The organism is uncultured Lentibacter sp. (assembly GCF_937123735.1).
Classification (GTDB): Bacteria; Pseudomonadota; Alphaproteobacteria; order Rhodobacterales; family Rhodobacteraceae; genus Lentibacter.
On record NZ_CAKZKL010000010.1, the window covers coordinates 1 to 55,680 of the forward strand.

Genomic DNA, 55,680 nt, shown 5'->3' on the forward strand with positions numbered 1-55,680 from the left:
CTGGTGCCGTTCACGTCGAGTCGCTCCGTGCAGACCCGCGTGGACGCTGACCAGCTTCAACTGAAGTACGGTGCGCAGGACATCTCGCAGCACGCCTCCGGCGCCTACACCGGCGAGGTGTCGGGCACGCAGCTGAAGAAGCTCGGCGTGTCCTACGTCGCGGTCGGTCACTCGGAGCGCCGCGAGTACCACGGCGAGTCGGACGAGGTCGTGGCGGCCAAGACCAAGGCGGCCTTCGACAGCGGCATCGTCCCGATCGTGTGCGTGGGCGAGGGCCTGGACGTGCGCAAGGAGGGCAACCAGGTCGAGTACACGCTGGCCCAGGTCGACGGCGCGCTCGACGGCGACATTGGCGATCATGCCGGCACCGAGAACGAGCGCCGCCCAGATCAGGCCGAAGGCGCGCGTCACCGCTGCCCAGCCCGGCAGTTGCGCCAGGCGTTCCGCCAATGCGACCGCGAGAACGGTGAGCGCCAGTGCGTTCACGATGTAAATCGTCGTGTTCCAGGCGATCAACACGCCCGGTCGCGCGTCGATGAATGCGCCGACGGCGTCTGGGTCGATCTCGCCAGTTCCAAATCCCAAAGGGGCCAGTAGTGTGACCAGCAACGCAAAGCCGATCAGGTAGGTGGCCGCACAAGTCAGAGCGGCAAGGCCGCCGATACGGGTGAGGGTCATGCTTGATCTGCCATGGTTTTGGACGGCGATGATGCCGACGGTTGCGCGCCCAGCCGCTTGAAGTGATCTGTCAGCTTGCGAGTGCCGAAGGGCGTCCCGACCATATCCAGTCCAGCCGCCGTCAAAAAGAACAGCGCAGGGCCATGGATGCGGCGCGGGGTCAGGCGCGGCGGCTGCACCAGCCCTCCCTTGACCTGCCTTGCCCGGCGCGAGGCCACGGGGACATCCAGCGTGAGGACAAGCGCGGCAAAGCCGGCAGATTTTACCCGCGCCAGAAGATCTTTGAGAAGGGCCTCTTCCTTGGGGGGGTATAGCTGGAACCAGGCTTTGTCTCCCAGCACGGGCGCGAGATGTTCCGGCGTTTGGCTGGCGACGGTGGACAGACAATAGGGCAGGCCCGCGCGCACGGCCTCTTTGGCCAACAGGCGCTCGGCATCGGGCCAGATGAGGCCGGACATGCCGACCGGGGCGATGCCGAAGGGGAGCTTGTAGCGCAGGCCGAGACAGTCTTTGGCAAGATTGGGGGTTTGCGGCCCGTGCAGGACGGACGGCAAAAAGCGCAGTGCCTGAAGCGCTGTGGCGTTTTGTTGGGTTGTCTGCTCGCGGCCTGTGCCGCTGTCGAGATATTCAAAGACGAAATGCGGGAGGCGCTTTTGGGCGCGGCGGCGCAGATCATCCAGACCGGGGTATCGAGCGTGTAAATCCATGGGCGCTATTGAGCTTGGGCGCGCGGGGATTGTCCAGAGGGATTGCGCTCTGGCTTCGCCAGATCGCTCCGCTGGGGGCGCTGCCCCCAGACCCCCTCAAGCAGTTTGCGCAGCCAACGCGATGACCGATAGAGCGCACTTGCTGCGCGGTTGAGGTGGGATATTTGGGGCAATAAAAAAGGGCGAATGGCTGTAGGGAGTGGAACACAAGGCGAACATTGCTTTGACTTGGGCGTGAAAATCTTTAGGTATTGGGGGCAAATGAGCAGATATGAAGTGAAAAAACGTGGTTTCTCTTTCTGAAAAGGCGATGGCGGCGCGCGGGGCGCCCTATCTGGACGATTTGAATCCGGCGCAGCGCGCGGCGGTGGAGACGCTCGACGGCCCTGTGCTGATGCTTGCAGGCGCAGGCACGGGCAAGACCAAGGCGCTGACCACGCGGATTGTGCATTTGCTCAACACCGGGCGGGCACGGCCCAACGAGGTGTTGGCGGTGACCTTCACCAACAAGGCGGCGCGGGAGATGCGCGAGCGGGTTGGCCGGCTTATGGGCACCTCGGGGGAGGGTTTGCCCTGGCTTGGCACCTTTCATGCGATTTGCGTGAAGCTTTTGCGCCGCCACGCCGAGCTGGTGGGGCTGAAGAGCAGTTTCACCATTCTGGACAGTGACGACCAACTGCGCCTGCTCAAGCAGCTGGTGCAGGCGGCGGGGATTGACGACAAGCGCTGGCCGGCGCGGATGTTGGCGGGCATCATTGATGGCTGGAAGAACCGCGCCTGGCTGCCTGAGACCCTGCCGGCGGCCGAGGCGGGGGCTTACAACGACATGGGGCCGGTGCTCTATGCGCAATACCAGACGCGCCTGAAAGAGCTGAACGCCGTGGATTTTGGCGATTTGCTTTTGCATATGGTGCATATTTTCCAGCAACATGAGGATGTGCTTGCACAGTATCAGCGCTGGTTCAAATATGTGTTGGTGGACGAGTATCAGGACACCAATGTGGCGCAGTATCTCTGGCTGCGGCTCTTGGCAGGCGGGCATAAGAACATTTGCTGCGTGGGCGATGACGACCAATCCATCTATGGGTGGCGCGGCGCGGAAGTGGGCAATATTTTGCGCTTTGAGAAGGATTTTCCGGACGCCAAGATTGTGCGTTTGGAACAGAATTATCGCAGCACGCCGCATATTCTGGCGGCGGCGGCGGGGGTGATTGCGGGCAACGAGAACCGACTTGGCAAGGAGCTTTGGACCGCGGAGGAGGGCGGTGAGAAGTTGCGCCTCATCGGCCATTGGGACGGCGAAGAAGAGGCGCGCTGGATTGGGGAAGAGGCCGAGGCCATGCAGCGTGGCACGCGGGGGATGGCGCCTTTGTCTCTGAATGGCATGGCTATTTTGGTGCGCGCGTCCCATCAGATGCGCGCCTTTGAGGACCGGTTTTTGTCGATCGGGATGCCGTATCGGGTGATTGGCGGACCACGGTTTTATGAGCGCCTGGAGATCCGGGATGCCATGGCCTATTTCCGGCTTGTTGTCAGCCCGCAGGATGATCTGGCGTTTGAGCGCGTGGTCAATACCCCCAAGCGCGGACTTGGCGATAAGGCGCGCCAGAAGATCCAGCGCGAGGCGCGCGCCCAGTTTCTGCCGCTTGTAGAGGGGGCGCAGATGGTGTTGGAGGCCAAGGGGCTGGGCGGCAAGGGGGCTGTGGAGTTGCAGCGCTTTCTTGACAACCTGCGCCGCTGGCAGCGGTTGGAGGCCAGCGCCGAGGTGGGCCATGTGGAGCTTGCCGAGATGATTCTGGATGAAAGCGGCTACACCGAGATGTGGCAAAACGACAAAAGCCCGGAAGCGGCGGGACGGCTGGAGAACCTCAAAGAGCTTGTGAAGGCGCTGGAGCAATTTGAGAACCTGCAAGGCTTTTTGGAGCATGTCGGGCTGATCATGGACAATGACAAAGGCGAGTCAGAGGAAAAAATCAGCATCATGACACTGCACGCCGCAAAGGGGCTCGAATTTCCGGCGGTGTTTTTGCCCGGCTGGGAAGACGGGCTGTTCCCCTCGCAGCGCTCAATGGACGAAAGCGGCACCAAAGGGCTCGAGGAAGAGCGCCGGCTTGCTTATGTGGGCATCACGCGGGCGGAGCAGATTTGCACCGTTTCCTTTGCGGGCAACCGCCGCGTTTATGGCCAGTGGCAGAGCCAGCTGCCGAGCCGCTTCATTGACGAGTTGCCCGAGGCTCATGTGGAGGTGCTAACGCCACCGGGGCTTTATGGCGGCAATTTTGGCGCGGCTGCCCAGGGGCATGGCCGCTCAGGCCTTGAGCAGGCGGTTTCGGAGGCGGATGTTTATAACTCCCCCGGCTGGCGGCGGATGCAGGCGCGCGCCAGTCAACGCCCGGCGGGGCAGCCGGCGTCCAGCCGCGGCAATATGGTGATCGAGGGCACGGTTGTGTCGGCTTTTGCGGTGGGGGAGCGGGTGTTTCATAGCAAATTCGGCTATGGCGAGATCACCGCTGTTGAGGCGGACAAGCTGGCGATTGTTTTTGACAAGGCAGGCGAGAAGAAGGTTGTTGCGCGCTTTGTTGTGCGGGCCTCTGAGGCTGACAACATCCCGTTTTGAGGGGTTGGCCCAGTGTAGTTGACCCAGTGTAGTTGGGCCAGTGTTGTTGGCCTGATGTTGGCCTGATGTTGACAGGTCTTGGCGCGGTTTTGGCTTGCGCGCGCCTTGCGGGCTGGCTTGAAAGATACCCTGAAAATGAAGGCGGCGAGCTCTTAAGGGAGGAGGGAGCTCGCCGCGCATTCTTGTGCCGGAAAAGGGAGGAGAACCGGCACAATCCGGTTGTGCAATTAGCCGTAAACAGCCTCGTAGGCGGCGGCATAAATGCTGGAACTGTTGAGGCCGAGATCGGCCAGCTCACGGCCTGACAGGCCGGAGAGTTCGTTGATTGTTTGACGATACTGGCGGTGCAGGGCGATGGCCTCGGCCAGGTTTGCAAAGAAGCCAATGGCTTTGCCAGTGGTTTCGGCAATGGCGCTGCTCAGGGCGCCAGAAGAAGTTGTGATAACGTAGTTCATGGGTCACTCGTTTCTGTATGTCTGCATCTGTTGAGGAGGATATAGGCGGATGCTGCGCGTGCGAAAAGGCTCAGTTTGGCAATGCCGCTATGCAGCATTTGCATATGTTCCCCAAGGGAAACCTTGGCCATATCCGGCCCAAGCTGGGCCGCTGCCCATCGGCTGTGGTGTGCGGAGGCAGAGGGCTTTGGGGTTGTAATCTGAAACAGAAAGCGCACCTATGGCGCAAGCAACGCGGGAGCAGACATATGGCCACAGAAGAGCAAATCATTCAGACGTTGGAGCGCCTTCAGCTGCCCGACGGCAAAAGCCTTGCGGGCTCAGGGATGCTGCGTGCCCTCACGATAGAGCGCGCGCAGGTGCGGTTTGTGATCGAGGCCCCCAGCCCCGAGGTGGCGGCGCAGATGGAGTCGATCCGGGCGGCGGCGGTGCAGCTTGTGCAAGAGCTGCCCGGGGTTGAGAGTGTTTCGGCTGTCTTGACGGCCCATGGTGCGGCGGCGCCTGCCAAAGCCCCTCCCAAGCTCAGCATTGGTGGCCACCCTGATCCGAAACGCCGCGACATCCGCCCCAAGGGTGTGGCGCGTGTGATTGCTGTGGGCTCCGGCAAGGGCGGTGTGGGCAAATCTACCGTGAGTGTGAACCTAGCGGTGGCCCTGGCCAAGGCGGGGCAGCGTGTGGGCCTCTTGGATGCCGACTTCTACGGGCCGAGCCAGCCGCGGATGCTGGGCGTGAGCGCGCGGCCGGGACAATCGCCCGAGGGCAAGATCGTGCCGCCACAGGCGCATGGCATAAAGATGATGTCGCTGGGGCTTATGGTGGATGAAGCGCAGGCGGTTGTCTGGCGCGGGCCGATGCTCATGGGCGCGGTGCAGCAGATGCTGGGCGATGTGGCGTGGGGCGATCTGGATGTGCTGATCATTGATTTGCCACCGGGCACGGGGGATGTGCAGCTCACGCTTGGCCAGCAGAAGGTGCTGGATGGCGCGGTGATTGTTTCGACCCCGCAGGATGTGGCGCTGATTGATGCGCGCAAGGCGATTGATATGTTCCAGAAGATGAAAGTGCCTGTTTTGGGCATGGTGGAGAATATGTCACTGTATATATGCCCTGAGTGCGGGCATGAGGCGCATCTTTTTGGGCACGGCGGTGTCGGGCGTGAGGCGCAAAAGCTTGGCGCGCCGCTTTTGGCGCAATTGCCGATTGATCTGGACACGCGGCTGGGCGGCGATGCGGGCACGCCTGTGGCCACGGGCGAGAGCGCGGCGGCGGGCATATATGCTGATCTGGCGCAAAAGCTGATCTGACACAAAAGCCACCAAGACGGCACGAGGACAGGCGGGGCGCTCCATGGGAAACCATGGGACGCCCTTTTGCGTAGAAGAGTGTTGCGCTGCGAATCACTTGGGCGTTGCGCCGAAACGGGGCGAAATGCGGCAGATTTTGCGAGGGTTTGCGGGGTTGCAGGCTTGGGAACGGGCCAGTTTGCGGGAAACTTCAAAAAAACTTGGGAATATGTGGGAATTTTTTCCAGTGGCAAAGCTATACAATATCTTGTGTTAAGAAAAACACATTCCGCTAGAAATGGTGCCAATTTGAGCCGTTTGCAACGCAATATCTAGTATTTCAGCGCCTTTCACACCAGATAATGTGGTGTCTAGGCCAAAAAAACTATTGATTACCATCAATTCCCATGGCATCCCTAATGCACGAGATGAGGTTGGGAAATAAAGGGGCGACAAAAGACCCCGAACAAAAACTCCCTAAGTCAGGTTTCATACAGGCACCCCGCTTCATCAGACTGAGAGATCCGGCGCGCGAGCGAGCAGACATCCCCCCAGGTGGCGCGCGCAGCTGGACACCCCGCACAGCGGGACGAGGGCGGCGGTTGATCAGTGGCAGCAGATCAACCGCCGTTTCCTCATCTAAGGCAGACTTCAGGGGGATCAGGAGAGGCGGCCCAAGTGGTTCGTAGATTTCGCGGCGAAAGCCACCACAAGGTGGATACAAAGGGGCGGGTGTCGATTCCGGCCTCTTTTCGGCGTGTTCTGGAGGCTTCTGACCCCAATTGGCGTGAGGGCGATACGCCGGAGCTGGTGATTGTCTACGGGGACCACCGGCGCAGCTATCTTGAGTGCTACACCATTGCGGCCATCGAGGAGGTGGATGACAAGATCGCCTCTCTGCCGCGCGGCTCCACGGAGCGCAAGATCTTGCAGCGGCTGTTTCAGGGGCAATCTTTGCCGACAACCGTAGATGAGACGGGCCGGCTTGTGCTGCCGCAGAAATTGCGCGAAAAGATTGGGCTTGAGGCGGAAGCCTTCTTCATAGCGGCGGGCGATACCTTCCAGATCTGGAAGCCCGAAACCTATGAGGCGGAAGAGCTCGCCCGGACAGAAGAGTGGCTGGACGAGCTTCCAGAAGATTTTGACCCGTTGATTTACCTCGATAAGGCCACAGGCGGAGAATAGCGCAGCATGGAACATGCCAAATCAGACCAGAGGCATATTCCGGTTTTGCTCAGGCCTATTCTGGACGCTATCGCCCCTGTGGGCGGTGTTTGGGTGGATGGCACCATGGGCGCGGGGGGCTATGCGCGCGGTTTGCTGGAGGCCGGTGCGGCGCAGGTGATTGGCATTGACCGCGACCCGCTGGCCCATGAGCTGGCGCAGGTCTGGGGGGCCGGCTACCAAACCCGCCTGAGCTTGCATCAGACCGAGTTTTCCAAGATGGACCAGGTTGCCACGCAGGTGGACGGGGTTGTGCTTGATCTTGGGGTGAGCTCGATGCAGCTTGATCAGGCCGAGCGCGGATTTTCCTTTCAGGGCGATGGGCCGCTGGACATGCGTATGAGCCAGCAGGGCCGCTCGGCGCGCGAGCTTGTAAACGAGCTCGAAGAATCGCAAATAGCTGATATAATTTATCTTTTCGGGGAAGACAGGGCCAGCCGGAGAATTGCCAAGGCAATCGTTAAGGCGCGGACGGCTGCGCCGATTGAAACGACAGGCCAGCTTGCAGAGATCATCCAATCCGTGATGCCCCGCCCAAAGCCGGGCCAAAGCCACCCGGCGACTCGCAGCTTTCAGGCGATCAGGATTGCCGTGAATGACGAGTTTGGCGAGCTTGTCGCCGGGCTTGAGGCGGCCGAGCGTGCGCTCAAACCGGGCGGTGTGTTGGCGGTGGTGTCCTTTCATTCGCTGGAGGACCGTGTGGTCAAGCGGTTCATGCGTTTGCGCGCCGCAGAGGCGGGCGGCGGCAGCCGTTATGCGCCCGAGCAGGCGGTGGAGCCAGCCACCTTCAAGCTGATCAACAAGAAAGCCATCGGGCCGGATGCGCAGGAGCTGGCGCACAATCCGCGCAGCCGCAGCGCGCTGTTGCGCCTGGCGCGGCGCACCGAGGCGCCTGCGCGCGCTGTGAGCGCCAAGACGGTCGGGGCACCTCAGCTTAAGGAGGGGTGGGGATGAAAACTTTGGTGGTTTTGCTGACAGCGCTCTGTGTGATTGGCAGTGCCTTTTGGGCCTATCATGAGAACTACCAGACCCAGGAGGCTTACAGCCGCTCACAGGCGTTGCAGCGCGAGATCGGCGAAACCCGCGCCCGGCTGGCCATTCTTAGGGCGGAATGGGCCTATCAGAACCGCCCCGACCGCCTGCACGAACTGGCGGAGCTTAATTTCTCCAAAATCAAGCTTTTGCCCCTCGCGCCCGAGCATTTTGGCGGGATTGACGAAGTGAATTACCCTGTTGCGGCCCCGGACGGGCTTCAGCTGGAGTTGGACCTTGACGGTTCGGTGGAAGTTTCAAGCGACGGAGCGGACCGATGACACGCATCCCCCTCAGGCCTTTGGCGGCGATTTTGCAGGCGCGCAAGCGCGGCCAAGACCCCAACCTGATCGAGCAGCGCAACACCTCGCAGCGCCATGAGGCGATTCAGAACGAGTTGCGCAGTGTTGGCGAGGGGCGGCTGGTTGTGCTGGGGCTCATGTTTTTTTGCGCCTTCACGGTGATCGGGGCGCGAATGGGGCTGATGGCGGGCACAGAGCCTACCGAGATCAGGGCCGTGAGCCATGCGCCGGATATTTTGGCGCAGCGCGCCGATATTGTGGACCGCCGGGGCCGTGTGCTGGCCACCAATATTGAAACCCACTCGCTCTATGCGCAGCCCCAGGAGATGGTGGATCCTGCGCAGGCTGCAAAGGCATTGGCCGAGATTTTCCCTGATCTCACGGCCGAGCGCCTGCTCAAGGATTTTACGGGTAAGCGCAAGTTCTTGTGGGTCAAGAAAAAGATCAGCCCCGAGCAGCTTCAGCGGGTGCATGATATTGGCGAGCCCGGGCTGATGTTTGGCCCGCGTGAGGCGCGCCTTTACCCCAATGGAAAGCTGGCGGCCCATGTGATGGGCGGCACAAGCTTTGGCCGCGAGGGCGTTCATGCGGCCGAAGTGATTGGCACGGCGGGGGTGGAGAAGCAATTTGACGCCTATTTGCGCGACCCGGCCAATGGCGCGCGCCCTTTGCAGCTCTCGCTGGATCTGACGGTGCAGTCGGCGGCGGAGCGGGTGATGTTTGGCGGTATGCGCCTGATGGGGGCCAAGGGGGCGTCGAGCATTCTGATGGATGTGCACACCGGCGAGGTGATTTCGGTGGTGAGCCTGCCCGATTTTGACCCCAACGACCGCCCCATGCCGCCGGTGTCGGGCGCCCCTGACGACAGCCCGCTGTTCAACCGCGCTTTGCAGGGTGTTTACGAGCTGGGTTCGACCTTCAAGGTTTTCACGATCGCGCAGGCGCTTGAGCTTGATCTGGTTGCGCCGGAGACCATGATCGATACCCGCGGCCCGCTGCGGTGGGGCAAGCACCGGATCCGCGATTTTCATGATTATGGCAAAGAGCTGGACGTGACCACGGTGCTGACCAAGAGCTCAAATATTGGCACTGCACGGATTGCGCAGATGATCGGACCGGAGCGGCAGAAAGCGTTTCTTGACGGTCTGGGACTGCTCGCGCCGACCGAAATTGAAATGCCAGAAGCGCGCGGCGGCACGCCGCTGTTGCCCAAACATTGGTCTGAGATTTCGGCCATGACCATTTCTTACGGCCACGGGCTGGCGGCAACGCCTCTGCATCTGGCGGCGTCTTTTGCCACCATTGCCAATGGCGGGCGCAAGATCACGCCGACGCTTCTGAAGCAGGACGGGCCGCGCTATGGTGCGCGGGTGGTTTCTCCCGAGGTGGCGGCCCAGATGAACGGCATGATGCGCAAAGTCGTGACCGAGGGCACCGCCAGTTTTGGCGATGTGGCCGGATATGCCGTCGGGGGCAAGACCGGCACCGCCGACAAGGCCAAGCCGGACGGCGGCTATTACAAGGACCGGGTGATCACCAGTTTTGCCAGCGTGTTCCCTGCCAACGACCCGCGCTATGTCTTGGTGGTTTCACTGGATGAACCCGAGATTTACAGTTACGGTGAAAATCGCCGCAGCGCGGGCTGGACAGCGGTGCCTGTGGCGGCAGAATACATCAACCGGATTGCGCCCCTGCTGGGGCTCAGACCAGACGTTGAACCAGGGGAATTGGCTGGTATAACACTCACATCCAATTGACAAAAAGAGGCGGCGGTGGGGCATAAGAAACTGAGCGAGTTGGGGCTGGCCGCCACGAACGGACGCGATGTCACGATCTGCGGCCTGGCGGTGGACAGCCGCGCGGTCAAGGAGGGGTTTCTCTTTGCGGCACTGCCCGGGACACAGGTGCACGGGGGGGCGTTTGTCCAATATGCCTTGCGGATGGGCGCGGTGGCCATTCTTACGGATGCCCAAGGCGCGCGCATTGCCGGGCCGTATCTTGCCGAAGCCGAGGTGGCCCTGCTGATCTGTGAGAACCCGCGCCAGGTTCTGGCTTATACGGCGGCGCTCTGGTTTGGGGCCCAGCCTGAAACCATGATTGCGGTCACCGGCACCAATGGCAAAACCAGCGTCAGCAGTTTCACGCGGATGATCTGGCAAGAGCTGGGGTTGCGCGCCATCAATCTTGGGACAACCGGTGTGGAGGGCGACTGGAGTGCGCCTCTGGCCCATACCACCCCTGAGCCGATCACGCTGCACCGCACCTTGGCGGCGGCAGCAGAGGCCGGGGTGAGCCATGCGGCGATGGAAGCTTCCTCGCATGGATTGGCGCAGTTTCGTCTGGACGGGGTGCGCCTGGCTGCTGCGGGTTTTAGCAACTTCACCCAGGATCATCTTGATTATCATGCGACATTTGAGGCCTATTTTGAGGCCAAGGCCGCGCTTTTTGGCCGTGTGTTGAGCGATGAGGGTGTCGCGGTGATCAACATTGACGATGCGCGCGGTGCGGATATGGCCGCGATTGCCCAGGCCCGAGAGATTGAGGTTATGGCCGTCGGGCGCATGGAGGGGGCGGATATCTGCCTCACGGCGCAGCGCTTTCATAGCACTGGGCAGGAGGTGTTCTTTCGCCACAATGACAAGGGCTACCGCGCCGATCTGAAGTTGATAGGCGGGTTTCAGGCCGAGAATGTCCTGTTGGCAGCTGGGCTTGTGATTGCGGCTGGAGAGGCGCCGCAGGCGGTGTTTGAGACGCTGCCACATATGCATACCGTACGGGGGCGTATGCAATTGGCCGCCACCCGAGAGAGCGGCGCAGCGGTGTTTGTGGACTACGCCCACACGCCGGATGCCATTGCCACGGCGCTCAAGGCGCTGCGCCCGCATGTGGCGGGGCGGATCATCGCCATCATCGGCGCAGGCGGCGACCGCGACCGCAGCAAGCGCCCCCTGATGGGCAAGGCGGCGGCTGAAAACGCCGATATCGTGATTGTCACCGATGACAACCCGCGCAGCGAAGCGCCTGAAGACATTCGCGCCGCTGTGATGGCGGGTTGCCCGGCGGCTTATGAGGTGGGCGACCGCGCTGAGGCGATCTTGCGCGGAGTTGATTTGCTTCAGCCCGGCGATGCGCTGCTGATTGCCGGAAAAGGCCATGAGACCGGGCAGGTTGTGGGCGATGATGTCTTGCCGTTTGATGATGTGGAACAGGCCAGCGTGGCTGTTGCGGCTCTGGAGGGACGCATATGAAACCGATCTGGACTGCGGCCGAAGCCGCCGCCGCCACAGGGGGGCAAGTCACCAGCGATTGGGCGGCCACGGGAGTGTCGATTGACACGCGCACGCTGAGGCCGGGAGATTTGTTCGTGGCGCTCAAGGCCGCGCGGGACGGACATGAATTTGTCGCGCAGGCCCTGGAAAAGGGCGCGGTGGCGGCGCTTGTGAGCCATGTGCCAGAGGGGCTGGACGGCTCAGACAGGCTTTTGCTTGTGAGTGATGTGCTCAAGGCGCTTCAAGACCTTGGCCGCGCGGCGCGGGCGCGCAGCCACGCCAAGATCATCGGGGTGACGGGCAGTGCGGGCAAGACCTCGACCAAGGAAATGCTGCGCGTGATCCTTGCGGCACAGGGCTTTTGCCACGCCGCTGAGGCCAGTTACAACAACCATTGGGGTGTGCCGCTGACGCTGGCACGGATGCCGCATGAGGCAGAGTTTGCCGTGATCGAGATCGGCATGAGCAACCCCGGAGAGATTGCGCCTCTGGCCAGGCTGGCCGCCCCCCATGTGGTGATGATCACCACCGTTGCGGCGGCGCATCTGGCTGCATTTGAGAGCCTTGAGGGGATTGCCGCCGAGAAGGCCTCGATCATGGAGGGGCTTACTGCGGGCGGGGTGGCGGTGTGGAACGCCGATATAGCGACGGCCCCGATTTTGGCCCAAACGGCTGCGCAGCTTGGCGCGCAGGGGGTAACTTTTGGGGCGCAGTCAGAGGATTTCAAGCTTTGTGGCACCCGTTTGGCGGAGAGCGTGACGGTGGCGGAGGCTGAAGTCCACGGGATGCCGCTTGTGTTCAAGGTGCGGGCTGCGGGCCAGCATTTTGCCATGAACGGGCTGGGGGCGCTGGCGGTTTGTGAGGCTGTGGGCCTTGCACCGGCTCTGGCGGCGGCGGATCTGGCGGGCTGGGAACCGCCCGCAGGGCGCGGCAAGCGCGAAATTCTGGCGCTCGACGAGGTGGAGGACGACCACATAGAGCTGATTGACGATGCCTTTAATGCCAATCCCGCGTCTTTGGCGGCCTCGCTTCAGGTCTTGGCGGATATTGTGCCCCCCGCGCAGGGCGCTTATCGCAAGATTGCGATTTTGGGCGATATGCTGGAGCTGGGCAAGACCGAGCGGGCCCAACACCGCGACGTTGCCGGCTTGGATGCGGTGGCAGAGCTGGATGTGGTGCATTGTGTTGGACCGCTGATGCGCCACACCTGGGAGGCGCTGCCTGACGCGCAGCAGGGCCAGTGGTTTGAAACTGCCGCCGAATTGGCGCATAAGGTGCGCAGCTATTTGCGCGCGGGTGACATTGTGCTGGTCAAGGGCTCCAAGGGGAGCGCGGTGAGCCAGGTTGTGACGGCGATCCGCGAGACAATGCGCCCCAAAACAGAACGACGAGGAAACGATTGAATGCTTTATTGGCTCACGGCGCTCTCTGACGGGGGTGATTTTTTCAACCTGTTCAGATATATCACATTTCGCGCGGGCGGGGCGTTTCTGACGGCGTTGCTGTTTGGCTTTGTCTTTGGACCACCTCTGATCAATGTGCTGCGCCGCCGTCAGGGCAAGGGACAACCCATCCGTGATGATGGGCCTGAGGGGCATCTGGCCAAGGCGGGCACCCCCACCATGGGCGGGCTCTTGATTGTCGGGGCCTTGCTGAGCTCTACCTTGCTCTGGGCGCGGCTGGACAACCCCTATATCTGGATCGTTTTGTTTGTGACCATGAGCTTTGCCGCCATCGGGTTTGCCGATGACTATGCCAAGGTCTCAAAGCAGACGACGGCGGGTGTGTCGGGCCGTGTGCGCATGGCTTTGGGGCTGTTGATCAGCGCGATTGCCGGCTACTGGGCTGCGCTTTACCACCCTCAAGCGCTGCAATATCAACTCGCGCTGCCGGTGTTCAAAGACACGCTCATCAACCTCGGTTTTCTTTTTGTGCCCTTTGCGATGATTGTCATCGTGGGGGCGGCCAATGCTGTGAACCTCACAGACGGGCTGGACGGGCTGGCTATTATGCCGGTGATGATTGCGGCTGGCACGCTGGGGGTGATTGCCTATGCGGTGGGGCGGGTCGATTTTACCGACTATCTCGATGTGCACTATGTGCCCGGAACAGGCGAAATCCTGATCTTTACCGCCGGTATTTTTGGCGGGGGCCTCGGCTTTTTGTGGTATAATGCCCCGCCTGCGGCGGTGTTTATGGGCGACACCGGCTCGCTTGCGCTTGGCGGGGCTTTGGGCGCGATTGCGGTGAGCACAAAACACGAGATCGTGCTGGCGATTGTGGGTGGTTTGTTCGTGGTCGAGGCGCTTTCGGTGATCATTCAGGTGCTCTATTTCAAGCGCACCGGCAAGCGGGTTTTTCTGATGGCGCCGATCCATCATCACTATGAAAAAAAGGGCTGGGCGGAGCCGCAGATTGTCATACGTTTCTGGATTATTTCGTTGATCCTCGCGTTGATCGGTCTGGCCACGCTTAAGCTGCGTTAAGGGGCGGGCGATGATTCCGGTCAGCGGATATGCGGGTCAGCGCGTTGGGGTTCTGGGACTTGGGCGCAGCGGGCTTTCAGCGGCGCGCAGCCTGCGCGCGGGCGGGGCCGAGGCGCTGTGCTGGGATGACAACGCAGAGGCGCGTGCACGCGCCGAAGCCGAGGGTTTTGACTGTATCGAGCTTGCCAAAGAGGCGGTGATGAGCCGTTTGGCGGCGCTCATTGTCAGCCCGGGCATTGCCCATCTTTACCCCGAACCCAACCCTGTGGTGGCCGCTGCGCTGAAAGCCGGTGTGCCTGTGGACAACGACATTGGCCTGTTCTTTGCCTCGCTTGGCAGCGGCGCCTGGGACGGGCTTGATGTGCCGCCGCGGGTGGTGGCTGTGACGGGCTCAAACGGCAAATCGACAACCTCGGCCTTGATCGCGCATCTGATTGAAAGTGCTGGCAAAACCGCACAGCTGGCGGGCAACATCGGTCGTGGGGTGCTGGACCTGGATGCGCCGCATTCGGGCGATGTGATTGTGCTGGAGCTGAGCTCTTATCAGACCGAGCTGGCGCGCGCGTTGACGCCTGATATTGCGGTGTTCACCAACCTTTCGCCCGACCACCTTGACCGCCACAACGGCATGGGCGGCTATTTTGCGGCCAAGCGGCGGCTGCTTGTGGAAGGCGGGCCGGACCGTGCCGTGATTGGTGTGGATGAGCTTGAGGGGCTGTTTTTGAGCAACCAGCTTGCGATGGGGCAGGGGGATGACCGTGTGATCCGGGTGTCTGTGGCGCAAAAGCTTACCGGGCATGGCTGGAATGTCTTTGCCAAGAAGGGTTTTCTGGCCGAATGGCGCAAGGGGCGGCAAGTGGCCTCTCTTGATCTGCGCGCAGTGACGGGGCTGCCCGGCGCGCACAACCACCAGAACGCTTGCGCAGCCTATGCGGTGTGCCGCGCGCTCGGGATGGCGCCGCGCGATATTGAGAAGGGATTTCAGAGCTTTAAGGGCCTGGCCCACCGCTCGCAGTTGATTGCGGAGGCGGGGGGGATTGCCTATGTGAACGACAGCAAGGCGACCAATGTGGACGCAGCGGAGAAGGCCTTGGCCGCGTTCAAGAACATCCGCTGGATCTGTGGCGGGCTGGAAAAAGAGGGTGGTCTGAGCGGGCTTCAGAACGCGCTTGGCCATGTGAAGACGGCCTATGTGATCGGTCGCGAGGCGGCGCAGTTTGCGATGCAGCTCAAGGGAATTGACGCCAAGGTTTGCACGACGATGGCGGCAGCCGTGGCCGCGGCTATGGCGGACGCAGAGGCGGGCGATGTTGTGCTTCTGGCGCCGGCGGCGGCGAGCTTTGATCAGTATGACAGCTTTGAGATGCGCGGTGAGGATTTTACCGCAGAGGTTTTGAAGCGGCTCTGAGAGGTTTCGAATTTGGCTGCGCCAAATCCGACCCGTTGGGGGCTTTGCCCCCAAATCCCCGTATTGATGGGGGCTTTGCCCCCATACCCCCAAGGTATTTTTAACCAGAAGAAGCAAGAGGTTATCGGCAGATGTGATGCGGATTTGCGCCCGCCCATGGCAGGCTGACATTTTGAGGTATGTGGAGGGTTTTGAGAGGGAAGGCTTCGGAGAGCATGTCTTTCAGGCGCTTGGTGCGCGGGGCGGCAGGGTCGAGCGCGGTGCAGCAGACGTATTCTTCCACAAGGCTGGCCTGCTGCTCGTAAGGGTAGTTGAGGAAGCGGTTTTCCGTTTTTATTTCAAAGAGGTATGGATCATTTACGGCGCCGTGCTCCGCAGCCGCTTTCAGCGGATGATAGCCCGTTTGGGCACGGTTTTGCCACTGCCAGATATGGGTGGCTTCATGGGCGAAGAGCATGGCGGCATGAAGGCTCATGCTGTCGGGGTAGCCGTGAAGATAGTCCTTTGAAAAGAGGGGCTTGGCAAAGAAAACATGATTGAACAGCGCGACGGCGGCGGGGCTTGTTGTGACGATCTCGTCGCGCGCGGGCGGGAAGATACGCTCGCGGCAGGTGAGGCGGGGGCGGGCCTTGCGCTGAAAGGTGACCGAGCCGACAAGCGCGCCGTTGTGCAGGCGGGCGCGCTCTGTGGCGAATGTGGTGCCATAGAGCTGATTTAGAAAGGATTTTTCGCCCTTGGAGAGCGGACGGCCGCAGGCGGCGAGGGTGAGGAGCAAGGCGAGGGCGAAGAGGCGCATGGGGCGATGGTAGCGGGAACCCGCCGAGCGTGCGAGAGGGTTAATGCGCGGATTTGGCGGGAAATGGAGGGGGGTGAAAAGCGTGCACAAAGCGTGCACCGGGGGACTGGGGTTTTACGGTGGGGAAGCAGGGTTAACGGGGCGTGCGGTGGAGATAGGGAGGTGTGGTGCGCAGTGAATGCGCACCCTGCGGGAGTAAAAATTTTTGCTCGGTTTGGCTGAGCTGCGCCCACCCCTCGTGCCGGGCGCAACTATTCGTGTAAAAGTTGCCAAAAAATAACCACTATTTTGCAGAGTTAGATATTTGTTCAAGTTCTTCGGGATTGCTCAGGATCAGTTTTGTGAAAAATTCTTCTTCGAGACCTGAATTCGAAAGACCTAAGTCCTTTCTCATTTCTCGTTGAAGTCGATCTACAACACTTAGCATTGCTCTAGGGTTGTTTTCACTTACTTTTGAAAATTCGCTCAGGGCCTGCAGCACGCCAGTTGATCCCCAAAGAACCGCTTTGGTGCGAACCTCGATAAGCTTTACGACTAATTCGCTTTGTTTAACCTTAGGGAAATTAAGTTCTTTTTTCTCAGCAAGAAACACTTCTTTGAGAGTATTCAAGAAGTCTAAATAGATTTCGATTTTGCGTTCTCTAAAAGCAGACTCTATTTCTTGCCTTCTAGTGCGAGCTTGTGAGTATAGCGTTGCCCCTAAACCCAAAGATGCTGTCGTTAACGTTACTACGAGTGGAACATAGACAGTTGGCTCTAAGGTTTTGGCCCCGTTGACAACAGCGGTTGCAATAAGCCAGCCTTGGAAGGCTAAAAAGCCCGTCATTGTAATGCCAAATAGGATAATTAATATGCCCAAGAAAATCTTAGTAACTTTGACAATCAAATCCATTCTCTAAACATCCAACTCCTCAACAAACCGCGCGTTTTCTTGGATATATTGGAAGCGCAGCTCGGGTTTTTTGCCCATCAGCCGTTCGACCAGATCCCCCGTTTGGCCCGGTTCGTCTTCGTCGATCGTCACGCGGATGAGCTTGCGTGATTTCGGGTCCATCGTGGTTTCTTTCAAATCCTTCGCGTCCATTTCGCCGAGGCCCTTAAAGCGCTGCACGTCGATTTTACCTTTGCCGCCGAGGCCCTTTTCCAACATTTGCTCTTTTTGAGCATCATCAGAGACATAGAGGCGGCGCGCGCCTTGTGTGAGGCGGTAGAGCGGCGGGCAGGCCAGATAGAGGTGGCCGTGGTCGATCATCGGGCGCATCTGGGTGAAGAAGAAGGTCATCAGGAGCGCTGCGATATGGGCGCCGTCGACATCGGCATCTGTCATGATGATGACTTTGTCATAGCGCAGGTCATCGACGTTGAACTTGGTGCCAAGCCCCACGCCAAGCGCTTGGGTGAGGTCGGAAATTTCCTGATTGGTCCCGATCTTGGAGGAGGCGGAGCCCAGCACGTTGAGAATTTTGCCCCGCAGCGGCAGCAGCGCCTGATAATTGCGGTTGCGCGCCATCTTGGCAGAGCCGCCTGCAGAATCCCCCTCCACGATGAACAGCTCGGTGCCTTCGCGGCTCTTTGAGGAGCAGTCGGTGAGCTTGCCGGGGAGGCGCAGCTTTTGGGTGGCGGTTTTGCGCGAGGTCTCTTTTTCCTGCCGGCGGCGCAGGCGCTCTTCGGCGCGCAGCACGAGGAAATCGAGGATCGCGCCGGCGGATTTCGTGTCGGCTGCCAGCCAGTTGTCAAAGTGGTCGCGCACAGAGTTTTCGACCATGCGCTGCGCTTCGGTTGTGGCGAGGCGGTCTTTGGTCTGGCCGACAAATTCGGGCTCGCGGATGAAGCAGCTCACCAGCGCGCCGGCCCCTGTTGTGAGGTCTTCGCGGGTGATGGTGGCAGCCTTTTTGTTGCCAACAAGCTCGCCGTAGGCCTTGATGCCCTTGAGGATCGCGGCCCAGAAGCCGGCCTCATGGGTGCCGCCTTCGGGGGTGGGCACGGTGTTGCAATAGCTCTGGATGAAGCCGTCGCGGGCAGGCGTCCAGTTGATCGCCCATTCGACCTTGCCGGGGCGGTCGAACTTCTCGAAAGAGACGGTGCCTGCGAAGGGCTGTTCGGCATAGGTGGTGGCACCGTTCATAACCTCTTTGAGGTAGTCCGAGAGGCCGCCAGGGAAGTGGAAGGTGGCCTCTTGCGGGGTATCGCCTTCGCTCTGTGCGCTCTTCCAGCGAATCTCGACGCCAGAGAAGAGATAGGCCTTTGAGCGGGCCATGGCAAAGAGGCGCGCAGGCTTGAGCTTGAGAGAACCGAAGATCTCGGGGTCCGGATGAAAGGTGACCGATGTGCCGCGGCGGTTGGGCGCAGCGCCAACTTTGGCGAGCTTGCCTTGCGGCACGCCACGGGAGAACTCCATGGCGAAGAGCTCTTTGCCCCGCGCCACTTCCACGCGCAAATGGTCCGAGAGCGCGTTGACCACCGAAGAGCCAACCCCGTGCAGCCCGCCGGAGGTCTCATAGCTGTCGCCAGAGAATTTGCCACCCGCGTTGAGCGTGCAAAAAATAATCTCGAGCGCAGATTTCTCAGGGTTGGAGGGGTGTGGCCCTGTTGGGATGCCGCGGCCGTTGTCGCGCACGCTGACATGGCCGTTTTCGTGCAGCTCGATCTCGATCCAGGTGGCATGGCCAGCCACAGCTTCATCCATGGAGTTGTCAACAATCTCGGCCACCATATGGTGCAGCGCGCGGTCATCTTTCCCGCCGATATACATGCCTGGGCGCAGGCGGACGTGCTCCATATCCTCAAGCACCTGAATGGAGGCGGCGTCATAGCTGTCCGGTTTGGGGCTGCGGCTTGCAAGGAGATCGTCTGACATGGCTGCTGCTCGTCTTGTTATGATTTTGCCCCTTATGACAGAGGAGCGCTGCGCAGGGAAGTGGGCAAGGCCCCCAGCAAACGGGGCTTTTGCCTTCTTCTGGTCAAAAATACCTCGGGAGAGCGCGAGAGGGCAGCGCCCTCTCGCATGGATCGTATTTTTGCGCAGCAAAAATGCGAAGTCGGGCGCTTGGCGCCCTAAAAAGCTTGTCAGACTTGTCAAGTTGCGCATAAAGGGGCGCATGAGCGAGACAGATATGGTTTCCACAGGCACTGCTGCCAACTTGCTGCCCTCCACGGAGCGCTCCTTGCCAATCGCGATGTTGCGCGGGCGCGAGGCGGTTATGGCGCCCTATCGCAACATGCTCGCCAAAATCGGTGTGACTGAGCAGCAATGGCGGGTGATGCGCGTGTTGGATGAGCGCGGCACCATGGATCCCAAAGAGATTGCCAAGGCCGCCTGCCTGCTCAATCCGAGCCTGACGCGGATCATGCAGCTGTTGGAGAAAAAGGGCGTGATCAGTCGCAAGGTTCACCCGGAGGATCGCCGGCGCGTGCAGGTGCGCATCACCGCGCAGGGCCGGGCGATGCTGGTGGCGGCGCAGCCCGAGAGCCTCAAGATCGCCGAGCGGTTGCGCACACGCGTGGGCCAGGAAAAGCTCGACTTGCTGCTTGATCTGCTGAGCGAGCTGGCCGAAACCTCCTTTGACTGAACCTGCGGGCCGCGTGAAATTTTACGAAAATTTTAGCCTATTTTTAAAGATATGGCCGGCTTTGTCGCGCGGTGCTTGACAGGGCGGTGTCGCCCATCAAAGCTGGCATCACACAGGCTGTGGGAGGCATTGATCTGATGAGCGAGCAGGGGTTGCGGGAGATTGTCGATCTGCCCGATGTCGGCATTGTGATGGCCGACGGGGTGCGGCTTTCGGCGCGGGTCTGGATGCCGGTGGATGCAGGTGAGGATCCTGTGCCAGCGGTGCTGGAGCATTTGCCCTATCGCAAGCGCGACGGAACCTGCGGGCGCGACGAGGTTTCCCATCCGTGGATGGCGGCGCGGGGCTATGCCATGGTGCGCGTTGACATGCGCGGCAATGGCGACAGCTATGGCCATATGGAAGATGAATACACCGCGCAGGAGCTGGCCGACGCCGTTGAGGTGATCAACTGGCTCGCAGCGCAGGACTGGTGCAACGGCCATGTGGGGATGCAGGGCATCAGCTGGGGCGGGTTCAACTGCTTGCAGACCGCCTATTTGCAGCCCGAACCGCTCAAGGCGGTGATCAGCATCTGTTCCACAGTGGACCGTTTTGCCGATGATATCCACTACAAGGGCGGCTGTTTGCTCAACGAAAACCTGGCCTGGTCCTCGACCATGTGGGCCTATTCCTCCCGCCCGCCAGACCCGGCCTTGCGCGCAGACTGGCGCGAGATCTGGATGGAGCGGCTCAAAAACGAGCCTTTCCTGATTGCGGGCTGGCTCAAGCATCAAAGGCGCGATGCGTTCTGGCAGCATGGCTCTGTCTGTGAGGATTATAGCCGCATCAAGGCCAAGGTTCTGGCGATTGGTGGCTGGGCGGATGGCTACAAGAACGCGGTGCCTGCGCTTATAGAGAACATCGAGGGCGCGAAGGGCATCACCGGCCCCTGGGTGCATCTTTATCCGCATATTGCCGTGCCCGAGCCGCGGATCGGCTTTTTGCAGGAGGCCAAGCGCTGGTGGGACAAGTGGCTCAAGGGGATCGAGACGGGGGTGGAGTCTGATCCGGCCTTTCGCGGCTATGTGATGGAGGGTTACCGCCCCAGCCGTTTTAACGCGCCGCGCAAGGGTGTCTGGATTGCCGATGCGGCCACGGGGGGCAAAATGCGCGTTTTGCCTCTGGGGCCGGACGGGCAGCTGGGCGTTGCGGGCGAGACGCGCGCGCTTGTGGCCTCGCCGGCGCATTGCGGGCTGGCGGGGGGCGAGTATTACGCCATTGGCCGTGGCCCCGAGCTTTCGGGCGACCAGCGCGAGGATGACATTTATTCTGCCGTTTGGACCGGGGCGGCGCTGGCGCGCTCGGTTGATATTGTCGGGCGGCCGCGTGTGCGGCTGCGGCTGAGTGCTGATGCGCCGCAGGGCCAGATATGTGTGCGGCTCAACCATGTGCACCCGGACGGGGCCAGCACGCGGGTGAGCTTTGCTGTGCTGAACCTCACCCATCGCAACGGCGCGGCCAACCCTGGGCCGATGCCTGTGGGAGAGGTGCAGGCGCTTGAGCTTGAGCTTGATCATATCGCCTATCGCGTGCCGGAGGGGCACAGGCTGGCTGTGGCGGTGTCTTCCGCCTATTGGCCGCTCATTTGGCCTGCGCCCGAGGCGGCACGGCTGGTGGTGCATGGCGGTGCGCTGGAGCTGCCCGAGCGTGCGCTGGCGCAGGCCGACGAGTGGCGCTTTGAGCCGGCCGAGGGGGCGGCGGGCTGGCAGACCGAAGAGCTGCGCGCACCGCGCAACGAAAAGCATGTGAGCACGGACCATGAGACAGGGCTTGTCACGCTCACGATCAACGACGACTTCGGCAAACGGCGCGACAGGGCGCATGGGCTGGTGAGCGGCGGTGTGAGCCGCGAAACCTGGGTGATTCACCCCGAGGACCCGTTGAGCGCGCGCGGCATCACCCACTGGACGGAAGAGACCGAGCGCGAAGGGCTTGCCCTGCGCACCGAGACTTTTGCCGAGATGCGCTGTGACAGGGACATGTTTTACCTCACCGGGCGGCTTGAGGCTTATGAGAACGATGTTTTGGTCTCTGCGCGCGATGTGAGCGAACATGTGCCGCGCGATATGATGTGAGCCGCTTTACAAAAAAGTCATCAGAAAAACCTTGCTGATTGAAACGCAATCGGCTTTCATTGACTGAACAATCAACAAAAGCCGCCACAAGGCGGCAGGTATCAACCGGGAGAAGACCATGACTGAACAACTGACCTATTTGAAAAAGCAAGCCAGTGAGGGCCGCCTGTCGCGCCGTGACTTCTTGGGCAAGACCAGCGCGCTGGGCGTTTCGGCGGCCGCTGCGGGCACCATGTTTGCAAGCGCCGTTCAGGCCGCCGGCCCCAAGAAGGGCGGCGTTTTCAAGCTTGGGTCTGTGGGGGGCGAAAGCACCAACTCGCTTGACCCGGCGACATATGCGAGCCAAGTGCCGTTTCACAACGGGCGCCAGTTTGGCGAAACGCTTGTCGAAGTGGGCGCGGACGGCGGTTTGGCCCCCAAGCTGGCGGAGAGCTATGAAAGCTCGCCCGATGCCAAAACATGGATGTTCAAGATCCGTCAGGATGTCGAGTTCCACAATGGCAAGACCATGACAGCGGAAGATGTGCTCAAAACCATGGAGCGCCACTCAAACGAAGAGTCAAAATCAGGTGCGCTCGGCATCATGAAGGGCATTTCAAAGCTCAGCGTTGATGGCGGATCGCTCAAGGTTGAGCTCAATGAAGCCAACGCGGATTTGCCCTATCTGATTGCGGATTATCATCTTGTGATCCAGCCCGACGGTGGCATGGACAACCCCGCCGCAGGCATTGGCACCGGCCCGTTCAAGCTTGAAGCCGACGAGCCGGGCGTGCGCCATGTCTATTCGCGCAATGAAAACTACTGGGGCGATGCGGCGCATTATGATGGTGTAGAAATCATCGTCATCAACGACGCGACAGCGCGCACAGCGGCGCTTCAGAGCGGGCAGGTTCATGCGATCAACCGTGTGGAACCCAAGATTGCCGGGCTTCTGGGCCGCGCGCCAAACCTGACGGTGAACTCGACGCCGGGCCGGGGGCATTATGTGTTCATCATGCACGCGGACACGGCGCCGTTTGACAACAACGAGCTGCGTATGGCGCTGAAATATGCGATCAACCGCACCGAGATCGTTGAGAAAATCCTGCAAGGCTATGGCTCAGTGGGCAATGATATGCCGATCAACGCCGCCTATCCGCTGTTTGATGCAAGCATTCCGCAGCGCGAATTTGATATTGCCAAGGCGGCAGAGCATTACAAGAAGTCGGGCCATGACGGCAGCCCGATTGTCTTGCGGGTTGCTGATGGGGCCTTCCCTGGCGCGGTCGATGCTGCGGCGCTCTTCCAGCAGACGGCGGCGCAGGCGGGCATTCCGCTTGAGATCAAGCGTGAGCCCAATGACGGCTACTGGTCGGAAGTGTGGAACAAGCAGCCGTTCTGCGCGAGCTATTGGGGCGGCCGCCCTGTGCAGGACCAGATGTATACCACGGCCTATCTCTCGACCGCGGATTGGAATGACACCAACTTCAAGAATGCGGAATTTGACGATTTGCTTGTGAAGGCGCGGGCCGAGCTGGACACCGCCAAGCGCAAGGAAATGTATTCGAGAATGGGGTATATCGTGCGCGACACCGGCGGGCTGATCTGCCCGATGTTCAACGACTTTGTCGATGCGGTGAGCAACGATGTTATGGGTTGGGAAACCGACCCGAACGCCGAGCTGATGAACGGATATATCACGCATAAAACATGGCTCGCGTAAGCGAGAGAGTTTGATGCATCCGATCATAAAACTGATTGCCCAGCGGTTTACGCTGGGCATACTCCTCCTTGTTGCGGCGTCGGTATTGATTTTTGGGTTGACCGAAGCTTTGCCGGGCGATGCGGCGCAAGCGGTGCTGGGCCAGGCGGCCACGCCGGAAAGCCTTGCCAACCTGCGCGAAGAGATGGGCCTCAACCGCCCGGCCAGCACGCGGTATTTTGAGTGGTTCGGCGGCATCTTGCAGGGGGATATGGGGGTTTCGATTATCAACCGGCTGGATATTGCCGAAAGTGTGGGCAAGCGGCTGGGCAACACGCTGTTCTTGGCCTTCTGGGCAGCGGTTGTGTCGGTTCCGTTGGCGATTTTCCTCGGGCTTTTGGCGGTGCGCTACCGCAACCGCTGGCCTGACAAGCTGATTTCGGGTGTCACACTCACCACGATTTCCATTCCTGAATTCCTGATCGGCTATGTTCTGGTCTATTTCCTTGCTGTGAAGCTGGGCTTTGGCTCGGCGCTGGCGATGGTGAATGAGAGCATGACCTTGTGGGAAAAGCTCCAGGCGATTGTGCTGCCTGTGATGGTGCTCACGCTCGTGGTGCTCGCGCATATGATGCGGATGACGCGCGCCGCGATCCTCAATGTGATGCAATCGGCCTATATCGAGACGGCTGAACTGAAGGGGCTGAGCACCTTCAATGTGATTGCCAAGCACGCCTTTCCCAATGCGATCAGCCCGATTGTCAATGTGGTGATGCTCAACCTGGCTTACCTTGTTGTGGGGGTTGTCGTGGTGGAAGTGGTGTTTGTGTATCCGGGCATGGGGCAATTTCTCGTGGATGCGGTGACCAAGCGGGATGTGCCGGTGGTGCTGGCCTGCGGCGTGATCTTTGCGGCGATCTACATTGGCCTCAACATGCTGGCGGATATCATCTCTATCCTGTCCAACCCGCGTTTGAGGCACCCGAAATGATGAAAAACATTCCTCTCTCGGCCCTCGTCGGGCTGATGATTACGGGCGTCTACTTCTTTGTGGCGATTTTCGCCGACTGGATTGCGCCCTTTGGCATGGCCGAAGTTGTTGGCGATGTCTGGGAGCCTGCCAGTGCAGAGCACCTCTTGGGCACAGACAATATTGGCCGCGATCTGCTCACACGGATGATTTATGGCGGGCAAACCACCATTTTCATCGCCACCATGGGCACGATTTTGAGCTTTGTCACCGGCTCGACACTGGGCTTTCTGGCCGCTGTTTTGGGCGGCTGGGCCGATCAGGCACTGAGCCGTTTGGTGGATTTGCTGATGGCGATCCCTTCGCTGATCATGGCGCTGGTCATTTTGGCGATGGTCCCTGTGACCGTGCCTGTGCTGATCCTGGTGATGGGCTTGCTTGACGCTACCCGCGTTTTCCGCCTGGCGCGGTCTGTGGCGGTGGACATCAATGTGATGGAATATGTTGAGGCTGCGAGCTTGCGCGGAGAGGGGCGGCTCTGGGTTATTTTCCGTGAGATCCTGCCCAATGCGCTGAGCCCGCTGGTGGCCGAGCTGGGCTTGCGCTTCATTTTCATGGTGCTCTTTATTTCTACGCTCAGCTTTTTGGGCCTTGGCGTGCAGCCGCCTTTGGCGGACTGGGGCGGGATTGTGAAGGAGAACAAGGACGGGATTGTCTACGGCATCGGCGCAGCACTTTGGCCGGCGGTGGCCATTGCCACGCTGGCGATCAGCGTGAACCTTGTGGCGGACTGGATTCTCAACCGCACCACAAGCCTGAAAGGGGGTCGCGGATGAGCGAGACATTTATGCGGGTGCGTGACCTCAAGATCGGCGCGACGGTCTATCCACCCGGCGAGAAGCCGCATGACATTGAGATTGTGCATGGGGTTTCGTTTGATCTGCAAAAGGGCAAGGTGCTTGGCCTGATCGGTGAGTCCGGCGCGGGCAAATCGACCATCGGCCTTGCCGGCATGGCCTATGGGCGCGGCGGTGTGAAGATCACCGGCGGGGAAGTCTGGATCAACGGGCGCAACATTCTGGAGACCACGCTTGGTGACTTGCGCAGCCTGCGTGGCGGGGAAGTGACCTATGTGAGCCAGTCGGCTGCGGCGAGCTTTAACCCGGCCAAGCAGATTTTGGAGCAGGTGACGGAAGCCGCCATTCGCCACGGCAAGTTTACCAAATCCGAGGCCGAGGCGCGGGCTGTGGAGCTGTTTCGCAAGCTGGGCCTGCCGGAGCCTGAAACCATCGGCAACCGTTATCCGCACCAAGTTTCGGGTGGGCAGTTGCAACGCTGCATGACGGCGCTGGCGCTGTGCCCAGAGCCGGACCTTGTTGTCTTTGACGAGCCGACCACGGCGCTGGATGTGACCACGCAGATTGATGTGCTGATGGCCATCAAGGAAGCCATCCGCGACACGGGGGTTGCAGCACTTTACATCACCCATGATCTGGCCGTTGTGGCGCAGGTGTCTGATGACATCATGGTGCTGAAGATGGGCGATATGGTGGAATATGGCTCTGTCGACGAGATCATCAACAGCCCAAAGGAAGAATACACGCAGGCGCTGGTTTCGGTGCGCTCGATTGAGCACGACGAAAAACAGCCCACCAGCGCGCCTGTGCTTATCTGCGAGAACATCACAGCGCGCTACAAGGGCACGAAGTTTGATGTGCTCAAGGATGTGAATGTGGAAGTGCACCCTGGCCAGACCTTGGCTGTGGTGGGGGAGAGCGGCTCTGGCAAATCGACGCTGGCGCGGGTTATCACCGGGCTGTTGCCGCAGCGCGAGGGGCGGGTGCATTTTGCGGGGCGCGATATTGACCCTGTCATGAAGAAGCGCCCGCGCGAAGACCTGCGGGAATTGCAGATGATTTACCAGATGGCGGACACCGCCATGAACCCGCGCCAGACCGTGGGCACGATCATCGGACGGCCCTTGGAGTTTTACTTTGGCTTGCGTGGCGCAGAAAAGCAGGCGCGCATTCAGGAGCTTTTGGACGAGATCGAGCTGGGGCAGGGCTTTCAGGACCGCTACCCCGCCGAGCTGAGCGGCGGGCAGAAACAGCGCGTGTGCATTGCGCGCGCACTGGCGGCCAAGCCGAAGCTGATTATCTGTGACGAGGTGACAAGCGCGCTCGACCCGCTGGTGGCGGATGGCATTCTGAAACTTTTGCTGGATTTGCAGAAGGTTGAGGATGTGGCCTATCTCTTTATCACCCATGACCTGGCGACTGTGCGTGCCATCGCGGACAGCATTGCCGTGATGTATCAGGGCGAGGTGGTGCGCTATGGCACCAAGACCGAGGTGCTGAGCCCGCCGTTTGACGATTACACGGATCTGCTGTTGAGCTCGGTGCCCGAGATGAAGCTGGGTTGGTTGGAAGAGGTGATTGCGCACCGCAAGATGGAGAGCGCGGGGAACTGAGGTGGTTTCGCCTGCTGGCGCAGGCGACCCGCTGGGGGCTTTGCCCCCAGCCCCCCCCCAATGGGGGCTTTGCCCCCAAACCTCCGCTATCAATTGGGGGCTTTGCCCCCAAACCCCCAAGGTATTTCACACCAGAAGAAGGCCAAGGCGGTTTTGGGCTTTTGTGCCCGGAGAAATCTTGGCAGGGTATCAGTGACTTGGCGCGGGAGGCGGCTATGAAACGCAAGCTTTTGTTGATTATTCTGGATGGGGTGCCTTTGCGCAATTTTCGGCGGCTGTTTGGCAACCTGGAAGGCTGGGTGCAGAGCGGGGAGGCGCAGAGCTGGACGATCCGCTCTGTTGTGCCGTCGATTTCGGCGAGCTGTTATGCGAGCATCCACACCGGGGTGAGCCCGCAGGTGCATGGCTGCACCGGCAATGGCAATGTCTTTCGGCTCAAGGAAGAGGATGTGTTTTCGGCTGTGCGCGCGGCTGGCGGGGTGACCGGGGCCGTGGCGCACAGTTTCTGGAGCGAATTTTTCAACCGGCATCCTTTCGACTTTGTGCGCGACATTGAATATGACGAGCCGGAGAGCGACACGATCAACCATGGGCGTTTTCACACCATGACCGGCTATGGGCAGGCCAACCAGATGACGCCTTCTGATGTGGATCTTTTCGGCACGCTTACCAACCTATGTGGGCGCTTCGGGCTGGATTATGGCATGTTGCACAGCTGCACGCTCGACAGCATGGGGCATCGGTTTTTCCATGATTGTCAGGAGATGGACCATGCCTGTTTTGTGATGGACGAGATGCTGGCCCCTTTTATCTGGCGCTGGCGCGAGATGGGCTATGAGATTATCGTGACGGCTGACCACGGGCAGGACGCGCGCGGACATCATGGCGGGAAAGATGATTTGCAGCAACTTTCGGCACTTTATTACTTTGGGGCGGGGCAGGGCCCACATGCGGGTGCCGAGATTGACCAGCTTCAGCTTGCGCCCACCATTCTGAGCCGCCTTGGCGCGCCTGTGCCGGCGCGCATGACGGCGCGCAGTTTTCTGAAATAACCTTGCAAATTTTGGCTTTCGGGCGCTCTTGGGGCGTGTTCTGACCCGTTCTGGCGCGGCGTTATGCCGGCGGATGCCCGAATTTGGCCATCTTTGGGCCCGTTGCAGCGGTGGGTTTTGGTGCGGGTTTGTTGCAAGGCTGCAACGAAAGAGCCCCTAAATATCAGCTTTGACGCAGGATTTGGGGGGGAGCTTGAAAATAGCCCCTATCCAAAGATCAATTTTGCATCTATTGATTGAGGCATAAATGCGGCGCAACAAATGACGCCGCGTATGTCTGAGGCAAATGGTGGTGTCATGAAACCTATTAGTTTCGTTGCCCGTGGTGGCGCGGGGTCTGTAGATCACGGAAACGTATCGGCGGATCAAAATATTACGGAAATTCAAACCAGTGTCGGGGGGGAGTATTCTTTCAACCTGCGCCAGAGCGATATTGTCGCCTTCAAGCGCTCTGACAACAATCTGGAGATTGAACTGGCCGATGGGCGGGTGATTTTGTTGGAGGCGTATTTTGACGCTTCAGGCGCGCCCGTGGCCCGGCTCTATGTGTCTGCGGATACCTACATCAGCGAGGTGACGCTGGTGGATGGCGCCAATGGCGAGCTTTATGGCCAGTATGGTGTGGCCGAGACCTGGGGCAAATATGGCGCCGGAGACGAGCTGATCTTTGTGGATGGCACCGAGGTGGCCCATGCCGCATTGTCCAGCGATGAGGATGTGTCCATGCTGGGCGCCGGGATCCTGACGGGGCTTGGCGGCGGAATTGGCACGGCGGCCGCCGTGGCGGGCGGCGTTGGCTTGATTGGCGGCGGTGGCGGGGGCGGCACCGCTCCGGCTTACATTCCCCCCACGGTAGAGGGGGGCACGGTTGTCATCGGGGGCGATGATGTGGCTGATGACGCGGCCAGCGTCACCGTCAGCGGGACGGCGCAGCCGGGCTCGGACGTGCAGGTTGGCATTGGCGAGGTCACCGTAGAGGCGGTTGCAGGCGAAGATGGCAACTGGACGGCAGTGTTTGAAGGCGAAACCTTCCCTGCGGATGGCACTTATGAGGTGGCTGTTGTGGTCACGGAGGGCGACGGCACTGTCACCGAGCTGGTGGGCCCGAGCGTCACGATTGACCTGACCGGGCCTGAGATTGATGTGCAAGACGGTGTGCAATCCAGTGATGATATTGTCTCCGGCGCGGATCATGCCAGCGCTGAAGGGATTGAAATCAGCGGGATGGGCGAAGCCGGCGCCAGCCTGAGCGTAACGATTGAGGGTGTGACCCATGAAACGGTCGTGGGGGAAGACGGCAGCTGGTCTGTGCGCTTTGACGGCAGCGAGATCAGAGCGGGCGAATATGAAACAGAAGTGCGGATTGTGTCGACCGACAGTTTCGGAAATTCGACCACCGCGCTGGAGACCCTGGTTGTCGACACGGTTTCACAGGTGACGTTCACGGGGGCCTCTGCGGGGGCTGACGGGGTTGTCAACGGTGCGGCGCATGCAGAGGGGGTTACCCTGACGGGCAGCGCGCAGCCCGGCTCGACTGTGGTTGTGAGTTTGGACGGTGTGACGCGTGACGCGGTTGTGGACGCCGAGGGCGGCTGGAGCGTAAGCTACGAGGCCAGCGCCCTGCGCAGCGGCGATTATGCGGGGGCGGTGAGTGTTACGGCCACGGATGCTGCGGGCAATGTGGCGCAGACCACCGGCACGGTTGATTTTGACACGCTGGTGGAAAACTATGCGCTCACCACAGGCACCGGCGGGGCTGACGGGGTTGTCAACGCAGATGAGGCCGCCAACGGGGTGAGCTTTGGCGGCACCGTGGAGCCGGGTTCGAGCGTGATGGTGAATTTCGCCGGCATGGACCGCGCCGCCAGTGTGGCGGAAGATGGCAGCTGGACTGTGCAGTTTGCCGCCGCTGAGCTGCCGCAATCAGATGGCGACAGCTTCACCATGACCGCGGTGGCGACAGACCGTGCGGGCAACAGCTCTCAGCTGACCCAGGCTGTGGTGATTGACAATATGGCTGGCTCTCTGACCTTGAGCAGCGCCCCGGTTGAGGGCGACAATATGGTCAATGCCGATGAGGCTCTGGATGGGGTGGTGCTGCGTGGCACCTCTGATCCGGGCAATATCGTGCAAGTGCAGATGGGAGATGCGCGGGTCAATGTTGTGACGGGCGCGGACGGCGGTTGGACGGCGCATTTTGCCGCCAACCAGATTGCACCGGGCCAGTATGATGCGCCCATCACTGCGACCACCATTGATGCGGCGGGCAACCGGCGCGAGGTGCGGGGCAGTGTGGAGGTTGATACCGAGGTGCGCGATCTGGCGGTTTCGGTGGACCAGATCACTGCGGATGATGTGGTCAACGGGGCCGAGCGCGCCGACGGGGTCAGCTTCAGCGGCACCACAGAAGCGGGATCGACCTCGGTTGTTGTGACGCTGGATGGATCGGCTCAGGCGGCCAGTGTGGACGCCCAAGGCAACTGGACGGTTTTCTTTCCCGGACGCAGCTTGCCGGATGCGGAAGACAGCTATCAGCTTGAGGTGGCTGTGACGGACCGTGCCGGCAACCAGGCCAGCACCTCGCGCGAGGTGGTCTTTGACACATTCGTAAATGAGCTGAGCGGCGAGGCCGTGCAGCAGGATGACAACCCGACCTTCAACGCAACCGAAATCCGCGAGGGCGTTACGGTGTCTGGGTTTGTGGAGATCGGCTCGAGCGTATCGGTGGCGGTGGGTGGCAACAGCTATGCGGCCACGGTCAATGCGCGCGGGGTTTGGGAGGTGGATCTGCCGGCGCAGGCCTTCTCGCTGGAGGCGGACAGTGCCGAGATTGTCGTCACGGCCACCGACCTTGCGGGCAATGTGGACAGTTTCACCCAAACCATCGAGATCGACGCCATTCTCCCGGAGGCTCCCGGCATTGACGGATACACGCGCGGGCACACCGGTTATACGGCCGTGCAGGTGCATGACAGCGACGACACGCAGGCGGTTTATGAGGTGGATGGCACCTCGGTGAGCCAGATTGCCAATGAAGGCGATATGTTTGCGGCGGGTGCCACGAACTTCTTTACCTTTGATGCCACGGTGCCGGATGGATCGCATCTGGTTGTCTCGGCGACAGACGACGCGGGCAATGTCTCAAGCACCTTCATGGCGCTGGATGATCCGCATGGCTCGCAGCTGGATATGAGCAGTGTCAACCCTGGCCTGGCCGGGCTGGAGATTGAGGCGATAGACCTGAGTTTTGCGGAAGACACAGATCTGACCCTGTCCCTCGCGCAAATCGAGGCCTTTGCGGGCAATTCCAACACGCTGGCCATTCGCGGCGGCGCGGATGACACCGTGACATTGCTGGGCGCGACCAAGACAAGCGCCACTGTCGATGAGGGTGGGGAGACCTATGATGTCTACACCATCGGGGCGGAAACGACTGTCTTGATTGATGATGACATTGATGTGGTCATTTAAGATGTGAGAGTCGGGCGCGCCCACAGGCAGGCGGCGCGCCCGGTTCACCCAAAATTATAACGCCTAACAAAAAAAGAGGCGATCCATGGGGCACAACCATTTCGGCCTGCGGGCCATTATCGCAGCACTTGGCCTGACCGTGACGGCGGGCTGTATGTCAGACACCGGCGAGGTCAGCCGCTTCAAGGCGGGGTTTCTGGACAGCACAGCCTTGAGCAAACCGCAGATGCAGGAAAACAGCTCGCCTGTGATCCTTGCGCTTCAGGCGCGCCGCAGCTTGCTGCCGGCGGGCAGCGCCTTTGAGGAGGTGGCCACCTCGGTGCTGGCCGCCAATGCCCGTGCGGCGGAGAGCGAGCTGCGCTCGGCGCGCTTGCGGGCCGAGGCGCAATCCAAGAACTGGTTGCCCACCCTGGGGCCGCAGATTTCACTGACATCGCTCAGTGATGCGGTGGCAGGGCTTGTGGTGGATGCGGTGCTCTATTCCGGCGGGCGCAAGAAGGCCGAGCGGGACTTTGCGCGCGCAGATGTGGAAGTGGCGGCTGTGACCCTTGCCATGGACACCAACGCGCGGCTGCACACGGCCTTGATGCTCTATCTGCATGGCCAACAGGCGGAGGAAACGGCCGCGATGCTGGACCATGCGCTTGAGGATATGCGGCGCTTTGAATGGATCATGACCCAGCGTGTGAAGGGGGGGGTGTCGGATCTGTCTGACCTCAGCGTGATCCGTCACAAGCTTGCCAAGATGCAGGCGCAATATGCGGCCCAGAGCGAGCAGGCGGGCGCGGCGGTGGCCGAGCTCAATGCCATGTCGGTGCGCAAGTTGGGTGGTCTGCGCGGTGTGAGCGCCTTTGAGGTCGATCCGACCGCCGCACAGCCTTTGGAGGTGTTGCTTGCAAAGGCCGAGAAGGGCCGCGCTATTGCCAATGCGGGGATTGACCGGTCCGGGTATTTGCCCACGGTGAGTGCCTCTGCCAACACCAGTGGTGGCGGACTCACCGGAACAATTGCACCGGCCAACCCGATTGGCGTTGGGATGGGGGCCAGTCTTGACGCGATCAAGGCCACCGAGGAAGCCGCTGGCCGGCGCGTGGCACAGGCCCATGAAGACGCCAGCCGCCGGCTTGCCAAACAGGCCTCCGAGGCCAGCGCCCTGGAGCGCCAGCTTGCAGAGGCCAGCGCCCTGACGGCGGGAGCCAAGCGCAACCTTGACCTTTTCCAGCGACAATATGATGCCGGTCAGCGCCAGGTGATGGATGTGGTGGGTCTCTCAGAAACCTACGCCACCCAGGCCGAGGCCGAGATTGCCCTGAAATATGATCTGGTGCGGATCCGTCTGGACATGGCCAAGGAGCTGGGGCTCTTGGTGGATGGGAGCGACATTTGACCCAGAAAATGCCGCTTTCGCTGACGATCAAGGCTGGCGGGAAGGCCAAGTTGAAGCCATCCGCCAATTTGAGTGCCCCTGTTGCGGCTGCCCCTGTTGCGGCTGCCCCTGTTGCGGCGGCCTCTGCGCGCCCGAAGGCGCCTGCGGCCAAGCCGCATGACGCAGGCGGCACCCACGCGCCAAGCGGCGGGCGTGCTGCGGCCACGGCGGCGCTTCTGGCAACCTATGCGGCGCTTTTGGGGGTCACGCTTGTGGCGCGCGACTTGAGCGAGCAGATGGACCAACAGGCGGCCGATGCTGACATTGCCGGGGGCCTTCGGCCAGAGGGCCTGGCGCAGGTGTTGCAAGCGCAGGGGCTGACGGCCTCTGTTCAGACCATCTCACACGCCCTTCACGGTGCATGGCCCGCGCTGGCCCTGATGAGCAGTGGCCAGTTTTTGCTGGTGCTCGCCGAAGAGGACGGGGCCCTCGTGATCTATGACAAAAGTTGCCCGGACAACCGCGCCCGGGTTGCGCTGGCGGAGTTTGAACCCTTCTTCACCGGCACGCTGGTCTGCGCTGAGGCCCGGCTTGAGCAGCTGAGTGCTGCGCATGGGCCCGCGCGCGCAGCGCCGCATTGGTTCTGGGGGGCGTTTGGCGGCTTTAAGCGGGCCTTTGGCGAGATCGTGCTGGGCTCTTTCGTGGCCAACTTGCTGGCTGTGGCCGTGGCGCTGTTCAGCTTGCAGGTCTATGATCGGGTGATCCCGCACCAAAGCGAAGCCACTCTCTGGGTGTTGGCGGCGGGTGCGGCGCTGGCGATTGTGATGGAGGCTTTGCTTAAGATTTCGCGGGCGCGGCTCATGGATGGTGCGGGCCGTCAGATCGAGCTGGGGGTGCAGGGCGTGCTGATGAACCGGCTGTTGGGAATGCGCAGCGAGCGGGCAGGGCAGGAGCCAAGCCAGCTGTTCAGCGCGATGCGCGAATTTGGCGCTGTGCGAGAGTTTTTCACCGCCTCCACCGTCGGGGCGCTGGCTGATATCCCCTTTATTTTCATTTTCCTGCTGCTGGTGGCTTCCATTGCCGGGCCTGTCGTTTGGGTCCTGATTTTGGGGGGAGTGCTCATGGTGCTGCCGGGGGTATTTTTGCAACAAAAGATGATCCGCCTGACCAAGGAGACCCAAGGTGCGGGGGCCAAGGCGAGCCGCATCTTGCATGAGACGATCTTTGAGCTCGACACCGTCAAGACCCAACGTGCCGAGGACCGGGTGCGCCGGATTTGGGAAGAGCTGACAACCCTTTCTGCGCTCAAGTCCAGCGAGCAGCGCCAGCTGGCATCGGCGCTAAGCTTCTGGAGCCAGGGGGTGCAACAGGCCACTTATGTGGGCGCAGTCATCATGGGGGCTTATCTCGTGTTTGCCGGGGAATTGACGGTGGGCTCGATCATTGCGGTTGGATTGCTGACCGGGCGCACCCTCGGGCCGTTGACCCAGCTGGCCAGCACATTGGCCCGTTGGGGCAATGTGAAGGCGGCACTTGATGGGTTGGATGCGGTGGCAGAGGCCCCACAAGACCGCAGCGAGGCGCGCAGCTATTTACGCCGTGCCACACTCAGCGGAGCCTATGAGCTGCATGAAATGCGCTTTGCCTATGACGGTGCGGGCAAGCCGCAGCTGGATGTGGCCGCCTTGCAGCTCAAGGCGGGCGAGGCGGTGGCCGTGCTTGGGGCCAATGGCTCGGGCAAATCGACCTTGCTGAAGGTTCTTGCCGGGCTGTATGCGCCGAGCACGGGGCGGATCTTGCTGGATGGGGTCGAGATGGGGCAGATCGACCCGCGCGATTTGCGCCGGGCGGTGGGATACCTTGGGCAGGAGGTGAAGCTCTTTGCCGGCAGCCTGCGCGACAATCTCAACCTGACCCTGCTGGAGCGCGATGATGCGCGCTTGCTTGAGGCGCTCGATTTTGCCGGGCTTGGGCCCTATGTGAAAAGTCATCCCAAGGGGCTTGATCTTGATATTCGCGATGGCGGTGCCGGGCTTTCCATCGGGCAGCGCCAATCGATTGGTTGGGCGCGGCTTTGGCTGCAAGACCCGGCGATCTGCCTGTTGGATGAGCCCACGGCCGCGCTGGACCAGACGCTTGAGAAGGTGTTGGTCGATCGTTTGAAAAACTGGTTGTCCGGGCGCACCGCCGTGATTGCAACGCATCGGGTGCCGATTTTGCAGCTCACCAGCCGCACGGTGATTTTGCAGGATGGCCGTCTGGCCGTGGACGGGCCGCGCGATCAGGTGTTGGCGCATTTGAGCAAGGGAGCCTGAAGATGTCTGTCACTGCGCCACCGCTTTCAAACCAGTTGGGTGCGCGGCTGCGCGGCCCGAGCCTGACCATCTGGCTTTGTGCGGCGACGGTGTTTGTGTTTATCCTTTGGGCTGCCTTTGCCTGGGTCGACGAGATTGTGCGCGCAGATGGCGAGATGATTTCTTCGTCACGGCCCCAGATCATCCAGAACCTTGAGGGCGGCATATTGGCCGAGCTTCTGGTGAAGGAGGGGCAGGTTGTGAACGAGGGCGATGTGCTGGCGCGGCTGCGCGGCACGCAGTTTCAATCATCGGTGGATGAGCTGCAAGACCAGCTGATTGCGCTCGACATCCGCCGCCGGCGGATTGAGGCGGAGATCGAGGGGCGCAGCGAATTTGGTGTGCCGGAGGTTTTGCAACTGCGCAGCCCTGATATTGTCGCGTCCGAGCGTGCACTGCTGGTGGCGCGCCAGACCGAATACACCACCGCCCGCGCGGGCGCGCAGCGGGTGTTGGAGCAGGCTTTACAGGAAAAACAGCTTCTGGAGGATCTGCTCAAACAGAAGATTGTTGCGCTGATTGAGGTGACACGGGCGCGCAAGGCCTATGCGGATGCCAAGAACCGGTTTGATGACATCACCACCAAGACCGAGCTGGAGCGCGCGCAGGCCTATTCGGACACGCTCAAGGAGCTGGCCACCCTGCGCCAGACCTTCAAGGCCTCGCAAGACCGTCTCAGCCGCACCACGCTGCGCGCGCCGATGCGCGGGATCGTCAACGGGTTGGCTGTGACCACCATCGGCGGGGTTGTGCGCCCGGGTGAAGAGATTTTGCAGATCATTCCGCTGGATGAGGAGCTGTTTGTCGAGGCGCGGGTGCGGCCCAAGGATATTGCCAACATTCGCCGTGGCCAGGAGGCGACTGTGAAGCTTTCGGCCTATGACTATACAATTTACGGTAGCCTCAAGGGCCAGGTGGATGTGATTTCGGCAGATACGTTCAAGGACGAGACCACCCGTGATCCAAACGCCTCGGCCCATTACAAGGTGACGGTCAAGGTGGATATGAGCCAGCTCAACGCGCGCCAGAGCCAGATCGAGATCCGCCCCGGGATGCAGGCAAGTGTGGAGCTGCACACGGGGGCAAAGACCGTGCTGAGCTACCTGCTCAAGCCGCTTTACAAGAGCCGCGAAGCCTTCCGCGAGCCTTAGGCACCCGCGTCAAACACCTCTGACATGGCCGCGTGCAGGCGGGCGAGGTCGTCTTCGACCGTGGCAGACAGATCGCAGGCGAAAGGTGGCAGCACCTTGAGCGTGATTGTGCCGCTTTTGGGCACAAACCTGCCCCGTGGCAGGAGCTTGTCGGAGCCGAGGATGACGATGGGGCGGATGCTGCGCCCTGTGTCGCGGGCCACCACAACGGCCCCGGCCTTGAAGCTGCCAAGCGAGGGCGTGCGCACGCGGGTGCCTTCGGGGAAGAGCACGACAGAGCGGCGCGCCGGCATTTCGGCCACGGCCTTTGTAAGCGTTTCCATGGCGACCTTGCCGCTGGCGCGGTCGATCTCCACGAGCCCGGCCCCTTTGAAGCCGGTGGACAGCAGGGCGGCATCGCAGAGCTCTTTCTTGGCGGCGAAGGTGAACCATTTGCCATCGGGCACCGTGTCCATCAGGGTGAAACCGTCAAGGTGGCTGCGGTGATTGATCACGATGAGGCTGTTGTCATCGGCCAGCAGCGCGGCTTTGTCCTCTTCTGACATGGTCACGCGGATGCTGAGCAACCACAAGAGGCGTGTGCAAGCGCGCTTGACGGTGCGCCAATACCAGCCCCGAAAGCCTGCGCGGCGCGCACACACAAGCGGCACAAAACCGATGTAGAGAAAATACACCGGCCCCAGCAGGCAGAGGGCAAAACGTTTGGCCAGCCGCAGGGCGGCATGGTCGCTCGGGGAGAGGGTGTTTGGCATGGCAGCAGTCAACCTTGTGGCGCGTTCGGGCGCATGTCCCTGCGTCACCCTTGTTGCCTCTATCGGCCAAAAGGACACGGAATTCAACGGGTTTCGCGAAACCAGCTGCCGGTTCGCCCCGGGATTGAGCCGCAGGCCTTGCCGTGGCCTGCGCTGCGGCGTAAGCCTTTGGCATGACGGAGACAACGCGCGACCACATCAAGGCCTATCTCGTGCTCGGCTTGCCCCTTGTGGGCAGCCATGTGGCGCAGATGTCGATCAATTTGATCGATACGCTGATGCTGGGCTGGTATGATGTGGATGCGCTGGCCGCGCAGGTTCTTGCGAGCACCTTGTTTTTTGTCTTCTTCATTTTCGGGTCCGGGTTTGCCTGGGCCGTGATGCCCAAGGTGGCCGCGGCCGAGGGGGCCGGGGATGAGCGTGGCGCGCGGCGGGTGACGCGGATGGGGCTTTGGGCCTCGATCATGTTTGGCGTGGCGGTGATGCCGTTTTTCATTTGGTCCGAGCCGGTCTTGCTGGCCCTGGGGCAGACGCCGGCCCTAGCGGCTTTGGGGGCGGAGTATCTCATGGTGGCCGGATGGGGGATCTTCCCGGCACTCATGGTGATGACGCTCAAGAGCTTTCTGGCCGCTCTGGAGAAGACCCAAGCGGTGCTCTGGATCACGGTTGCGGCGGTATTTGCCAATGCCTTGGTGAACTATGCGTTGATTTTTGGCAATTGGGGCGCGCCGGAGCTGGGTATTTTGGGCGCGGCCTGGGCTTCGCTTGTTGTGCAGTTGCTGTCTTTTGCCTTGATCGTGGTCTATGCGCAGCGCGCCACGCCTGAGCATCAACTTTTCGTGCGCTTCTGGCGCGCCGATTGGGAGGCCTTTGGCGAGGTCTTTCGCCTGGGCTGGCCCATCGGGATCACGGCGCTGGCGGAGGTGGGTTTGTTTGCGGCCAGCTCGGTGATGATGGGCTGGCTGGGGACGATCCCGCTGGCGGCACATGGCATTGCGATGCAAGTGATTTCGCTGGCCTTCATGGTGCACCTTGGTTTGAGCAATGCGGCCACGGTGCGCGCGGGGCGGGCGCTTGGGCGGGGCGATATGGCCGGGCTGCGCCACGGCGGCTTCACGGTGTTCGGGATGTCTCTGGCGGTTGCGGTTCTGGCGGTTGTGACTTTTCTGCTCGTGCCGGAGCTGCTGCTGGGTGCCTTTTTGGACCCGCGTGACCCGGATGCGCCCGCTGTTCTGGCGATTGGCGTGGGGCTGATGGCGGCGGCGGCGCTGTTTCAGCTGGTGGATGCGGCCCAGGTTATGGCGCTCGGGCTGTTGCGCGGCGTGCAAGACACGCGCCTGCCCATGGTGATTGCTGCGGTGGCCTATTGGCTCATCGGGGTGCCGGCCTCTTATGTCTTGGGGTTTGTCTTTGAGCTGGGAGGCGTGGGTATCTGGCTGGGGCTGGCGCTCGGCTTGGCGGTTGCGGCGGTCTTGCTGATTTGGCGGTTCCTTGTCTGGCGCCCCGCAGTGGCCGCGGCTGCGCCAGTGCAGAGCGACAGCGCCTAGCGCTCTGGTGGTGCGGCGCTCGGTCCGGCGAGCCGGTCAGCTTTCTTGCGCACGAGGATCGTGCGCAGATCATGCATCGCAAGCAAGAGAGCATCGGTGACCGCCTCTAGCTGGGCCTCGCTGGCCTTTGACTGGGCCCATTGGCTGGTGAGGTTGAGGTGGTCCACCGCCCGGTGGATGTCATCCATGTCGCGCCGGGCCAGCAGGCCGCGACGCTCTTGGACCCAGTTTTCAATGGCCTCAAGATCGGTGGCAGAGAGCGCCCGCCCGCCCTGGGGCTTGATCTCCCCATTGCGGATGTTGACCGTGGCGATTGGCTCCATCTCGATCCGTTTCTGGCGGTTTGCGGTATCAACGCGAAACACCAGAGCTCCGTTTTCTCGCACGCGAAAATAAAAGGGAGGAAGCTCTAAAACCATGAAAAACCCGATGAACCGATTATGCCAAAGAGCCGCAGAATGACTGGATTCGTGTGCAGGCGTCAACCAAAGCTTCATCAGAGGTGGCATAGCTGATGCGAAAGGCCGGGCTGAGGCCAAAGGCGGCCCCAAAGACAACCGCAACACCGGTTTCGCTGAGCAGCGCTGTGGCGAAATCTTCGTCGGTTGCAATCAAGGTGCCGCCGGCGCTTGTTTTGCCGATGAGCCCCTGGATGGAGGGATAGACATAAAAAGCGCCCTCCGGCTTGGGGCAGCTGATGCCCTCACAGGCGTTGAGCATATCAACCACAAGGTTGCGCCGCCGGGTGAAGACGGCATTGTTTTCGGCGATGAACTCATGGCTGCCGTTGAGCGCCTCAAGGGCGGCCCACTGCGAGATTGAGCAAGGATTAGAGGTGCTTTGCGACTGGATCTTGCGCATGGCGGCGATGAGCGGCTCAGGGCCGGCAGCATAGCCGATGCGCCAGCCTGTCATGGCGTAAGCCTTGGAGACGCCATTGCAGGTGAGCGTGCGCGCGTAGAGCTGCGGCTCGACTTGGGCCGGGGTGCAGAACTGGAAACCGTCAAAGGCGAGAAATTCATACATGTCATCAGACATGACCCAGACATGGGGGTGGCGCAGCAGAACATCTGTGAGCGCTTTGAGCTCGGCCCATGTGTAGCCCGCCCCCGTGGGGTTGGAGGGCGAGTTGAAGATCAGCCATTTGGTTTTGGGGGTGATGGCGGCCTCAAGCTCTTCGGGCTGAAGCTTATAGGCGTTTTCGGCCTTGGCGGGGGCGATGACGGGTGTGCCGCCTGCGAGCAGCACCATATCGGGGTAGCTGACCCAATAGGGCGCGGGGATCACCACTTCGTCGCCCTCGTTGAGCGTGGCCATGAGGGCGTTGTAAAGGATCTGCTTGCCGCCGGTGCCCACCGAGACCTGCTTGGGCGTGTAGCTCAGGCCGTTGTCGCGTTTGAGCTTGTCACAGACCGCCTGCTTGAGCTCGATGATGCCGTCTGGTGCGGTGTATTTGGTTTTGCCGGCGTTGATCGCGGCGATGGCGGCGGCCTTGATATGCGCGGGCGTGTCAAAATCGGGCTCGCCTGCGGAGAGGCTGATCACATCCTGGCCGGCAGCCTTGAGCTCGCCTGCCTTGGTGCTGATGGCGATGGTGGGTGACGGTTTGACGCGCGAAAGGGTCTTTGAGAGGAAGGACATGGGCAGAAACCTGGTTTGCATTGGGTCGCATACGTCTTAGGTTGCTGTGTGAGGCTGATCAAGGAAGATCGGCGGAAAAGGAGAGATATGTCTGAAGAGCTGAGCAAAGGCTGGTTTGATCCGGAAACATCCACCTTCGGAGACCGTGTGGCGGGCGCGCGCGAGGCGGCGGGGATGAGCCAGAAACAGCTGGCCAAGCGGCTGGGTGTCAAGATCGTGACCCTGCGAAACTGGGAAAACGACATGGCCGAACCCCGCGCCAACAAGCTGAGCATGTTGGCGGGGCTGCTCAATGTTTCGATGATGTGGTTGCTGGATGGCTCGGGCGAGGGCGTTGACCCTGAGCAGCATGTGACCCGCGAGGAAAAGGATATGAACGAAATTCTCGCAGAGATTGTCGATCTCAAGAGCCGCGCCTTGCGCACGGCCAACCGGCTGGGTGCCTTGGAGAAAAAACTCCGCACATGGGCGCAATAAGATGGTGGCCGAGACACGGGAGCTGCGTCTGAAACGGCTCACCATGCGCTCCATGCGGCGTGGGATTAAAGAGATGGATCTCATATTAATGCGGTTTGCCCGGGCGCGCCTGGAGCAGATGACGGCGGCTGAGCTTGATTTATATGAGGCTCTATTGGATGAAAACGATCAGGACCTTTATCAGTGGGTGAGTGGGCAAACCCCTGCACCTGAAGGGTTTTTTGGCCTGATTGAAGAGATCGCCACAGAGGTTTCGGCCCGCTGAACGCGGGTGTTTTGGATTATGTATCTCGCATTTTAGCAATTCGGGTCAGCATTTAACTGATTTTTCGGCATTTTGGTTCAGTTTCCTCCTCGAGCAGTTTCGACGGAGACAAAGAATGAGCTTTCAAATGCAAGTAGGAAATGGACCTGAGGCGAGCTTCATGTCGGGGTATCTGGAGGCGCTCGCACTTGTCGAGCGGTTGCACAGGCTCCTTCTGGATGTGATCAAGGATGAGTTCGAGCGGGTTGGTGTCCTTGAGATCAACGCGGTGCAGGCCTTGCTGCTGTTTAATATCGGCGACAACGAGGTGACTGCGGGAGAGCTGAAAACCCGTGGCTATTATCAGGGCTCAAATGTGAGCTATAACCTCAAGAAACTTGTCGAGATGGGCTATATGCACCATCAGCGCTGCGAGATTGACCGCCGCTCCGTGCGCGTGAAGCTCACAGCCGAGGGCCGCAAGATCCATGCGGTTGTGGCCGAGCTCTTCCAGCGCCATGCCGAGGGGCTGGTGAGCCGACAGGTGCTGAGCCACGAGGGGCTGGAAGATATCACCAGCTCGCTGAAACGGGTCGAGCGTTACTGGGCCGATCAGATCCGGTATATTTATTGAGGCCGGATTGGGGCGGGGGTGGCCAGTTGGGAGACGAACTGTGGCGCGACCTCACGCTCAAGCTTGCGACTCATGGCGCGCTCAAAATCGCGAAAGCCTTGCGCCACTTCCAGAAAGGCCCCCGGACCATGGAGCACTTCGTTTTGATAAAAGGGGATAAGCGTGGTTTCGCCCTCGTGGTCGGCCCCATTGATCACCAGCCCGTTGACTGTCACACCGTCAAAGGCGAAGGCGCGATAGGCGTGGCGGGGCAAAAAGCCTTCGTTGTTGACCCCATCTCCGGAAATATCAACCGTTTGCGCGGCGCACTCCGGAGCAGCCTGAAGGCGCCCGGCCGCATGGCCCAAAGCATGGCCCATTGCGGTGGGGAATTCGCTGTAACTGCGCTCAAAACGAGCCACATTTTCAGCGACAAACAGAAGATGCGCGCGCGAGCGTATCATCACCCAGTCTTGAACCAAGGTGTGGTTGTAGCGCCCTGACCATTCAAAGATCGTCAGCGCGACCGGCGCAGGAGAGGCCAGAAAGGCCCGCACCACATCGGGCGCGATCAGGGCGGCGGCAAGCCCACCTTTTTGCAGGGCATATTCGCCCTTATCGACCGAAGAAGACACATCGAGCGCCAAGACCAGCGCCAGCCGGCAGGGCAGATCTTGGGCGGGGAGCAGCCCGGGCCAAAGCGCCAGAAGAAGGGCTGCCAACCCGCGCCGGACCATCACCAGTGCCCTGTGTTTTCCATGCTCGCCCAAGGCTCTGCCGGGGCAAGCGGCGCGCCGGCTTGCAGGAACTCGATGGAGACATTGTCCGGAGAGCGCACAAAGGCCATGCGCCCGTCCCGCGGGGGGCGGTTGATGGTGATTCCGTTGTCCATGAGGTGTTGGCAGAGTGCGTAGATGTCCTCGACCTCGTAGGCCAGATGGCCGAAATGGCGGCTGTCAGAGGGCAGCTCTGCATCGCCATCCCAGTTGTAGGTGAGCTCGACCGGGCACTCGGGCTGTCCGGGCGGGGCCATGAAAATCAGCGAAAAGCGGCCTTCCTCGCTGTCATAATGTCGGGTTTTCTCAAGGCCGATCAGCTCGTAAAAGCGGATCGCTTCTTCCAGATTTTTGACGCGGACCATTGTGTGCAGATATTTGACGTGCATAGCGCTCTCCTTTTGACACCCCAGCCTAGGGCAAAAATGCCGCGCGGCAAGTCAGAAGCTGGAGGACAGACCCAGCGTCAGCGTGGCCCCGCGGGCCGTGAAACGGCTGATGTTGGAGCGACTGGCTTGATATTGCAGGGCGAGGCTTGGCACAAAGCCGGCCCGTTCATAGCTTTCAAAGCGCAGGTTGAGGGTGGCCGCGGCGCTCTTGTCGGTGCGCCCGCCGGGCACGCGGATAAACCCGATGGCATAGTCTGCGAAGTGGCTGTGTTGTGCGCTGAGCGTGAGGTCGAGTTTGGCCGGGCCGACGGGCTGGCCAAAACCATAGCGCAGATGCGCCAGAACTGACCGTTGTGAGGTGTTGATCTGGGCCGTTTCGATGTGCCGCAGCGTGAGGCCCGCCTGAAAATAAGATTTATTTTCCAAATTTTTAGTAAAATTTGCGCGCAATTCGAGCTCTGTGCCTCGGTGCTTGGGCGGGGCGCTGTATGTAAGCTGTGAGAGCTGCCCCCCCCAGACGAAGGATGCGCCGGGCGCGGGGTTTTGCTGTTGCAGATAGCCCACTGTCAGCGCGCTGCTATATTTTTTGCCCGCGCTCAGGGTTTCGCCAAGCGTGAGTGACAGCCGATGGCGGCGCGGGGCGTGGAGTGCCTGTTGGGGGCGTTGATTTGTGTGCCAGAGTTTTTGCAGCCCCAGCTCGTAGCGCCCAAAGGACAGATCAGAGCTGTGCAGCTCGGGCGCGCGCGCCTTGGCGGCGGTCGAGAGGCGGACGTTGCGTTGAAACACGCGCAGCTGCCAGTGCCAAAGGCTGTTGCTTGTGCTGTGCAGCTTGTAGCGAGCGCGCAGATCAACTTTGGCGACGGAGCCTGAAAGCGCCTGGGCATCGGCGGAGAGCACGCCAACCGGGGTGAGGCCGTCGATGCTGAGTTCGGCGGTTTCGGCGCCCGCGTTGACATTGCTGGAAGGCCCAAGCGCAAGGTCCAGATCCCAGGTGACGGTCTTGAGGGCTTGCAGGCGCTTGAAATCGGCGATTGTTTGGCGCCGCGCCGCAGGGGCGGGGGCTGTCTCAAGCGCGCGGCGCAGCCAGTATTGTGCGGCGCCGTAGCGGCCATCCCGCAGCGCGAGCCCGGCGGAAGCCTGTGCGGCTGTAAACCGGTCGCGGGGTTTGCGGGCTTTGGCAAAGGCTTTGCGCGCGGCTTTGCGGGCCTTGGCAAGCTGGCCCAACCCGGCTTGGGCCTGACTGACAATGAAATGGGCTTGGCCATCGTTTGGATCGGCTTGCAGCAGCCCCATTCCCAGCTGCAAGGCCAGCCCATATGCGCGCTGTGTCAGAGCTTCTTGCGCGGCCAATCTGGCCTCCGGCAGGCTGTAGCTGCGGGCGCTTTGTGCGCAGACCAGCTGCGGCATCAACAGCGCCACGAGGAGCGCGCAGAGAAGCCGGCGCATGATCAGGGGGTGCAGGTGGGATGCGACCCGGCGGCGCTATCGCAGCTGTCGAGCACGAACACGCCAAGCTCTGTTTCGTTTTCCAAGCCCAGAAGATCATTGTCAAATTCGCTCAAATCGACAATGCCACCGAGCGCTTCGGCATTTGGCCCGCCAAACAGGCCACCATAATCGCCGACATCGCTCTCGCTGTCGCCTTGGTAGGAAATATCGGTGCCATAAAAGGTCCCGTCTTCGCCGATCGGTGTGCTGACAAGCATGAGTGTGGGCAGGCCCGTGCCGGTGTCAACGATTTCACGGTTGTAAATACTGCCCTCCAGAACATTGCTGGAAAAGTCGACGGTTATGAGGATATCGCCTTCTGTGCGGGCCGATTGGCCGGGCAGGATGGCGGTTGGGGTGTTGGGATCGGTGGGCAGCAGATCACCGCTGATGCTGATGTTGGTGAGGCCTGCGTAGGTGCCGGCATAGCGCACAAGCCCTGTGGCCGGCGGGGTGTAAGCGCCGCTGCGCTCATAATAGCCGCCGTTGCGCAGCTGGCCAAACTGTCCGCCTGTGGAGACCACCCCGGCGCGCAGGGCGCCGCTGTTGCTTGACTGGCTGACAAGGGCAATCACATGTCGTGACAGGGCGTCATCTTGCACGCTGTAGGCTTCATAACCTGCCACATCGAGCGCGGCGTTGCGGGTGAACTGGGTGGTTTGCTGCCCGCTGATCAGGGGCACCCCTGTGACCGTCAGGGTTTGTGCGCTGGCATCATAGGCCACCGCACTGACATCGCCTGCGAGCAGCGCAGGCACAGGGGTTGCGTTGGGGGTGGTTGTGCCTGGTTGGGTGAACGGGTTGGTGCCATCCCCGCTACAGGCGGCCAGAAGGCTCAGGGCGCCCATGGCAGACAGAAGATATTTCATGATAAACTGGTCCCTCAACCGCACGCGTTACGACAACATGGGCCAAAAATTGCGCTTTGCAGCGGGCTTGTCAATCGGCGGGGGGCTGCAATTGCAGATGAATCCGGGCCCGTTGCATTTTGGCGCAGTTTCTTGTGTTTCATTACCCGGCTTTCGCAAGATATAGTGGGCAGCGACTCAGACCCTAGAGAAGGAACGCCAGATGTCTCTGACCCCCGAACAGCAGGCCGAAATCGAGACATTGCGCGCCAGTTCCGCACCCACGCTGCGCGCGGTCAGCGCAGGGATGGAGGCCCATCTTTACAAGGCCTATCCTGTGTTGGATCATGGGTTTATCCGGGTGATTGACTACATGGGCGATGATGCGGCGATCTGCCAGGCGGCGCGGGTGAGCTATGGTAAGGGGACCAAGTCGGTCCAGAATGACGAGGGGCTTATTCGCTATTTGATGCGCCATTGGCATTCAACGCCGTTTGAGATGTGCGAGATCAAGCTTCATGTGAAACTGCCGGTCTTTGTGGCCCGCCAGTGGATCCGGCACCGCACGGCCAATGTGAATGAGTATTCCGCGCGCTACTCCATTTTGGACCGCGAGTTTTACATCCCTGCGCCCGAACAGCTTGCGGCGCAATCGGTGGTGAACAACCAGGGCCGGGGCGAAGCGCTTTCGGGGGACGAGGCGGCGCGGGTTCTGGAGTATCTCAAGGCAGATTCGGCGCGCGCCTATGATCATTATGAGGCGATGATTTCGGATGAGGGCCAGCAGGGGCTGGCCCGCGAGTTGGCGCGGATGAACCTGCCGGCCAATATCTATACGCAATGGTATTGGAAGGTGGATCTGCACAATTTGCTGCATTTCCTGCGTTTGCGCGCAGATGCCCATGCCCAATACGAGATCCGCGTCTATGCCGACGAGATCTGCAAGGTTGTGGCTGATTGGGTGCCAGCGGCCTATGGCGCCTTTGAAGATTATCGCATGGGGGGCGCCACGCTTTCGGGGCGCGCACTTGATGTGGTGAAACGGATGCTGAAGGGCGAAGAGGTAAGCCAGGAAAGCTCGGGGATGAGCAAAGGCGAATGGCGTGAGTTTCAGGCTCTTCTGGGCTGAACCGGCGCGCGCCGCCTTGGGGCGCGCGAATTTTATTTGACCTTTCGGCAGGGCTTGGTAGCCTAACAGCAAGTGAATTCGGTATTTTGTGTGAGGGACGTGTTATGAAATCCAAACTTATCCTCGGTGCGGCCTTTGCGGCTCTTATGGGCACACCGGCTTTGGCCGGCGATCTCATGCCCGCCTACCCATATAGCGGTGAAAACAACTGCCCGACGGGTCTGTCTCCGATTGTGATGGGAGGTGTTATTTGCTGTGGCACGCCCAACCAGGAAGTGAGCTATTCCTCCATGATGGCTGAGCCGGCCCCCCGCAAGCGTTATAAGGCACGCACCGTGCGCTATCTGCCGCGCGACACCTGTATTGAGGGTGAAAAAGGCTGCTCATAGAGCTTTTGGGCAGCCCTCGGACGCCGGGGGATGCGTGCTCGAGGGGCTGTAAACTTTTCGGGCAGCGAAAAGCGAGTCTGAGAAAAAAGAGCCAGTAAAAATAGGCTGTGAAAAATAGGCTGTGAAAAACGGGCCAAAGCGGCTGTGTAACGCCCGCTCTCAACAGAAATGGCGCGGAAGGAAAGCCCTCCGCGCCAGATTTTTGTGGGCGTGTCGCGGTCAGAGTGTCTTGAGGTTGGTTGCCATTTGGCGGCCATCCCGGCCGTCCTCCAGATCAAAGGACACCTTTTGATCATCGGCAAGCCCTGTGAGGCCCGAGCGCTCTACTGCGGAAATATGCACGAAAACATCCTTGCCGCCGTCATCGGGGGCAATAAAGCCGAAGCCTTTTGTTGTGTTGAACCATTTAACGGTGCCATTTGGCATTCCGTTTCTCCTTCTTCGCTTGTGCGAGGCCTTTTCTGGCAGGCCTCATATACCTGGCGTCACTCACGATCTCGTGGTTCCGTCAGGGTGACTGGGCGGAAGTCAGAAATAGAAAGTCACTGGGTGAAAGCTTACACAAATTTTGTAAAAATCAAATGAAATTAGAGATTCGGGAGAAATGTGATGCGGATATTCGGGTTGAAAGCCTGCGACAGCTGCAAAAAAGCGCTTAAAGCGCTGACAGGCGCTGAGCTTGTCGACATCAGGGCAGAGGGCTTTCCCGAGGGCCTTTTGGCGCGGGCCGAGGCGCAGTTTGGCCCGGCGCTTTTGAACACGCGCTCAACGACCTGGCGGGGCTTGAGCGCTGAGGAGCGGGCAGGCGCGCCCTTGGAGTTGATTGCAGCCCACCCGGCTTTGATGAAGCGGCCTTTGATCGAGGCCAATGGCGCGCTTTATCTTGGCTGGGGCGAAGACACTCAGGCCGCCCTGGGGCTTTGAGCGGGGTTCAAGAGGCGGTCTGCTGAGAGCCAGCCGCCGCCTTTGAACACCAGCGTGAGCAACAAAAGCACCCAGAGCGTGCGCTGATCGAGGATCAGGCTGTCAGAGGCTTTGTCAAACCACGCCCCGAGCGTGCCGGCGTGTTCGATCCCGCCGTGGCCGAAAAGATCGGTCAGGGACTGGACGATGACAAAGCCGACCATTCCAAGGGCGGCGAGGCGGGTGAAGAGGCCCACAACAATGAGCGCGGGCAACAGAAACTCGGCGATTGTGCCACCTGTGACAACGGCCCAGTGAAAGACGCTCAGCTGGGAGATGTCATAGGTGACCGCCTCCATGGCCTTTGGAAAAATCTGCGCATAGGCGCCCACCGAGGGGGCGAGAAACCCGAAGATGCCATCGCCCAGTTTGGTGAGGCCCGAGGCGATAAAGTAGTGCAAAAGCACGGCGGCAAAGGTGAGCCGCGCCAGCAGGGGCAGTGCGCCGTCTGAAGCGTCCGACAGCCTTTGCGACGCCTGATTATATATACTTATCAGAGTTTTCATTCGCTTTCCTCAAGTGAAATTTTTACAATGCTTTGCGTGCTGAGAAGCAGTCCAAGCGCTGTGCTCAGCTCAAACGCGGGTGCAGCTTCGCTGGCGTGTTGGGCCGCTGTGCCAAGCGTTTTGCCTGTGCTCAGTGCGCGGATGAAGCTGTCAGCACCCGGGGGCAAAAGCTGTGGCACCGGGTCAAACTCCGCACGGGTGATGAGCACGGATTGCGCAACCGCCTGCGGCTTGGGCGCGCCTGCGGTAGTGTTGTAGAGCCAGAGCGCGTGGATCGGCCACGAAGAGACGAGAACGCGCAGAGCGGGGGCGAGTGTAAAGCGCATATCGGCCAGCGCCGCAGGGGCGATCTGTGCCAGCGCGTCGGGCGCAATCGGGGTGGCATCGGCGGCGTGGTAGCTTTCGCGCAGGGCATACTCCAGCCGTGCGACATCGGGCAGGTAGCCGTATTTGGCCAAGGGCGCAAAACCTGCCAAAAAGGCCGGAAAACCCGCGCCGTAGAGCATCATCACAGGCGAGCTTGGCGGCTCGGCGCGCAGGTATTCACGGGCGATGTTGCGGAAGTTTTCTGCCCCGATGAGCTTGGCGACCACGCTAAACCCTGTTTCCAGCGCATCCATCAGCGAGACGGTGACATTGTTGCGATAGACCGCAAAACGCTTGCCTGCGGGGGCGCCGTAGCCGTCTGTGAGGCCCTCGGGCACGGGCAGATCGGGCGCGAGCAGCGCTTGGGAGAATATGCGCTGGCTCATGCAGGAAGCTTCGCGAGCGCGGCCCCAGCGCGGGCGGCTTCAGCGGCTAGGACGGGCCAATCGGGCACGTTATTGTCCCATTCCACCAAGAGAGGCTTTGGGCCAGCGCGCTCAAGTGTGAGGTCAAGCAGCGCCCAGACCGGGTCAATCACCTCGCGGCCATGGCTGTCAATCAGCAGGGGCTGGCCGGCGTCGTCTTCGTCTTCATCATGGCCGCCGAGGTGAATTTCGTGCACGTTTTCAAGGGGGAAGTCCTCAATATAGGCTTGGGGAGAAGAGCCAAGATTGGTGGCGGAGACGAAGACGTTGTTGACATCGAGGAGCAACCCGCAGCCTGTGCGCGCGGCGAGGTCGCGCAGAAAATCTGTCTCGCTCATTTCGGAGGCCTCAAAGGCGAGATAGGAAGAGGGGTTCTCCAGAAGCATCTGACGGCCGAGTGTATCCTGCACCTGCGAGATGTGGCTCGCAACGCGGGCAAGGCTCGCCGCGTTATAAGGCAGGGGCAGCAGGTCATTCAAAAAGGCGCTGTCGTGGGACGACCAGGCGAGATGCTCGGAGAAGCTGGCGGGATTGAGCCAGTCACACAGGTGTTTGAGGCGGCTAAGGTGGTCGCTGTCCAGCGGGCCTTCTCCGCCGATGGAGAGGCCGACACCGTGCACGGAAATGGGGAAGCGCTCGGAGAGGGCCCGAAGCTGGGCAAGCGGGCGGCCGCCTTGGCCCATATAGTTTTCGGCATGGACTTCAAACCAGCTTACGGGGCCAGCATTTTTCATGATCTCGGCGAAGTGCTGCGGCTTATAGCCGAGGCCTGCGCTGTTGGGCAGGCGGTTGCTTTGGCTCTGGTCAAACATGTGAAGGCTCCGAAAGAGGGCGGGAGGGCGCGTGGCCCTCCCCTGTATGTTTATGCGGGCAGGTCGCGCTCGAGCGCTTCAAGCGCGCCTTTGCGCATTGTGCCATCGGCCATTTCGGGAAGGTCGATGTCCATACATGTGCCGGCTTCAACGAGGGTCCAGGCGTTGCCTTGGTAGTCAACGGTTGAAGAGCCTGCGCAGGTTGTGCCGGGGCCTGCGGCGCAATCGTTCTGGCCAGCGAGCGATACGCCGAAGCACTTTTCTTTTTCCATGGCGGAAGCGGTTGTGCCATGGGCGCTGAGGGCGGCGGCAACAGCGCCAGCAACGGCGACGGATTTCATGAGTTTGGACATTTTGGAACTCCCTTTGCGGTTTAAGTCACGTTTGGACCGCTTTGTGCGGTGTCCCGACCGTAGAGGGCCAAGGGGGCCACGCACCATTCACGGGCGCGTGCTTCACGCATATGGGAGGCTTTGTGAGGGATTTTGGCGGATTTCGGGCCGCTGCCGCTGAAAGCAGGCGTGTTTTATGACGCCTGCTCTGGATTTTGGGATCAAATGTTACAAAAGATCGGGGGGCGTGGCTGATTTGGCCAGCGTGCTCACGATCTCATCGAATGTTGAAACATTTGTCTGTTTCTCGCCAAGACGGCGCACGGTGAGGGTGCGCTCTTCCACTTCGCGGTGGCCGATGGCGAGGATGACCGGCACTTTGCCAAGGCTGTGCTCGCGCACCTTGTAGTTGATCTTTTCGTTGCGCAGATCAAGCTCCGCGCGCACGCCTGCGGCCTGAAGGGCGGCGCAGACTTCGCGGGCGTAGTCATCGGCCTCAGACACGATCGTGGCGACAACGGCCTGACGCGGCGCAAGCCAGAAGGGCAGTTTGCCTGCGTGCTCTTCAATGAGAATACCAATGAAACGCTCAAACGAGCCGAGCGTGGCGCGGTGCAGCATGACCGGGCGGTGCTTGTCACCATCTGCGCCGATATAAGTGGCATCGAGGCGCTCGGGCAGGACGAAATCCACCTGATGGGTGCCACACTGCCAGTCGCGCCCGATCGCATCTGTGAGCACAAACTCAAGCTTGGGCCCGTAGAAAGCCCCCTCACCGGGGTTGAGCGTGGGCTCGATTCCGGCGGCGCGGGTGGCCGAGAGCAGGGCCGCTTCGGCCTTGTCCCAAACCGCGTCAGAGCCGGCGCGGGTTTCGGGACGGTCGGAGAACTTCACAGAAAAGCCCTCAAAGCCGAGGTCTTTGTAGATCATCGACAGGAAGCGGATGAACTCGGCGGTTTCGCTCTCGATCTGCTCTTCGGTGCAGAAGATGTGGCCATCATCCTGCGTGAAGCCGCGCACCCGCATGATACCGTGCAAAGCACCCGAGGGCTCGTAGCGGTTGCAGGAGCCAAATTCGGCCATGCGCAGGGGCAGGTCGCGGTAGCTTTTGAGGCCCTGGTTGAAGATTTGAACGTGGCAGGGGCAGTTCATCGGCTTCAAAGCATTGACCGCTTTTTCGCGGGCGTGCTCCTCGTCGACTTCGACGATGAACATGTTTTCCTGATACTTCTCCCAGTGGCCGGAAGCTTCCCAGAGCTTGCGATCCACCACTTGGGGCGTGTTCACCTCGACATAGCCGCCTTTGCGCTGCTGGCGGCGCATGTAGTCTTGCAGGGTTGTGTAGACAGTCCAGCCGTTGGGGTGCCAGAAAATCTGGCCCGGGGCCTCTTCCTGCATGTGGAAAAGGTCCATCTCGCGGCCCAATTTGCGGTGATCGCGCAGGGCGGCCTCTTCGAGCATGGTGAGATAGGCTTTGAGCTTTTCCTTGCCGGTGAAGGCCACGCCGTAGATGCGCTGGAGCATCTCGCGCTTGCTGTCACCGCGCCAGTAGGCGCCGGCCACGCTCATCAGCTTGAAAGCATCGGCGGGAAGCTGGCCTGTGTGCTGCAAATGTGGTCCGCGGCAGAGGTCTTGCCAATCGCCATGCCAATACATGCGCAAAGGCTCATCGCCGGGGATGCTCTCGATCAGTTCGACCTTGAAGGGCTCGCCCTTGGCTTCATAGTGCTGCACAGCCTTGTCGCGCGGCCAGATCTCTGTGCGAACCGTGTCGCGCAGATTGATGATCTCTTTCATCTTTTTCTCGATGGCGCCGAGGTCTTCGGGGGTGAAGGGCTCTTTGCGGTCAAAGTCGTAATACCAGCCGTTTTCAATGACCGGGCCTATGGTGACTTTGACATCGGGCCAGATCTCCTGCACGGCGCGGGCCATGACATGGGCAAAATCGTGGCGGATGAGCTCGTTGGCCTGCGCCTCATCTTTCAGGGTGTGAATTGCGATGTCGGCGTCGGTTTCGATGGGCCAGGCCAGATCATAGTGCTGGCCATTTACCGTGGCCGAGATTGCTTTTTTGGCGAGGCTTGTGGAGATGTCGGCGGCCACATCGGCGGCGGTGATACCGGCCTCGTAGTTGCGTGCATTGCCATCGGGAAGGGTAAGGGAAATCTGGCTCATGGCCGAGCTCCTCGTCAGTTTGGCGCCCACGGAACGCCCGGTTGCGGGTATAGGTTCGGGGGGCGGTTTGCGCTTTTGGGCCGGTCTTGTCAAGCACGCGCCAAGACAGTTGCCGCGCCGCGCCTGGCAGGGCAGAGTGAGCAGAAGAGAGTTGGGAGGGATGTCATGCCGTATCTGGAAACACCACAGGGGCGCAGGCTGGCCTATCACAAGAGTGAGGGGGCTGGGCCAACCATTGTTTTTTGTGGTGGTCTGAAGTCGGACATGGAGGGCACGAAGGCTATCCACCTTGAGGCTTGGGCCAAGGCACGGGGGCAGGCTTTCTTGCGGTTTGATTACTCGGGGCATGGAGAAAGCTCGGGGCGCTTTGAAGAGGGCGCGATCGGCGACTGGCATGAAGACACGCTGGCCGCTGTGACGGCGCTGACCGAGGGCGCGCTTGTTGTGGTCGGCTCCTCCATGGGCGGCTGGCAGGCGCTGCTCCTCGCTCGGGCTTTGCCCGCGCGCGTCGCGGGGGTGGTGACCATTGCGGCGGCACCTGATTTTACCGAAGACAGCTATTGGGCGACGTTTACGGAGGCGCAAAAGAGCGCGCTTGAAACCCAGGGCCATGTGGCGCTGCCATCGGATTACATGGAGCCTTACATCATCACCAAGAGGATGATCGAAGATGGGCGCAACCATCTGGTTTTGCGCGCCAAACTGCGGCTTGAATGCCCTGTTCGTTTTTTGCAAGGCACGGCGGACACGGCTGTGAGCGTGGCAACGGCGGTGCGGTTGTTGGAACATGCTGAGGGGGATGATATGACACTGATGTTGGTGAAAGACGCCGATCATAGGTTTTCTGACGGGCGCTGTTTGCAGCTGATCGAGGAGGCGGTGGCAGATGTCATCGAAGCGCCATGAGAGCCTTGGGAAAATGGCTCGGACGGCTGCTGCTTGGCCTTGTTGCGGCGGGCTCACTTTTGTTTTTTCTGGGGCCGTATGAGCCTGTCAAAACAGAGGTCAGCTTTGACCCTGCGCGTTTTGAGGGCGGGGTGCAGGCCTATTTTGAGCGCACCGAAAGCGCCTATGAAGACCTCAGGGAAGGGGTTGAAAAGCGGGTGATCTGGGCGGGGGAGCCTGAGGCGCGCACCGCTGTTTCTGTGCTCTATGTGCATGGGTTTTCGGCAACTTCCGAGGAAATACGCCCTGTGCCGGACCGTGTGGCTCAAGCTCTGGGGGCCAATCTTGTTTTTACGCGCCTTGCAGGCCACGGGCGCAGCGGCGCTGCCATGGCAGAACCGAGCGCTGGTGATTGGATGGAGGACACGGCCGAGGCGCTGGCGGCAGCGAAAGCGGTTGGTGAGGAGGTGATTGTCCTCTCAACGTCAACCGGCGGCACGCTTGTAGCGCTGGCGCTGCTGGACCCGGTGATGCGGGAGGGCGTGAAGGGGGTGGTCTTTGTCTCGCCCAATTTTGGTATCAACGACCCTATGGCATGGGTTTTGACCTTGCCGGCGGCGCGCCAATTTGTGCCGCTGATTGCGGGAGACCAGCGCGCTTGGGGGGCTGTGAACGCCTTGCAGGAGAAATACTGGAGCACGCGCTATCCGACTGTTGCGGTCTTGCCGATGGCGGCTTTGGTCAGAGAGGCCTGGCGGCGTGACTATCAGGCGGTGACGGTGCCGGCTTTGTTTCATTACGATCGTGGCGACCAGGTGGTTGAGGCCGCGCAGACAGAGCGCTTTCTGCAAGGCTGGGGCGGTGCTGTGAGCCAGGTGGTTTTGCCAGCTGAGGCCGTGGTGGAAGAGAGCCGTCATGTCATCATGGGTGATATTGTTGCACCAGCGCAAACAGAGGCTGCGATTGATATGATTTTGAACTGGGTCAACAGCTTATAACGCGTTTCTCATGTTAAAAGATGCACCTTTGGCGCGGTGGGCGGCGGCGCTTTAGGGGGGCGACGACAGCAAAGCGCTTTGAAACGATTTGGGCGGTTGACCCCGCCGCTGGCTGTGCCACTCTGGGGCGCAGGAGGAAGCTGGCAGCAATGCGTGAACCCTTGTTATTTGTGCCTGGTATGATGTGTGACGCGCGTGTGTTTCAGCCGCAGGTGGCGCATTTTAGCGCCCGTCGCACTGTGATGGTGGCCTGTGTCACACAGGGTGAGCGCATTGAGGAAATGGCCTCTGCTATCTTACTGGATTCACCACAGAAATTTGCTCTGGCCGGGCTCTCGATGGGCGGTATTGTGGCCATGGAGATTTTGCGGCGTGCGCCTGAGCGGGTGACGCGAATTTGCCTGATGGACACCAACCCGCTTGCGGAGACACCCCATTCTGCCGCGGCCTATGAGCCGATGATTGTGGGGATCAAGGCGGGCCGGATGGGCGATGTGCTGCGCAGGTTTCTGACGCCCGATTGCCTTGCCCCGGGGCCACAGCGGATGCAGGTTCTTGGGCAGTTGCAGGCCATGGCGGAAAGCCTTGGGCCTGATGTTTTTCTGCGTCAAATCAGAGCTTTACAGCGCCGTCGAGATCAGCAAGCTGCGCTGCGCAAGGCCAAGGTGCCTGCGCTTGTTCTCTGTGGCGCACATGACAGCCTGACCCCTGTGAAGCGGCATGAATTTATGGCCGGGTTGATCCCCTATGCGCAGCTGGCGGTGCTGGAGGCGGCGGGGCATGTGCCCAGCCTGGAAGCGCCCGAGGCGGTGATTGCGGCGCTGGAAACCTGGCTTTCCCAGCCCTATGTTTTGCGTGCCTGATCGCGCGCCGGATTGTGTGTCAGGCGCGGTGACGCCGGTGTATGGCTGCCAGTATGGCAAGCTGTATGGCTGGCTGTATGGACAGTTTTAGGGCAAAAGCCGGCGCAGCCATGTGCCGCCCAAGGGCATCGCCTGCGCTCCGGCTCCGAGCTTGAACCGGGCGCGGTCCTGCCCGCTCTCGCTGTCCACAAGCCCCAGATCGAGGCAGCGGACCCCCTCGGCGGCCAACCCCTGCATCGCGCGCCAGAGCAGCAGCCAATGCGCGCCGAGCGCGCGCCCCCGGGGGGTGGTGTGGCCGATGTGATAGCTGGCACAGGCCCCGTGCTGCACAAAGAGCATGGCCGCTTGCGGGGCACCGTCTTGGGAGAGGGTCAGCATATGCAGCGCGCGCGGGGCGATGGCGGCCATTGCGGCGGTGAGCGCGGCGGGGTAGCCGCGATAACGCCGCGCCCGCGCCTGCGCCTCCTCGGCCTCAAGCACCCAGCCGTCACGTTGCAGATCAAAGCTGCGGTGATGAATGCGGCTTTGCGCGGGCAGGCCGGCTTCAAAGCGGGCCAGGCTGTGCCGCCATTTGGGGTGCATGGCCCGGCGCAGTGCGGCGCTG

Annotated in this window: 50 protein-coding genes and 1 pseudogene (1 of these 51 only partly in view); 32 read left to right on the plus strand and 19 right to left on the minus strand. The window is 60.9% G+C overall.

The features are described 5' to 3' along the window. Positions 1-597 (plus strand): triose-phosphate isomerase (locus Q0478_RS02040; RefSeq protein ID WP_298675702.1); only part of this gene is annotated, 597 nt, incomplete at its 5' end. Between the two features lie 227 nt (positions 598-824). Here the strand turns inward: Q0478_RS02040 and Q0478_RS02045 are convergent. After that, positions 825-1,385: pseudogene (locus tag Q0478_RS02045) on the minus strand (alpha-hydroxy acid oxidase); the annotation flags it as partial. Between the two features lie 310 nt (positions 1,386-1,695). On the opposite strand from Q0478_RS02045, the gene Q0478_RS02050 reads away from it, so the two are divergent. Continuing rightward, positions 1,696-4,002, plus strand: coding sequence for an ATP-dependent helicase (locus tag Q0478_RS02050; RefSeq protein WP_298676131.1), 2,307 nt, complete (start codon positions 1,696-1,698; stop codon positions 4,000-4,002). A gap of 227 nt (positions 4,003-4,229) precedes the next feature. Here Q0478_RS02050 and Q0478_RS02055 read toward each other — a convergent pair whose 3' ends face one another. Beyond that, positions 4,230-4,457 (minus strand): DUF1127 domain-containing protein, encoded by a 228-nt coding sequence (locus tag Q0478_RS02055; protein ID WP_298675705.1) that lies wholly within the window; start codon positions 4,455-4,457, stop codon positions 4,230-4,232. Between the two features lie 248 nt (positions 4,458-4,705). Here Q0478_RS02055 and Q0478_RS02060 point away from each other — a divergent pair, with 248 nt between their 5' ends. The 9 genes from Q0478_RS02060 to murD all read left to right on the plus strand — a co-directional run bounded on the left by Q0478_RS02060 (position 4,706) and on the right by murD (position 15,461). Beyond that, entirely contained in the window at positions 4,706-5,761 is a 1,056-nt protein-coding gene (locus tag Q0478_RS02060; RefSeq protein ID WP_298675708.1) for an Mrp/NBP35 family ATP-binding protein, read from the plus strand. A 657-nt stretch (positions 5,762-6,418) separates the two neighbouring features. Then, positions 6,419-6,925, plus strand: a complete 507-nt coding sequence (gene mraZ / locus Q0478_RS02065; RefSeq protein ID WP_298675711.1) for a division/cell wall cluster transcriptional repressor MraZ — start codon at positions 6,419-6,421, stop codon at positions 6,923-6,925. Between the two features lie 6 nt (positions 6,926-6,931). After that, on the plus strand, positions 6,932-7,918 hold the full coding sequence (rsmH, locus tag Q0478_RS02070) for a 16S rRNA (cytosine(1402)-N(4))-methyltransferase RsmH (RefSeq protein WP_298675714.1): 987 nt from the start codon (positions 6,932-6,934) through the stop codon (positions 7,916-7,918). Continuing rightward, entirely contained in the window at positions 7,915-8,277 is a 363-nt protein-coding gene (locus Q0478_RS02075) for a cell division protein FtsL (protein ID WP_298675716.1), read from the plus strand. The genes rsmH and Q0478_RS02075 overlap by 4 nt, the downstream gene beginning before the upstream one ends. Continuing rightward, positions 8,274-10,055, plus strand: a complete 1,782-nt coding sequence (locus Q0478_RS02080) for a penicillin-binding protein 2 (protein WP_298675720.1) — start codon at positions 8,274-8,276, stop codon at positions 10,053-10,055. The genes Q0478_RS02075 and Q0478_RS02080 overlap by 4 nt, the downstream gene beginning before the upstream one ends. 15 nt (positions 10,056-10,070) lie before the next feature. Then, a complete protein-coding gene (locus Q0478_RS02085; protein WP_298675723.1) occupies positions 10,071-11,546 on the plus strand; it encodes a UDP-N-acetylmuramoyl-L-alanyl-D-glutamate--2,6-diaminopimelate ligase in 1,476 nt (491 codons plus the stop codon). Next, a complete protein-coding gene (gene murF / locus Q0478_RS02090; RefSeq protein WP_298675725.1) occupies positions 11,543-12,970 on the plus strand; it encodes a UDP-N-acetylmuramoyl-tripeptide--D-alanyl-D-alanine ligase in 1,428 nt (475 codons plus the stop codon). The genes Q0478_RS02085 and murF overlap by 4 nt, the downstream gene beginning before the upstream one ends. Continuing rightward, positions 12,971-14,053, plus strand: a complete 1,083-nt coding sequence (gene mraY, locus Q0478_RS02095; protein ID WP_298675728.1) for a phospho-N-acetylmuramoyl-pentapeptide-transferase — start codon at positions 12,971-12,973, stop codon at positions 14,051-14,053. Positions 14,054-14,063: 10 nt separating this feature from the next. Further along, positions 14,064-15,461, plus strand: coding sequence for a UDP-N-acetylmuramoyl-L-alanine--D-glutamate ligase (murD, locus tag Q0478_RS02100; RefSeq protein ID WP_298675730.1), 1,398 nt, complete (start codon positions 14,064-14,066; stop codon positions 15,459-15,461). A 121-nt stretch (positions 15,462-15,582) separates the two neighbouring features. Here murD and Q0478_RS02105 read toward each other — a convergent pair whose 3' ends face one another. The 3 genes from Q0478_RS02105 to parE all read right to left on the minus strand — a co-directional run bounded on the left by Q0478_RS02105 (position 15,583) and on the right by parE (position 19,114). Further along, the gene (locus Q0478_RS02105) at positions 15,583-16,257 is read right to left on the minus strand and encodes a hypothetical protein (RefSeq protein WP_298675733.1); all 675 of its coding nucleotides are present in this window, start codon (positions 16,255-16,257) and stop codon (positions 15,583-15,585) included. 283 nt (positions 16,258-16,540) lie between these two features. Continuing rightward, positions 16,541-17,149: a hypothetical protein gene (locus tag Q0478_RS02110; RefSeq protein ID WP_298675736.1), complete on the minus strand. Its 609-nt coding sequence runs from the start codon at positions 17,147-17,149 to the stop codon at positions 16,541-16,543. Between the two features lie 3 nt (positions 17,150-17,152). Then, positions 17,153-19,114 carry a DNA topoisomerase IV subunit B gene (gene parE / locus Q0478_RS02115; protein WP_298675739.1) on the minus strand — a complete coding sequence of 654 codons (1,962 nt, stop codon included), beginning with the start codon at positions 19,112-19,114 and terminating at the stop codon, positions 17,153-17,155. A gap of 241 nt (positions 19,115-19,355) precedes the next feature. On the opposite strand from parE, the gene hpaR reads away from it, so the two are divergent. From hpaR to Q0478_RS02170, 11 genes are all read left to right on the plus strand, one after another. Then, positions 19,356-19,826, plus strand: coding sequence for a homoprotocatechuate degradation operon regulator HpaR (gene hpaR / locus Q0478_RS02120; protein ID WP_298675742.1), 471 nt, complete (start codon positions 19,356-19,358; stop codon positions 19,824-19,826). 137 nt (positions 19,827-19,963) lie between these two features. After that, positions 19,964-21,943, plus strand: a complete 1,980-nt coding sequence (locus tag Q0478_RS02125; RefSeq protein WP_298676133.1) for a CocE/NonD family hydrolase — start codon at positions 19,964-19,966, stop codon at positions 21,941-21,943. 118 nt (positions 21,944-22,061) lie between these two features. Then, a complete protein-coding gene (locus Q0478_RS02130; RefSeq protein WP_298675745.1) occupies positions 22,062-23,645 on the plus strand; it encodes an ABC transporter substrate-binding protein in 1,584 nt (527 codons plus the stop codon). 13 nt (positions 23,646-23,658) lie between these two features. After that, complete coding sequence (locus tag Q0478_RS02135; RefSeq protein WP_298675748.1) at positions 23,659-24,615, plus strand: ABC transporter permease; 957 nt, start codon at positions 23,659-23,661, stop codon at positions 24,613-24,615. Continuing rightward, a complete protein-coding gene (locus tag Q0478_RS02140) occupies positions 24,615-25,430 on the plus strand; it encodes an ABC transporter permease (RefSeq protein WP_298675750.1) in 816 nt (271 codons plus the stop codon). Before Q0478_RS02135 ends, Q0478_RS02140 begins: the two co-directional genes overlap by 1 nt. Beyond that, the gene (locus Q0478_RS02145) at positions 25,427-27,064 is read left to right on the plus strand and encodes an ABC transporter ATP-binding protein (protein WP_298675753.1); all 1,638 of its coding nucleotides are present in this window, start codon (positions 25,427-25,429) and stop codon (positions 27,062-27,064) included. The genes Q0478_RS02140 and Q0478_RS02145 overlap by 4 nt, the downstream gene beginning before the upstream one ends. 215 nt (positions 27,065-27,279) lie before the next feature. After that, complete coding sequence (locus tag Q0478_RS02150) at positions 27,280-28,116, plus strand: alkaline phosphatase family protein (RefSeq protein ID WP_298675756.1); 837 nt, start codon at positions 27,280-27,282, stop codon at positions 28,114-28,116. 297 nt (positions 28,117-28,413) lie between these two features. Beyond that, positions 28,414-31,587, plus strand: a complete 3,174-nt coding sequence (locus Q0478_RS02155) for an Ig-like domain-containing protein (RefSeq protein ID WP_298675759.1) — start codon at positions 28,414-28,416, stop codon at positions 31,585-31,587. Between the two features lie 85 nt (positions 31,588-31,672). After that, positions 31,673-32,974, plus strand: coding sequence for a TolC family protein (locus Q0478_RS02160; RefSeq protein ID WP_298675762.1), 1,302 nt, complete (start codon positions 31,673-31,675; stop codon positions 32,972-32,974). Continuing rightward, a complete protein-coding gene (locus Q0478_RS02165) occupies positions 32,971-35,268 on the plus strand; it encodes an ATP-binding cassette domain-containing protein (RefSeq protein WP_298675765.1) in 2,298 nt (765 codons plus the stop codon). Before Q0478_RS02160 ends, Q0478_RS02165 begins: the two co-directional genes overlap by 4 nt. 2 nt (positions 35,269-35,270) lie before the next feature. Next, a complete protein-coding gene (locus Q0478_RS02170) occupies positions 35,271-36,458 on the plus strand; it encodes an HlyD family efflux transporter periplasmic adaptor subunit (protein WP_298675767.1) in 1,188 nt (395 codons plus the stop codon). On the opposite strand, the gene Q0478_RS02175 is transcribed toward Q0478_RS02170, so the two are convergent. Beyond that, a complete protein-coding gene (locus Q0478_RS02175) occupies positions 36,455-37,210 on the minus strand; it encodes a lysophospholipid acyltransferase family protein (RefSeq protein ID WP_298675770.1) in 756 nt (251 codons plus the stop codon). The two genes, Q0478_RS02170 and Q0478_RS02175, sit on opposite strands and share 4 nt — an antisense overlap. A gap of 173 nt (positions 37,211-37,383) precedes the next feature. Here Q0478_RS02175 and Q0478_RS02180 point away from each other — a divergent pair, with 173 nt between their 5' ends. Continuing rightward, positions 37,384-38,757, plus strand: coding sequence for an MATE family efflux transporter (locus Q0478_RS02180; RefSeq protein ID WP_298675772.1), 1,374 nt, complete (start codon positions 37,384-37,386; stop codon positions 38,755-38,757). Here the strand turns inward: Q0478_RS02180 and Q0478_RS02185 are convergent. Together Q0478_RS02185 and Q0478_RS02190 are read right to left on the minus strand one after the other, a co-directional pair. Next, positions 38,754-39,176: a hypothetical protein gene (locus Q0478_RS02185; RefSeq protein WP_298675774.1), complete on the minus strand. Its 423-nt coding sequence runs from the start codon at positions 39,174-39,176 to the stop codon at positions 38,754-38,756. The two genes, Q0478_RS02180 and Q0478_RS02185, sit on opposite strands and share 4 nt — an antisense overlap. A 19-nt stretch (positions 39,177-39,195) precedes the next feature. Beyond that, a complete protein-coding gene (locus Q0478_RS02190; RefSeq protein ID WP_298676135.1) occupies positions 39,196-40,398 on the minus strand; it encodes a pyridoxal phosphate-dependent aminotransferase in 1,203 nt (400 codons plus the stop codon). Between the two features lie 87 nt (positions 40,399-40,485). On the opposite strand from Q0478_RS02190, the gene Q0478_RS02195 reads away from it, so the two are divergent. The 3 genes from Q0478_RS02195 (at position 40,486) to Q0478_RS02205 (ending at position 41,753) form a co-directional block, all read left to right on the plus strand. Beyond that, the gene (locus tag Q0478_RS02195) at positions 40,486-40,875 is read left to right on the plus strand and encodes a helix-turn-helix transcriptional regulator (protein ID WP_298675777.1); all 390 of its coding nucleotides are present in this window, start codon (positions 40,486-40,488) and stop codon (positions 40,873-40,875) included. Between the two features lie 4 nt (positions 40,876-40,879). Next, entirely contained in the window at positions 40,880-41,140 is a 261-nt protein-coding gene (locus Q0478_RS02200; RefSeq protein ID WP_298676137.1) for a succinate dehydrogenase assembly factor 2, read from the plus strand. 115 nt (positions 41,141-41,255) lie between these two features. Beyond that, entirely contained in the window at positions 41,256-41,753 is a 498-nt protein-coding gene (locus Q0478_RS02205) for a winged helix DNA-binding protein (RefSeq protein WP_298675780.1), read from the plus strand. Here Q0478_RS02205 and Q0478_RS02210 read toward each other — a convergent pair. Genes Q0478_RS02210 through Q0478_RS02225 form a run of 4 tightly spaced genes read right to left on the minus strand, consistent with a single transcriptional unit; the run spans position 41,747 to position 45,254 of the window. Then, a complete protein-coding gene (locus Q0478_RS02210; protein ID WP_298675783.1) occupies positions 41,747-42,469 on the minus strand; it encodes a DUF1194 domain-containing protein in 723 nt (240 codons plus the stop codon). The genes Q0478_RS02205 and Q0478_RS02210 overlap by 7 nt on opposite strands. Next, positions 42,469-42,897 (minus strand): VOC family protein, encoded by a 429-nt coding sequence (locus Q0478_RS02215; protein WP_298675786.1) that lies wholly within the window; start codon positions 42,895-42,897, stop codon positions 42,469-42,471. Before Q0478_RS02215 ends, Q0478_RS02210 begins: the two co-directional genes overlap by 1 nt. A 51-nt stretch (positions 42,898-42,948) precedes the next feature. After that, positions 42,949-44,343, minus strand: coding sequence for a hypothetical protein (locus tag Q0478_RS02220; protein WP_298675789.1), 1,395 nt, complete (start codon positions 44,341-44,343; stop codon positions 42,949-42,951). 2 nt (positions 44,344-44,345) lie between these two features. Continuing rightward, the gene (locus Q0478_RS02225; protein ID WP_298675791.1) at positions 44,346-45,254 is read right to left on the minus strand and encodes a thymidylate synthase; all 909 of its coding nucleotides are present in this window, start codon (positions 45,252-45,254) and stop codon (positions 44,346-44,348) included. Positions 45,255-45,456: 202 nt separating this feature from the next. Here Q0478_RS02225 and thyX point away from each other — a divergent pair, with 202 nt between their 5' ends. Together thyX and Q0478_RS02235 are read left to right on the plus strand one after the other, a co-directional pair. Further along, on the plus strand, positions 45,457-46,362 hold the full coding sequence (gene thyX, locus Q0478_RS02230) for an FAD-dependent thymidylate synthase (RefSeq protein WP_298675793.1): 906 nt from the start codon (positions 45,457-45,459) through the stop codon (positions 46,360-46,362). Between the two features lie 104 nt (positions 46,363-46,466). After that, complete coding sequence (locus Q0478_RS02235) at positions 46,467-46,751, plus strand: hypothetical protein (protein ID WP_298675795.1); 285 nt, start codon at positions 46,467-46,469, stop codon at positions 46,749-46,751. Between the two features lie 219 nt (positions 46,752-46,970). Here Q0478_RS02235 and Q0478_RS02240 read toward each other — a convergent pair whose 3' ends face one another. After that, positions 46,971-47,177, minus strand: coding sequence for a cold-shock protein (locus Q0478_RS02240; RefSeq protein WP_298675797.1), 207 nt, complete (start codon positions 47,175-47,177; stop codon positions 46,971-46,973). 183 nt (positions 47,178-47,360) lie between these two features. Here Q0478_RS02240 and Q0478_RS02245 point away from each other — a divergent pair, with 183 nt between their 5' ends. Continuing rightward, positions 47,361-47,675, plus strand: coding sequence for an ArsC/Spx/MgsR family protein (locus tag Q0478_RS02245; RefSeq protein WP_298675800.1), 315 nt, complete (start codon positions 47,361-47,363; stop codon positions 47,673-47,675). On the opposite strand, the gene Q0478_RS02250 is transcribed toward Q0478_RS02245, so the two are convergent. The 5 genes from Q0478_RS02250 to thrS form a co-directional block, all read right to left on the minus strand. Next, a complete protein-coding gene (locus tag Q0478_RS02250; protein WP_298675803.1) occupies positions 47,654-48,220 on the minus strand; it encodes a DoxX family protein in 567 nt (188 codons plus the stop codon). The genes Q0478_RS02245 and Q0478_RS02250 overlap by 22 nt on opposite strands. Next, on the minus strand, positions 48,217-48,972 hold the full coding sequence (locus tag Q0478_RS02255; RefSeq protein WP_298675806.1) for a DNA-binding domain-containing protein: 756 nt from the start codon (positions 48,970-48,972) through the stop codon (positions 48,217-48,219). Before Q0478_RS02255 ends, Q0478_RS02250 begins: the two co-directional genes overlap by 4 nt. After that, positions 48,969-49,823 (minus strand): DUF692 domain-containing protein, encoded by an 855-nt coding sequence (locus Q0478_RS02260; RefSeq protein ID WP_298675808.1) that lies wholly within the window; start codon positions 49,821-49,823, stop codon positions 48,969-48,971. Before Q0478_RS02260 ends, Q0478_RS02255 begins: the two co-directional genes overlap by 4 nt. Before the next feature lie 50 nt (positions 49,824-49,873). Continuing rightward, positions 49,874-50,176: a DUF2282 domain-containing protein gene (locus tag Q0478_RS02265; RefSeq protein WP_298675810.1), complete on the minus strand. Its 303-nt coding sequence runs from the start codon at positions 50,174-50,176 to the stop codon at positions 49,874-49,876. Positions 50,177-50,383: 207 nt separating this feature from the next. Continuing rightward, entirely contained in the window at positions 50,384-52,330 is a 1,947-nt protein-coding gene (gene thrS, locus Q0478_RS02270; protein ID WP_298675811.1) for a threonine--tRNA ligase, read from the minus strand. A 165-nt stretch (positions 52,331-52,495) separates the two neighbouring features. Between thrS and Q0478_RS02275 the strand changes: the two genes are divergently transcribed. From Q0478_RS02275 to Q0478_RS02285, 3 genes are all read left to right on the plus strand, one after another. Then, on the plus strand, positions 52,496-53,236 hold the full coding sequence (locus Q0478_RS02275) for an alpha/beta hydrolase (RefSeq protein ID WP_298675813.1): 741 nt from the start codon (positions 52,496-52,498) through the stop codon (positions 53,234-53,236). Continuing rightward, entirely contained in the window at positions 53,233-54,213 is a 981-nt protein-coding gene (locus tag Q0478_RS02280) for an alpha/beta fold hydrolase (protein ID WP_298675815.1), read from the plus strand. Before Q0478_RS02275 ends, Q0478_RS02280 begins: the two co-directional genes overlap by 4 nt. A gap of 149 nt (positions 54,214-54,362) precedes the next feature. Then, positions 54,363-55,076 (plus strand): alpha/beta hydrolase, encoded by a 714-nt coding sequence (locus Q0478_RS02285; protein ID WP_298675816.1) that lies wholly within the window; start codon positions 54,363-54,365, stop codon positions 55,074-55,076. An 87-nt stretch (positions 55,077-55,163) separates the two neighbouring features. On the opposite strand, the gene Q0478_RS02290 is transcribed toward Q0478_RS02285, so the two are convergent. Beyond that, positions 55,164-55,680: the 3' portion of a GNAT family N-acetyltransferase gene (locus Q0478_RS02290; RefSeq protein WP_298675817.1), read on the minus strand. Its footprint extends 290 nt past the window's final position; only the last 517 of its 807 coding nucleotides appear in the window; the start codon falls outside the window, past its right edge — the gene reads right to left on this strand; its stop codon occupies positions 55,164-55,166.

What these genes read in the sequence shown, in the direction of transcription:
- Q0478_RS02050 (WP_298676131.1), top strand. Translation starts at nt 1,696, where the DNA reads ATGGCGGCGCGCGGGGCGCCCTATCTGGACGATTTGAATCCGGCGCAG.
- Q0478_RS02055 (WP_298675705.1), bottom strand. Translation starts at nt 4,457, where the DNA reads ATGAACTACGTTATCACAACTTCTTCTGGCGCCCTGAGCAGCGCCATT.
- Q0478_RS02060 (WP_298675708.1), top strand. Translation starts at nt 4,706, where the DNA reads ATGGCCACAGAAGAGCAAATCATTCAGACGTTGGAGCGCCTTCAGCTG.
- rsmH (WP_298675714.1), top strand. Translation starts at nt 6,932, where the DNA reads ATGGAACATGCCAAATCAGACCAGAGGCATATTCCGGTTTTGCTCAGG.
- Q0478_RS02075 (WP_298675716.1), top strand. Translation starts at nt 7,915, where the DNA reads ATGAAAACTTTGGTGGTTTTGCTGACAGCGCTCTGTGTGATTGGCAGT.
- Q0478_RS02080 (WP_298675720.1), top strand. Translation starts at nt 8,274, where the DNA reads ATGACACGCATCCCCCTCAGGCCTTTGGCGGCGATTTTGCAGGCGCGC.
- murF (WP_298675725.1), top strand. Translation starts at nt 11,543, where the DNA reads ATGAAACCGATCTGGACTGCGGCCGAAGCCGCCGCCGCCACAGGGGGG.
- mraY (WP_298675728.1), top strand. Translation starts at nt 12,971, where the DNA reads ATGCTTTATTGGCTCACGGCGCTCTCTGACGGGGGTGATTTTTTCAAC.
- murD (WP_298675730.1), top strand. Translation starts at nt 14,064, where the DNA reads ATGATTCCGGTCAGCGGATATGCGGGTCAGCGCGTTGGGGTTCTGGGA.
- Q0478_RS02105 (WP_298675733.1), bottom strand. Translation starts at nt 16,257, where the DNA reads ATGCGCCTCTTCGCCCTCGCCTTGCTCCTCACCCTCGCCGCCTGCGGC.
- Q0478_RS02110 (WP_298675736.1), bottom strand. Translation starts at nt 17,149, where the DNA reads ATGGATTTGATTGTCAAAGTTACTAAGATTTTCTTGGGCATATTAATT.
- parE (WP_298675739.1), bottom strand. Translation starts at nt 19,114, where the DNA reads ATGTCAGACGATCTCCTTGCAAGCCGCAGCCCCAAACCGGACAGCTAT.
- hpaR (WP_298675742.1), top strand. Translation starts at nt 19,356, where the DNA reads ATGAGCGAGACAGATATGGTTTCCACAGGCACTGCTGCCAACTTGCTG.
- Q0478_RS02125 (WP_298676133.1), top strand. Translation starts at nt 19,964, where the DNA reads ATGAGCGAGCAGGGGTTGCGGGAGATTGTCGATCTGCCCGATGTCGGC.
- Q0478_RS02130 (WP_298675745.1), top strand. Translation starts at nt 22,062, where the DNA reads ATGACTGAACAACTGACCTATTTGAAAAAGCAAGCCAGTGAGGGCCGC.
- Q0478_RS02135 (WP_298675748.1), top strand. Translation starts at nt 23,659, where the DNA reads ATGCATCCGATCATAAAACTGATTGCCCAGCGGTTTACGCTGGGCATA.
- Q0478_RS02140 (WP_298675750.1), top strand. Translation starts at nt 24,615, where the DNA reads ATGAAAAACATTCCTCTCTCGGCCCTCGTCGGGCTGATGATTACGGGC.
- Q0478_RS02145 (WP_298675753.1), top strand. Translation starts at nt 25,427, where the DNA reads ATGAGCGAGACATTTATGCGGGTGCGTGACCTCAAGATCGGCGCGACG.
- Q0478_RS02150 (WP_298675756.1), top strand. Translation starts at nt 27,280, where the DNA reads ATGAAACGCAAGCTTTTGTTGATTATTCTGGATGGGGTGCCTTTGCGC.
- Q0478_RS02155 (WP_298675759.1), top strand. Translation starts at nt 28,414, where the DNA reads ATGAAACCTATTAGTTTCGTTGCCCGTGGTGGCGCGGGGTCTGTAGAT.
- Q0478_RS02160 (WP_298675762.1), top strand. Translation starts at nt 31,673, where the DNA reads ATGGGGCACAACCATTTCGGCCTGCGGGCCATTATCGCAGCACTTGGC.
- Q0478_RS02170 (WP_298675767.1), top strand. Translation starts at nt 35,271, where the DNA reads ATGTCTGTCACTGCGCCACCGCTTTCAAACCAGTTGGGTGCGCGGCTG.
- Q0478_RS02175 (WP_298675770.1), bottom strand. Translation starts at nt 37,210, where the DNA reads ATGCCAAACACCCTCTCCCCGAGCGACCATGCCGCCCTGCGGCTGGCC.
- Q0478_RS02180 (WP_298675772.1), top strand. Translation starts at nt 37,384, where the DNA reads ATGACGGAGACAACGCGCGACCACATCAAGGCCTATCTCGTGCTCGGC.
- Q0478_RS02185 (WP_298675774.1), bottom strand. Translation starts at nt 39,176, where the DNA reads ATGGTTTTAGAGCTTCCTCCCTTTTATTTTCGCGTGCGAGAAAACGGA.
- Q0478_RS02190 (WP_298676135.1), bottom strand. Translation starts at nt 40,398, where the DNA reads ATGTCCTTCCTCTCAAAGACCCTTTCGCGCGTCAAACCGTCACCCACC.
- Q0478_RS02195 (WP_298675777.1), top strand. Translation starts at nt 40,486, where the DNA reads ATGTCTGAAGAGCTGAGCAAAGGCTGGTTTGATCCGGAAACATCCACC.
- Q0478_RS02205 (WP_298675780.1), top strand. Translation starts at nt 41,256, where the DNA reads ATGAGCTTTCAAATGCAAGTAGGAAATGGACCTGAGGCGAGCTTCATG.
- Q0478_RS02210 (WP_298675783.1), bottom strand. Translation starts at nt 42,469, where the DNA reads ATGGTCCGGCGCGGGTTGGCAGCCCTTCTTCTGGCGCTTTGGCCCGGG.
- Q0478_RS02215 (WP_298675786.1), bottom strand. Translation starts at nt 42,897, where the DNA reads ATGCACGTCAAATATCTGCACACAATGGTCCGCGTCAAAAATCTGGAA.
- Q0478_RS02220 (WP_298675789.1), bottom strand. Translation starts at nt 44,343, where the DNA reads ATGCGCCGGCTTCTCTGCGCGCTCCTCGTGGCGCTGTTGATGCCGCAG.
- Q0478_RS02225 (WP_298675791.1), bottom strand. Translation starts at nt 45,254, where the DNA reads ATGAAATATCTTCTGTCTGCCATGGGCGCCCTGAGCCTTCTGGCCGCC.
- thyX (WP_298675793.1), top strand. Translation starts at nt 45,457, where the DNA reads ATGTCTCTGACCCCCGAACAGCAGGCCGAAATCGAGACATTGCGCGCC.
- Q0478_RS02235 (WP_298675795.1), top strand. Translation starts at nt 46,467, where the DNA reads ATGAAATCCAAACTTATCCTCGGTGCGGCCTTTGCGGCTCTTATGGGC.
- Q0478_RS02240 (WP_298675797.1), bottom strand. Translation starts at nt 47,177, where the DNA reads ATGCCAAATGGCACCGTTAAATGGTTCAACACAACAAAAGGCTTCGGC.
- Q0478_RS02245 (WP_298675800.1), top strand. Translation starts at nt 47,361, where the DNA reads ATGCGGATATTCGGGTTGAAAGCCTGCGACAGCTGCAAAAAAGCGCTT.
- Q0478_RS02250 (WP_298675803.1), bottom strand. Translation starts at nt 48,220, where the DNA reads ATGAAAACTCTGATAAGTATATATAATCAGGCGTCGCAAAGGCTGTCG.
- Q0478_RS02255 (WP_298675806.1), bottom strand. Translation starts at nt 48,972, where the DNA reads ATGAGCCAGCGCATATTCTCCCAAGCGCTGCTCGCGCCCGATCTGCCC.
- Q0478_RS02260 (WP_298675808.1), bottom strand. Translation starts at nt 49,823, where the DNA reads ATGTTTGACCAGAGCCAAAGCAACCGCCTGCCCAACAGCGCAGGCCTC.
- Q0478_RS02265 (WP_298675810.1), bottom strand. Translation starts at nt 50,176, where the DNA reads ATGTCCAAACTCATGAAATCCGTCGCCGTTGCTGGCGCTGTTGCCGCC.
- thrS (WP_298675811.1), bottom strand. Translation starts at nt 52,330, where the DNA reads ATGAGCCAGATTTCCCTTACCCTTCCCGATGGCAATGCACGCAACTAC.
- Q0478_RS02275 (WP_298675813.1), top strand. Translation starts at nt 52,496, where the DNA reads ATGCCGTATCTGGAAACACCACAGGGGCGCAGGCTGGCCTATCACAAG.
- Q0478_RS02280 (WP_298675815.1), top strand. Translation starts at nt 53,233, where the DNA reads ATGAGAGCCTTGGGAAAATGGCTCGGACGGCTGCTGCTTGGCCTTGTT.
- Q0478_RS02285 (WP_298675816.1), top strand. Translation starts at nt 54,363, where the DNA reads ATGCGTGAACCCTTGTTATTTGTGCCTGGTATGATGTGTGACGCGCGT.